Source organism: Shimia sp. FJ5, assembly GCF_032918335.1.
In the GTDB taxonomy this organism is placed as follows: Bacteria; Pseudomonadota; Alphaproteobacteria; order Rhodobacterales; family Rhodobacteraceae; genus Shimia; species Shimia aestuarii_A.
Window position 1 is genome coordinate 1 of the sequence record NZ_JAWJUV010000006.1, and the last position, 57,309, is coordinate 57,309.

Here is a 57,309-nt window from a genome sequence, read left to right on the forward strand (position 1 = left end):
ACGAACTGGGCGTGAAACCCGTCACGCTGTACCGGTACGTCGACCCTAAAGGCAACCTGCGCGAATATGGAAAACGCGTGCTCGACGCTTAAGGTGTCATTCTGCACTCAGCCGGAGCAGACCCCTACGCCTATGTCTACAGTCGCGAAGGCCAATCCGAGCGGCTGGCGCGCCACCTACCCAGTCGCCGGAAGAAACGATAGCCGCGCTATGCCAGACGGCCCAGAGGCCAGGTTTTCCCAACAGATAGGTCCATCCATCAACGCCTGGAGCATGTGAAGACCCGTGAGACCTTCGGTTAATGGGAAGGCGATCTGATGATCTTTGAACGCGCCCAGGGAAAGATGAACGTCGCTTCTCTGGGCGAGCGAAAAACCCGCTTTGCTGTGCTGTTCCGCAACAATGATCGCAGCTCAACGCATCTGATGAATAAGCTGATGGATGTGATGGAGCCCCTGCCCCAGTCGGCACGGCGTTCGAACACCTTCGACCGAGGCTTCGAGTTCCGGGAATGGCGCAGGCTTCAATCCGGCATCCGTACAGAAAGTTGGTTTTGCAACCCTCAAGCTCCCTGGCAGAAAGGATCGGTCGAGAACCTGAACAAGCGTGCCCGCCGATACCTGCCTCGAGATACCCAGCTCGCGGCGCTCTCAAATCGCTATATGAAGACGATTTGTGACCGCCTGAACGGAACTCCCAGAAAGTGCCTTGGGTGGCGCACACCGACCGAGGCCTTCAGAGAAGAGATCATGAAGCTGAGATAGAGGAAAACGTCGCAACGACCCTTGAGCCATCACTTGCGACTGATTGGCTTTGAGTGGTTTCCAGATTCATCTTTTTCGTCCTTGCTTCTGTAGATTGTTAATTATTTGGATAGTAAGCTCACATGCGCTTGGCGACTTCTTCCAACATGACTTCGCTCGCCCCGCCGCCGATGGCCTGCACACGGGCATCGCGTGACATGCGTTCCACCGGTGTTTCGCGCATATAACCCATGCCGCCGTGAAACTGGACGCAGTCATAAAGCACGCTGTTCACCAGTTCGCCGCAATAGGCTTTGACCATCGAGACCTCTTTCACGCAGTCACCGCCCGCGGCATCCAGACCGGCGGCGTGATAGACCAGCTGACGTCCTGCCGCGATCCGCGTCTGACAGTCGGCCAGCCGTTGGCGCACGGCCTGCTTGTCCCACAGAACGCCGCCAAAGGCCCTGCGCTGCTTGACGTAATCCACGGTCATGTCCAGCGCGGTTTGCGCTTCGGCACAGGCCATCGCACCCAGGACGATGCGTTCGTTCTGGAAGTTCTTCATCACCGAATAGAAGCCGCGGTTGACCTCGCCCAGAACGTTTTCGGCCGGGATGCGGACATCTTCGAAGATCAGTTCGGCAGTGTCCGAGCACAGCCAGCCGGTCTTGTTCAACGCCCGTCCGACCGAAAAGCCCGGCGTGCCTTTTTCGACCGCAAACATGGTGATCCCGCGCGACCCCTTGGCATCGGGATCGGTCTTGGCGCCGACAAAGTAGAGATCGCCATGCACGCCGTTGGTGATGAACATCTTGGTGCCGTTCAGCACCCAATCCGACCCGTCCCGCACCGCGCGGGTGCGCATGCCGGCCACGTCCGAGCCCGCGCCCGGCTCGGTCACGGCGACGGCGGTGATCATTTCGCCAGAGGTGATCGACGGCATCCACCGCGCCTTCTGTTCGGGCTTGCCGGCGTTTTCCAGATGCGGCGAGGCCATGTCGGTGTGGACCAGAACCGTGGCCGAGAATCCGCCAAAGGTGGATCGCCCGACCTCTTCGGCCAAAACCACGCTGGACATCACGTCCAGCCCCGCGCCGCCATACTGTTCGTCATAGCGCATCCCCAGAACGCCGAGATCACCCATCCGGCGCAGCACGTCGCGGGGCACCATGCCCTCCTCCTCCCAGGGCTCGGCCTTGGCGGTCACCTCGGTTTCGATGAACCGGCGCAGCTGGTCGCGGATCAAGTTGAGGTCTTCGTTGAACGGGCCGGAGGCCGCGGTGATGTTGTCTTGTCTGGTCATGTGTTTTCCTCTGGATCGAGTTTGATAAGTGGGGCGTGCCCGGCAACCGTGTCGCCCGGTGCACAATAGATTTCCGTCACTACGCCCGCGACCGGCGCGGGCAGGCTTTGCAACAGCTTCATGGCCTCAAGCACCACAAGCGTGTCACCGGCTTTAACGCGGTCGCCGCGTGCGACACGCACCTCGGCAACGGCGCCGGGCATGGGTGCGGACAACAGGTCAGCGACGCCAGACCCGCCGGTGGCACGTTGCAGATGCTGGTCTTCCAGCGTGCGCAGGTCTGTCGCGGTCATTCCGGCAGGGGTTTGCAGGTGCACCCGCCAGTGACCCGGCGCGCGCGCGACATAGGCGGTGCGCGAAAACGGAACCCCGTCGATGCGTCCGCTCAGACGGCATCCTGTTAAGGCGGCACTCTCGACCGTGATGGTCTGGCCGTCCGGCTGTACGGCTGTCAACACCGACCCGGAGCCGTTTACGCGGATCGGGTCGTCTTTTGTCGTCTCCCAATAGGATGCTGCACCGGGCCACCCCGCAGGGGCCGTGAGCCGCCATGACCCCAGGCTTTCCCAGGGCGACGCGCCCGCCGGGGCGAGATGCAGATGCAGCGCCATCGCGGCAAGGGCCATGTCCCGGGGATCAGCGGACGGTTCAGTCCAGCCGCCTGGAAACATCTCGGGCAGGCCTGAGGTATGGTGCCGGAACGCCTCAAAATCCGGGTGTGTCAGCAACGCGCGCTGATAGGCCAGGTTCAGACCGACGCCACCGACTGCAAAGGCATCCATTGCGACAACCGCCCGGCGGATCGCACCGGCCCGATCCGGCGCGTGGACGATCAGCTTGGCAATCATCGAATCGTAATGGTGGCTGACGACCGAGCCTGCCTCGACCCCGGTATCGAGCCGCACGCCGGCGGGCGGAGCCCAAAGGCTGATCTCGCCCGTTTCGGGGCGGAAATTCTCGGCCGGGTTTTCGGCGGCGATGCGGATTTCAATGGCGTGCCCGTCAAACTGCACATCGCCTTGCGTCAGCGCCAGCGGCTCGCCCCGCGCGATGCGCAACTGCCATTCGACCAGATCGATGCCGGTGATCGCCTCGGTCACGGGGTGTTCCACCTGCAACCGGGTATTCATTTCCAGAAAGTAGTATTCACCGCGCCCGGGGTCATAGAGGTATTCCACCGTCCCGGCGGAGCGATAGCCGATCGCCTGCGCCAACCGCACCGCTGCCGCCCGCATGCGGTCGCGCACAGCCTCGGGAAGATCGGCGGCGGGGGCTTCTTCGATCAGCTTTTGGTGGTTGCGTTGCAGCGAACAATCGCGGTCGCCCAGATGCAGCACGGTGCCGTGAGTGTCGCCCAGAACCTGCACTTCGACGTGGCGGGCACGGGGTGCATAGCGTTCGAGGAACACCGCCGGATCGTCGAAGGCGCTCTGCGCTTCGGCCCGGGCAGATGCAATCGCTTCGGGTGCGTCGCCCGGATCGGAGACCAGCCGCATCCCGCGTCCGCCGCCGCCGGCGCTGGCCTTGACCAGAAAGGGGGTGCCTAGCGCCTCGGCCTCTTGCAGCAGGCGCGCGTCGGACTGATCCTCGCCTCGATAGCCGGGCAGGACGGGCACGCCTGCGGCTTCGGCGGCAGCCTTGGCCTCGATCTTGGAGCCCATCCGCGCGATAGCGTCGGGTTCCGGCCCGATGAACACAAGGCCCGCCGCCTCGACCGCCGCCGCGAAACCGGCATTCTCAGACAGAAAACCATAGCCCGGGTGCACCGCACACGCGCCCGTCGCCCGCGCGGCCTCAAGGATGGCCTCGACGTTCAAATAACTGTCCGACGGGGCGGCCCCACCGATGCAGACGGCATGATCGGCCTCGGCCACGAAGGGCGCGTCGCGGTCCGCGTCCGAAAACACCGCTACGTTTTCCAGCCCCAGTTTGCGGCACCCGCGCTGGATGCGCCGGGCAATCTCGCCCCGGTTGGCGATCAGAACGCGGGTGAAGCTCATTTCACCCGCCATGACGGAACGCCCTTGTTGATGAAACTGTTGATGCCTTCGATACCTTCCTCAGTCTCCCACGCATCGGCCAGCCGGTCGGCGGTGTAGATCATGTTGGTCTCCAGATCGTGGGACGCGACATAGGCGATCAGCGCCTTGGTATCGGCCACGGCACCCGGCGCGGCCTGAAGGTGATCATGCACCACCCGGTTCACCGTGGCGTCCAGGTCGCCCGGCGCGACAACCTCGGTCAACAGACCGATCCGCTCGGCGCGGGCCGTGTCGAACAACGCCCCCGACAGCATGGTTTCACGCGAATGCACCTTGCCGATGCGGGCCACCACATAAGGCGATATATTCGCGGGCAGAAGGCCCAGTTTTACCTCGGTCAGACCGAAGCGCGCGCCTTCGGCGCCGATGGTGTAGTCGCAGACGGAGATCATGCCGACACCGCCACCGTAAGCCGGGCCGTTGATCCTCCCGATCAAGGGTTTGGGCAGCGTGTCAAGACGGCGCAACAGCCGCGCCAGCGTGGCGCTTTGTGCGACCCTTTCACTACGGGTTTTCTCGACATTAGAGGCGAACCAGTTGAAATCGCCGCCCGCGCAGAAGCTCTTGCCCGCGCCGGTCAGGACCACAATACGCACATCGTCATCTGCAGCCAGCTTTTCGGCGGCATCGTATAGCTCTGCGATCAATTCGCCATTCAGCGCATTGTGTTTGTCGGGGCGGTTGAGCGTCAGCGTGGCGACGCCACGCGCATCGGTTTCGATAAGGATCGTGTTGTAGGTATTGGTCAACTTGAAGCCTCACATTCTGAATACAGGCGTATGGCGCCCGGCTTCGGGCACCGATGTCACGATGGCCAGACACAGGCCAAGGATATCGCGGGTTTGCGCGGGTTCGATCAGCCCGTCATCCCAAAGCCGCGAGGTGGCATAATAGGGATCGGACTGTTCACCGTACTGGGCCCGAACCTGCTCCTCGATCAGCTTCATGTCGGCCTCCATCTTGCCCGGGTCGCCCCCTTTCTGGCGGCGCAGTTCCAGCATCACATTTGTGGCGATGTCGGCAGACATGGTGGCCAGTTCCGCCGTGGGCCAGGCAAAGAGAAAATTCGGGGCGAAACCACGTCCGCACATGCCGTAGTTGCCTGCCCCGTATGAGCCGCCCAAGAGGACCGACAGGCGCGGCACCTTGGCAACCGACATGGCATAGACCAGCTTGGCGCTGTCTTTGGCAATGCCGCCGCGCTCGGCTTCGGTGCCGACCATGAAGCCCGAGATGTTGTGGAGGAACAAAAGCGGGATGTTGCGTTGATCGCACATCGACACGAATTGCGCGCCCTTGAGCGAACTGTCGGACACAAGCGCCCCATTATTTGCGAGAATGCCCACTCGATAGCCGTGAATCCGCGCGGTGCCGCAGACCAGCGTCTCACCCCATCCGGGCTTGAATTCGCGGAATTCGCCGGCGTCGATCATGCGCAGCAGAACCTCGCGCATGTCATAGGGCTGTTTGCGATCGGCGCTGATGACGCCAAGCAGTTCCTCTGGGTTGCGCGCCGGCGGCGCGCAGGTTGCATCGGGACCCATCGGGCGCGACAGGCCCAGTTCGGATACGATGTCGCGCATCAGAGCAAGCGCATGATACTCGTCCTCGGCCAGATGGTCAGACACACCGGAGAAGCGCGAATGCATCTCGGCCCCCCCCAATGTTTCTCCATCAACCTCTTCGTTGATCGCCACCTTGACGATCGAGGGGCCGCCCAGATGGATGCGTGCGTTGCCGCGTACCATGATGACTTCGTCCGACAGGGCCGGGATATAGGCCCCACCGGCCGTGCAGCCTCCAAAGACCGCCGAGATCTGCGGCAGGCCGCTCGCGGACATGTTGGTTTGACGATAAAAGGAATTGCCGAAATGGCGGGCATCGGGGAAAACCCGGTCCTGCTCTGGCAGATAGGCACCGCCGCAATCCACCAGATAGAGGCAGGGCAGCCGGTTCTCGGCTGCGATTTCCTGGGCGCGGATGTGTTTCTGCACGGTTTCGTGATAGAAAGACCCACCCTTCACTGTCGCATCGTTGGCGATCACAACGCAGGGCAGCCCGTGGACGATCCCGATACCGGTCACGATCCCCGCACCGGGCACCTCGCCCCCGTATTGACCGTAGGCGGCAAGCGACGACAGCTCAAGAAACGCAGTGCCCGGATCCACCAGCAGGTCGATCCGTTCGCGGACCAACAGCTTGCTGCGCTTGCGATGCCGCGCGACCATATCGGGGCGGCCGCCAGCCGTTGCTTCGGCGATCCGCGCGCGCAGCGTTTCGACGCGCTCGCTTTGTGCGGCGTGGTTGCGGGTGTAGGTCTCTGATGCGGTCAGCACCGCTGTTTCAAGACGTGCCATGAAGTCAGGTATCCTGTCTTTGGAGTATCCCGTTGAGGAACACATCGGCATAGGTGCGTGACAACGCATCGGCGCTACCGCGGTCCGGGTCGAACCAATCGAGCGTGGCGTTCAATGTACCGATCAGCATCAGGCGCAGGCGACGGATATCGACGTCTTGCTTCAGCGTGCCGTCTTTCTTAAGCTGGGACAGAAGACTGTCCCACTCTGCCTCATAGGCCCTTCGCGTAGGCAAGTTGGCATCCCGGACGGATTGCGGCACCTGCCCGAAAATACGCACATTCGCCGATGTATAATCGCTCACATCAAGAAGCGCGCGCAGATGCGCCCGGATCGCGGCGCGCAGTACCGTTTCGCCGTCGGTATCGGCCCGCAGGTCGGTGATGGCGTCTCTCATGCTCGCGTGAACGACTCGAATCCCTGCATCAAGAACGGCCGCGACGATCTCGTCCTTGGAACCGAAATGATAGTATATGCTACCCGCCTTGATCCCGGCGGCCTCGGCAATTTTTCGGAGCGAAACGGACCCGTAGCCTTGTTCGCGGAAAAGCCGCGCGGCAATGTCCAGCACCCCGTCCCGTCCAACCGCGCTGCGCGATGTCTCGTTGACTTTGATTGCCGCGTTTTGTGCCATAGACTTTCGTATCCCCCAACACCTAACTAACGACTGTTAGGTTAATAACTCAAGTGAGTCAATCGTCGTGATCGTGCCAGACTAGAGTTTGCGGAAAATTCCGCATTGGCGACCGCCAAGAGGCCGCCCAGACATTAATGTGCTTGCCCGGACCACGTCATCGGGTCCGGGCAACTGCCTTAGATCACGAAACCGCCACCGCAGATGACGTGCTGGCCTGAAATGAAGTTCGATTCCGGCGCACAGAACAGATAGACGGCACCGGCAGCTTCTTCCGGAGTGCCGACCCGGCCCAGCGGGATCATGCGCTCCATCTGGGACAGGAGATCGGGATTCACGCCGACCTTGATCTCTTTTTCTTCGACCTTGATCGTGCTGTCGCCATCCGCGCTGCCTTCGGTCAAGCGGGTGCGAATCGGGCCGAAGGCGACGGCGTTGACGTTGACCTTATAGCGGCCCCATTCCTTGGCCATCGTCCGGGTGACCCCTAGGATACCGGCCTTAGCGGCGGAATAGTTGATCTGGCCAGCATTGCCGCCGGTCCCTGCGATGGACGAGATGTTGACTACCTTGCGGAACACCTCTTGCCCGGCGGCGGCCTCTTCCTTGGCCTTGGCGCTGATCACCGGCTGGGCAGCGCGCAGGATCTTGAAAGGTGCCGTCAGGTGGACGTCGATGATCGCCTGCCACTGTTCGTCGGACATCTTCTGAACGACGCTATCCCAAGTGTAGCCTGCGTTGTTCACGATGATGTCTAACCCGCCAAAACTGTCCACGCCGGTCTTGATGAACCGTTCGGCAAAACCGTCTTCGGTAACGCTGCCGGCACAGACCACGGCCTCAGCTCCCATTGCGCGCACCGCCTCGGCGGTTTCATTGGCCGGACCGGCGTCCAGATCGTTGATCACCAGCCGGGCCCCTTCCGAGGCCAGTTTGAGAGCGATTTCGCGGCCAATGCCCCGGCCCGAGCCCGAGACCAGCGCCACGCGCCCGTCGAGTTTTCCAGTCATATTGATTCCTCCCGAAAGGCGCTATCAGGCTTTTTCATAAAGCGTGGTGACGCAGGCCCCGCCGAGGCCCAGATTGTGCTGAAGCGCCAGACGTGCGCCATCAACCTGGCGCGCATCTGCCTGGCCGCGAAGCTGCTGAACGAGCTCGGTACATTGCGCTAGGCCGGTCGCCCCAAGCGGATGGCCTTTGGACAAAAGACCGCCCGACGGGTTGGTCACGTATTTTCCGCCGTAGGTGTTGTCGCCATCATCAACGAATTTCGCCGCTTCGCCGCGACCGCAAAGGCCAAGCGCCTCATAGGTGATAAGCTCGTTGTGGGCGAAACAGTCGTGCAGTTCGACCACATCCACGTCCTCGGGCCCGATGCCCGCGTCCTCGTAAACCTGATCGGCGGCGCGCTTGGCCATCGAAAAGCCGACCACTTCGCGCATGTCATGGGCTTCGAAAGTTTCCGGGCCGTCCGTCGTCATGGCCTGCGCCGCGATCCGAACCGAACTGTCCAGTCCGTGCTTGTCGGCGAATTCCTTGGAACAAATGATCGCGGCGGCCGCGCCACAGGTTGGCGGACAGGCCATGAGCTTGGTCATGACGCCGGGCCAGACGACCTGGGCGGCCATGACGTCTTCCGCCGTCACCTCCTGCCGGAACAGGGCAACCGGATTCTTCGCAGCATGTCGGCTGGCCTTGGCGCGGATTTTTGCGAAGGTTTCCAGGGGGGTGCCGAACTCGTCCATATGCGCCTTGCCCGCACCGCCGAAGTACCGCAGCGCCAGCGGGATCTCGGCACTGCCAACCAGTTCGTCGGTTTCATTGTCGAATGCCGCAAACGGGCTGACCCGGTCATGGAACATCGCACCGATTGCGCCAGGCTGCATCTGTTCGAACCCAAGTGCCAGAGCACATTCGACCGCGCCGCTTTCAACTGCCTGCCTGGCCAGGAACAGGGCGGACGATCCGGTCGAGCAGTTGTTGTTCACATTCAGAACCGGGATGCCTGTCATTCCGACATGGTACAAGGCGCGCTGACCGCAGGTGCTGTCGCCATAGACATAGCCCACATAGGCCTGTTGGACTTTATCATAATCCAACCCCGCGTCTGCCAGAGCGGACCGGGTCGCAGCGGTCGCCATCACATCGTAGCTTTCGGATTTTCCCGGCTTCTGGAACGGGACCATCCCAACGCCTGCAACATAGGCTTTGTCTGTCATTTCTCTCTCTCCCAAGTTCGGTCAGGCCACCCTAATCGGTCCGCCAGCCTATTTTCTACCATTTGTTAGATTTTAAATTCCAACCTTGGGAAGTGTCAATATCGCCAAGCTGTGACGTAGGGAGCTTGCGCTATTTTCTAACTTGTGTTTGTTTTCGGGCCACACGCCCTGATTGGCGGCACAATTGAGGGATTCTGGTCCCGGCGCAACCGCTGACAAGCGTTTAGCACTCAGCTTACGAAAGGTGGTCGGAATGGCATACTGTTATGAGTTCAAGGGTTTTATACCCGTCGTGTCCGAGGATACATATGTCCACCCCCAGGCCGTTCTGATCGGAAATGTCATCTTGGGTCATGGATGCTACATCGGCCCCGGAGCAAGCTTGCGGGGCGATTTCGGCAGGATCGTGATCGGGGATGGAGCCAATGTTCAGGACAATTGCATCATCCATTCCTTTCCCGGCCGCGACGCCGTGGTGGAAAGCGACGGCCACATCGGCCATGGCGCGATCCTGCACGGTTGCACAGTGGGCCGGAACGCTCTGGTCGGAATGAATTCCGTCATTATGGATGGTGTAGAGCTTGGGGCGGAATCGATTGTCGGCGCGCAGGCGTTTGTGCGTGGCGAAACCGTGATTCCGCCGCGTTCGATGGTGGTGGGATCGCCGGCAAAGGTGATCCGCGAGGTCAGCGAGAAAGAAATCGCGTGGAAAACGCGCGGCACCGCGGAATACCAGCAACTTGCGCGCGACTGTCTGGCCGGATTGACGCCGGTCGAGCCGCTGAAGGCGGTCGAGGCAAACCGGCCCGGCATGGCGGCCTCTGACGTCGTCTCCATTCAGGAGGCGCGGCGGACATCGTCCTGACCTGTCCGGGAACCGGACCGGTCAGGACTACTTCAGATTCCGAAAGCGCCAGATGGAAGCGCTTTGACGCGGAACGGCACTCCCAGACCCGGTGTGCCGTCCCTCAAGCCTTTACAGACGGAAGATCCCGTAGTGCGGATCGTCGATCGGTGCATTGAGCGAGGCAGAAATCGACATGCCAAGCGCGTTGCGTGTGTCCGCCGGATCGAGGATGCCGTCGTCCCACAATTCCGATGTCGAGGTATAAGCCTCGACATCGCGCTTGTATTTTTCCAGCACCGGTTCGCGGATCGCGGCGATTTCTTCTTCGGTCAGCTCTTTGCCTTCGCGCTGAAGCTGCCGAATCTTGACGTCCGCCATGGTATTTGCGGCCTGATCCGCCCCCATCACGCCGATCTCGGCCTGGGGCCACATGAACAGCGTGCGCGCGTCCCAGGCCCGTCCGCACATCCCGTAGTTGCCGGCCCCGTAAGACGCATTGGCGATCACGGTAAACTTCGGCACGACCGAGCCGCCCTGCGCCATCAGCATCTTGGCGCCATCCTTGGCGATGCCTCGTTCTTCGTATTCGCGGCCCACCATATAGCCGGTGATGTTCTGGAAAAAGACCAGAGGCGTGCGGTTCTGGTTGCACAACTGCATGAAATGCGCTGCCTTGAGCGAACTGTCGTTGAACAGCACCCCGTTGTTGGCAAGGATGCCGACCTTGTAACCCCAGATATGGGCAAAGCCGCAAACCATCGTGGTGCCATAGTCGGGCTGGTATTCGTGAAAGCGCGAGCCATCGACGATCCGCGCCAGAACCTCGCGCATATCAAACTGGGTTTTCCGGTCCTTGGGGATGATCCCATAAAGCTCCTTGGGGTCGTAGTATGGCTCTTCAAAAGCGGCGGTTTCGATGATCGTTTTCGGGGTGCGCTTCCATTGGCTGACAATCTCGCGCGCCAGTGAAAAGGCGTGCTGTTCAGTGGCGGCTCGGTAGTCGCCGGTTCCCGAAACCGAGGTATGCATAACCGCCCCACCAAGTTCCTGAACACCGACCTCTTCGCCGGTGGCCGCCTTGACCAGCGGGGGACCGCCAAGGAAAATCGCGCCTGTGCCTTCGATGATGATGTTGTAGTCGCTCAGCGTCGGCACATAGGCACCGCCAGCCGTGCAGTGTCCGCCGACCACGGCAATCTGCGGGATATTGGCTTGGCTCAGCTTGACCTGGTTGCGGAACACCCGCCCGCCCAGATACCGGTCGGGAAACACCCCGTGCTGCAGCGGCAGGAAACCGCCCGCGCTGTCGCAGATATGGATGACCGGCAGGCGGTTTTCCAGCGCGACATCCAGAAGACGCACGACCTTTTTGACCGTATGTGGATACCAAGCCCCGCCCTTGACGCTAGCGTCGTTGGCGTGGATGGCGACCTCGCGACCCTGCACAATACCGATGCCCGTCACCACAGCGGCGCCAGGCACGGTGCCATCGTATTCGCGACAGGCGGCAAGTGTGGAAAACTCCAAAAACGGAGTGCCGGGGTCCAGCAGCAGTTTCAACCGCTCGCGCACGCCCAGTTTGTTCTGGCGGGCAAGGCGGTCGATATCGCGTTGCGGACGTTCGAAACGCGCCGCGTGCTGGCGGGCGTGGAATTCCTTCAGCCGTTCAGACATGGCGGCGAAATTTGCCTTGTAGTCGGCGGCATTGGTGTCGATCTGACTTTCAATCCTGCGCATTGTCACTCCTCCTCCGGGGCCAATTGGGCCAGGATGTCTTTCAGACCAAAACTGTCGCCTTCGGCGAATGGCATTTCGGCAACGACCCCGCCGCGCGGCGCCGTCAGTGTGGTTTCCAACTTCATGCTTTCGATCACCAGAAGCGGCTGGCCTTCTTCAACCGCATCGCCGGGTTTAACCGCAACCGACACCACGACACCCGGCATGGGCGCCACCAATCGGTCGTCGCTCGCGCCACCGTCGCTTCCGGCCAGGCGTTCGGCGGGATCAACCCGCCCGACTTCGTAGGTTCGCCCGTCCATGTGCACAAAAGTTGCTTCCGGCCCCACGGCCAGTCGCAATTCGCGCACAACACCCTTGGCCCGCAGCTTGTAACCGCCCGGCAGACCCGTCGGGTCCAATTGGCAGGCAACAGCGCCAGTGGGGGTATTGAGCACGAACCGGCTGCCATCATGACCCAGCCAGCAATCAGTCTCTTCTCCGTCGATCTGAAAAATCCGTTGCATCAGTTTCTCCACCCGCCCATCTTGCGGTACATTTCCGGTATCTGCATTACGTCACTCACCAGGCGCTCGTCCGATAGGGCCGCCGCCGCTATCAGCAAGTCAGAGACATCTTCGCCCGGCGCGGTCAGCGTTTCGGATTGTTCAGCCAGGAAGCCAGTTGAAACGTCACCAGAGGCGAAATCCGGATGTGCAAGGATTGCATCCAGGTAACCAGTGTTGGTCGTTACCCCGAGAATCACATAGCTTTGCACCGCGCTCCGGGCACGGGCGATGGCCTGCGCGCGATCCGGGCCATGTACGATCAGCTTGGACAACATCGGGTCGAAGTCGGTTGTCACCTTGCCGCCATCCAGAATGCCGCTGTCCACGCGGATCCCCTCGCCCTGGGGTTCGTCCAGCAGCAGGATATCGCCGATCGCGGGCCGGAAATCGGCCGTCGCGTCCTCGGCGCAGATGCGCAGTTCGATCGAGTGTCCGGTTTGGGGAATATCCGCCTGCACGGCGCTCAGCCCGTCGCCCGCCGCGACACGCAGCTGCTCGGCAACCAGATCGAAGCCGGTCACCAGTTCGGTCACCGGATGTTCGACCTGAAGGCGGGTGTTCATTTCCAGGAAATAAAAGGCCCCGTCCTGCGCATAGATGAATTCAACGGTCCCTGCCCCGCGGTATTTGACGGCACGGGCAATTCCGGCAGCGGTCTCGCAGATCTCATCCCGTTGCTCGGGGGTCAGCGCCGGTGACGGCGTTTCCTCGATAATCTTCTGGAACCGGCGCTGGATCGAACATTCACGTTCCCAGAAATGGACCACGTTGCCCTGTCCGTCGCCCATCACCTGCACCTCGATATGGCGCGGGCGTTCGATATAGCGTTCGACGAAAAGCCGCCCGTCGCCGAAATATCGTTCGCCTTCGCGGCGCGCGGTTTCGATTTCGGTTTCCAGCGTGCTGTCCTCGCGCACAACGCGCATGCCCTTGCCGCCACCGCCGGCCGAGGGTTTGATCAGCAGCGGATAGCCCACGGCGCGGGCGCGTTCGACAAAGCTCGCCGGATCATCATCCTCGATGGCCGAGGGGGCGACGGGAAACCCGCGTTCCTCGACGAAGGCGCGGGCGCGGACCTTGTCCCCCATCAGGTCGATGACCTCGGACGTCGGGCCGACAAAGGTCACTCCGGCTTTTTCCAGCGCCGCGACAAAACCGGCATTCTCTGACAGAAAGCCATAGCCGGGATGAACCGCGTCCGCGCCGATCCCTTTGGCGGCTTCGACGATCTGAGGAATATCGAGATAGGCGGCCACGGGCGTCGGGCCGTCGATCATCACGACCTCATCTGCGATCAGATGCGCTGGCCCCTCTTGCTCGGCGACATGACGCAACACGGCCGTCGCAAGCCCGCGGGCCTTGGCGGTGCGCAGCACGCGCGCCGCGATCTCGCCCCGATTGGCGACCAGGAGTTTCGAAATGGTCATGGTGTCGTCCTCTTAGTTCCGGGCCGCGGCATTCAGTCCGTCACGTGCGGCCAGATCGGCTGGCACGGGAATTTCGATATCAAGCAGCATCTGCGCGAACCCTTTGCCCTGCGGGTCTATGCGGACCGAAGCGATGCCCCCCCCGCCCAGCGAGTCATGCAGCAGGAAATTCAGCGAATGGCTTCCGGGCAGGTCGAACCGTTCGACCTTGCCTTCGCAGACATGGGCGAAATAGTCCTTCACCACCTCTTCGCTGAGAGCCGAGCGGATATATGGCAGGTAGTCCGGCTTGCGCGCGAGGATGCCGATATTGGCGATATCCCCCTTGTCGCCCGAGCGGCCCCAGGCCAGATCGACGAGGCGGGCCTTGACAGCGTCCGGGCCGGGCTCGCGGCTATCTGCGGGCGGTGCGGCAGGTGGATCAAGGTGGACTGGCGTAGTGGCCACGCTCACGGGCACATCCTTGCCGTCGACCTCGACCGCGACGGGGGTCTCGGCCTTGCTCTGAAGGAAGGAGAACAGGCGGACCACCGGTTGCACCTTGGGCCGTCCGGCGAAGAACCCGGTCAGACCCTGCGCGGTCGAAATCGCCATCGGTGCTATTTCGCCGGCAAAGATGTTCAGCGCGGCGCGATCGTCATGGACCGCGCCGATCTTGAGCACCACCTCGCGGGTTCGAGCGCGCGCATTTGCGCCATAGGCAGCCTCGGCCCCCAGCACCTCGACGCTGACCTGCCGAAAATCGCCCATGTTGCGGTCGCGGAAAATCCGGCGACAGCGGGTCAGGATCGCCTCGGCCACACGTTCGGCCTTGGCGGGTGCATCAATCGCGGCCAGTGTCAGGGTAGAGACCGCGCGCCAGCCATCGGCATGGGTCGCCGACACCTTGTAGCTGTCGGTGCGCCCAAGCCCCCTGCCGCCCTTGACCAGCACCTGATCGGGTCCGACCTGCTCCAGGGTGACCCCGGACCAGTCGCAGATCACGTCGGGCAACAGGTAGGCGCGCGGATCCCCGATTTCATAGAGCATCTGCTCTCCGACTGACCCGGGCACGACCAGCCCGCCGGTGTCAGGCGTCTTGGTCATGATGAAACTGCCGTCTTCGGACACCTCGACGATGGGCATGCCCATATTGTCCCAACCCGGCACGTCCTGCCAGTCGGTGAAGTTGCCGCCGGTTCCCTGGGGGCCGCATTCGATCAGGTGGCCGGCCAGCGATCCCTGGCTGAGCTTGTCCCAGTCATCGTCGCCCCAGCCGTATTCATGCATCAGGGGACCAAGCGCGACCGCGCTGTCGGCGCAGCGTCCGGTGATCACGATGTCGGCCCCGGCATCCAGCGCGGCAGCGATGGGGCGGGCACCCAGATAGGCATTCATGCTCCAGATATCATCTGGAAATGCGACACCCGAGAACATTTCCGTCTGACCGTTTTTGCGAATTTCATCGGCCCTGGGCAACAGGTCATCGCCTAGCACGACTCCGATGGACAGATCGATCCCGGCCTGGGCGGCGGCTTTGGCAAGCGCATCGCTGCAGCCACGCGGGTTCACGCCCCCTGCATTGGCAACGACCTTGATCCCTTTTGCCTTGATATCCGGCAACCAGGGTGCCAGCGCCTTGACGAAGTCCGGCGCATAGCCCGTCTCGGGCGCTTTGGCGCGGGCCCGCGCCATCAGCGACATTGTCACCTCTGCCAGATAGTCAAACACCAGATAGTCGATCTCGCCCTTTGAGACCAGTTGACCGATCGCTTCCGGCGTATCGCCCCAGAAGCCCGACGCGCATCCGATGCGCAGCTTGCGTTCCGACATATTCCTCTCCTCCCCGTTTGATCAGCGGCCCGTCCATTCAGGTTTGCGCTTCGAGATGAAGGCATCAAAGCCTTCGCGCGCGTCTTCGGTCTGCGCTACTCGCGGTAACAGTGTTTCTGCAAACCGCATCTGCTGCGGATAGGTCATGTCCTCCATCGCGTGGCAGGCGTATTTTCCCAGCCGGATCGCGCTCGGCGACTGCGCAGCAATCTGGGCAACCAGTTCTGCAACCTTGTCGTCCAACCCCGCGGCATCGGTCACATAGTTGACCAGATTGAACTGCAGGGCTTCCTCGGCCGTCAGAGGAACGCCGGTGATGAACATCTCCATCAGCCTCCGCCGGGGCAGCACGCGCATCATGGGTGGCACGATCGTCATGGGAAACAGACCCACCTTCACTTCCGGCGTTCCGATGCGGGCATGATCCGCCATCACAGCCAGATCGCAGGCACAGATGATGCCCGCTCCCGCCCCCATCGCGACGCCATTGATGCGCGCGATCGTTGGCTTTCGGCACGCCTGTATCGTCTCGAACAACCTTCCGGCAAAATGATCCGGGTCCGCCGGATCCTGAACAAACGGGCCGCCATCCGCCCCCGCCTTGATGTCGCCCCCGGCACAGAAGGCGCGCTCGCCCTCGCCGGTCAGAACGATCACGCGGCAATCGCTGTCCCTCTCGGCAGCACATATGGCGGCCATGATCCCGTCTGCGACCTCACGGTTGAGGGCATTTCGATTTTCAGGACGTCGAATCGTGATACTCACTTCTTTGCCGAGCACCTGCGATTGAACAACGCTCTCAGTCATTTCCGAAGCTCCCCCCTGTATTCTAGGACGCCGCGCTTTCTTACGTAAGGTCGTCAAAAGCTTGGCTTGATCTATTTTCTAACATATGTTTGATTTTGGTCAACAACGCAAACAACATTTTTCGGGAGGACGATATGACCGCTCAAAGTGAGGCCATCTCGGCTGATCTGGAAGCCATCAGGGCGAACTATTCTTTGACTGATGAGCAACGCCAGATCGTCGATCACGTGGATCGGGTATCGCGCGAGGTGCTGCACCCGCTGCAGGCGCGCATGGATGACGAGGAATGGTGGCCCGATGATCTGTTCAAGCAGATGGGCGAGCTGGGCCTGCTGGGGATTACCGCGCCGGAGGAGCTGGGCGGATCGGGGCAGAACGAGTTTACCCAGGCGCTGGTGTCCGAGGTGATTTCGAAGTGGAATCCGGCTGTGGGCCTCTCGCACGGGGCGCATGACAACCTGTGCCTGAATAACCTGCTGCGCAATGGCTCCGAAGAGCAGGTGAAGAAATACGTGCCGGGCCTTTGCTCGGGCGAGCTCGTCGGTGCTTTGGGCCTGACCGAACCGGGTGCGGGATCCGATGCGCTCGGATCCATGGCCACCACTGCCCGCCGCGACGGTGATGATTATGTCATCAACGGCTCGAAGATTTACATCACCAACGGCCCCATTGCCGATGTGATCCTGCTTTATGCCAAAACCGACAAGTCGAAGGGCGCCAAGGGCATTTCTGCTTTCATCATCGAGACGGACAATCCCGGTTTCAAGGTGGCACAAAAGCTTGACAAAATGGGCTTTCGCGGCTCGCCAACCGGAGAACTGGTGTTTGAGGATTGCCGCGTACCCGCATCCGCCATGGTTGGACCGGAAAACACCGGCGTTTCGGTGGTAATGAGCGGGCTGGATCTGGAACGCGCCATGGTCGCATCGGTCTGTGTCGGCATGGCCGAACGCGCGCTGGAACTGGGGCTGGAATACGCCAAGATCCGCGAACAATTCGGCAAGCCGATCGCAAGTTTCCAGATGATGCAGTCGAAACTGGCCGAGATCTACACCGAGGTCGAAACCGCGCGCGCCTTCGGTTATCGCGCGCTGGCCGCCTGTACCGGCCTGCCGAAAGGCGCCGGGGGCCGCGGCGAAATCCACAAACTGACGGCGGCGGCCTGTCTTTACGCCGGCGAGGCATTCAACAAGGCGGTGACCGAAGCCTGCCATATTCATGGTGGCTCTGGCTACATGCAGGACACCGAGATCAACCGGCTGTTCCGCGCCAACAAGCTGCTGGAAATCGGCGCGGGTACAAGCGAAGTCCGCAAGATCATCATTGCCGAAGAACTTTTGCGCGCCTGAGGGGGACGAGACAATGAACAAGCAACTGCGCAACGACACCGCTCTGCCAACACATTTCATGACGGACGAACAGCAGGCCCTGGCCGATCAGTCCGGCAAGTTCTTCATGTCCGAGTTCCACCATCTGAATGCGGAAATGGACGATACTGATGACCTGCCGTCTTCGGTTTTCCCCAAGCTGGGCGAGATGGGATATCTCGGCCTGAACGTGCCGCCGGAATTCGGCGGGGCCGGGCTCGACTTTACCTCGGCCTGTATCATCACCGAGGAAATGTCTAGGGCCTCGGCGGCCATCGGACTGACCCATGTGGCCCATGACAATTTGTGCGTCAACAACATCTATCGCAACGCCAATGACGAGTTGCGCCGAAAATACCTGCCGGGCCTGTGCAACGGCACGCTGGTGGGTGCTCTGGGCCTGACCGAACCCGGTGCGGGGTCCGATGCGCTTGGCTCGATGCGGACCACGGCCAAAAAGGATGGCGACGACTACATCCTGAACGGCGCCAAGATCTACATCACCAATGGGCCGATTGCCGATCTGGTGCTGGTCTATGCCAAGACATCGCCCGAAAAAGGGGCCAAGGGCATTTCCGCCTTTATCGTGGAAACCGACACGCCCGGTTTCAAGGTGGCGCAGAAGCTCAACAAGATGGGATTCCGCGGCTCGCCGACGGGCGAACTGGTATTCGAAGATTGCCGTGTTCCGGCCAGAAACATGGTCGGCAAGCTGGATGGCGGGGTTGCCGTTACCATGTCCGGACTTGATCTGGAACGTGGCATCGTCTGTTTCAACGCTCTGGGCATTGCGCAGCGGGCGCTGGATATTTCCATCGATTACGCCAAGACACGCCAGCAATTCGGCAAACCGATCGCCAGTTTTCAGATGGTTCAGGCGATGCTGGCCGACATGTATACGCAGATCGAGGCCGCGCGCAGCCTGTCCTTGCGCACCGCAGCCATGTGTGAGGGCCTCGAAGAGGGCGCAGGCGGGCGCGGCGAAATCCACAAGCTCACCGCTGCGGCGATCTACAAGGCCGCTGAGGCGACATCCTTCGTGCTGGACAAAGCTGTCCAGATTCACGGCGGCTCAGGCTACATGCGTGATACCGAAGTGAACCGGCTGTACCGAACCGGTCGCGTGCTTGAGGTCGGCGCGGGCACCCAGGAGGTTCGCAAACTCATCATCTCCGGCGAATTGCTGAAGAACTAAGGGGGCGGAACATGAGCGAAGCGAAATCAAGGCGTTACGCGTCGGATCTCATGGCGGGCCAGGTTGCCCTGGTCACGGGGTCTGGATCTGGAATGGGCCGGGCGACGGCGATCGAAATGGCCGCTTGCGGGGCCAGGCTTGCGCTGTTCGCGCGCCGGGAAGAGCCGCTGGAGGAGACCGCCGAAATGATCCGCGCGGCGGGGGGCGAGGCCTTTGTCGTGCCCGGAGACACCCGCGACGAAGACAGTATCGAAACTGCGATGGGGCGGATCAAGGACCACTATGGGCAGTTGGATGTCTTGGTGAACAATGCCGGCGGCCAGTATATCGCGGCCGCCCGCGATATCACCAACAAGGGCTTCGAAGCCGTGATCCGCAACAACCTGATAGGGTCTTGGCAAATGACACGCGCCGCTGCCGATCACTTCATGTACGACAATGGTGGATCGGTTGTGTTTGTCACCGCCATCTCGGCGCGCACCGCGCTTACCGGCTTTACACACACCGTCGCCGCCCGCGCCGGTGTGACGGGCATGATGAAAACGCTGGCCGCCGAATGGGGCGAGTACGGCATCCGGCTGAACTGTGTCGCGCCGGGCACGATCAAGACCGATGCGCTTGGCCGCTATCCGATTCCGCCGGAACAGTGGAAAAAGCTGAACCGCTCGGTGCTAAACCGGATGGGGGCGGCCGAGGACATCGCAGGCACGATCATTTTCCTGGCCTCGAAACTTGGCGGTTTCATCACCGGAGAAGACATTTATGTAGACGGCGGTGAGACCTTGCATATGGGTCATGACGCGCGGGACATGATCAACCCCGCGATGTTCGAAAAACGCGAACGGGGAGATGGCAAGAATGAATAAACAGCCCGTCCTTCTGGAGATTTCCGACAGGATCGCCACGGTTACGCTGAACGATCCCGAGCGGCGCAACCCGGTCACCGGAAACGACATGATCGCTGCCCTTCTGAAGACCTTCGCCAAGGTGCAGGCCGATCCTCAGGTCAGCGTGATGATCCTGACCGGCGCCGACCCGGCCTTTTGTGCCGGCGGCGACATCAAGGAAATGAACGATCCCGACAGCGTGTTCCGCAAGGAGCCGCTGGCGGCGGCGCAGAGCTATGTTGATGGGGTGCAGCGGCTGCCGCTTGCGCTCTACAACATGGATATTCCGACCATCGCCGCAGTCAACGGCCCGGCGGTGGGCGCGGGGTGCGACCTGACCATGATGTGCGACATGCGCATCGCGTCGGAAAAAGCAAGGTTCGGCGAGGTGTTTCTGAATCTCGGAATCATTCCGGGCGATGCGGGCAGCTGGTTCCTGTTGCGTCGTCTGGGCCACCAGAAGGCCGCCGATCTGACCTTCTCAGGGCGCATGGTCGAGGCCAAGGAAGCGCTGGAGCTTGGTATGGTGCTTGAACTCGTGCCTCATGAAAAATTGATGGAACGTGCCCGCGAACGGGCCGCTGTCATCGCCGCGAAACCGCCGCGCGCGGTGCGGGTCGCCAAGCGTCTGATGCGCAATGCCGAACGGATGGACCTGCCGGATTTCCTGAATTCCGCGGCGGCCTATCAGGCGCTCATGCATCAGACCGAAGACCACCACGAGGCGGTTGCTGCGTTCGTCGAAAAACGAGAACCCAATTTCACGGGGCGTTAAAGGAAAGATCGCATGTCAGACATCACCCAAAAGAAGATGGAGCAAATCGCGCAGATGTGGAATGCGCGCGGCAAGGGTCTGATAACGCATATGGCGCTTGAGATCGAAGAGGTCTCGACCGAAGGTGTTCGGGTTCGGATGCCGTTCAATCCGGACTTTTGCGTCGATGCGGAACAATCGCTGCTCCACGGTGGTATCCTGACGGCACTTCTGGACAGTGTCTTTGGACTGGCGAACTTTGTTGCCATCGAAGGCGTCAGTACCATGGCCACTCTTGACCTCAGAGTTGATTACCTGCGCCCGGCCCGTTCGCGCGCGGATGTCATCGTTCAAGCGCATTGTTTTCGCAAGACCCGCCACATCGCCTTCAATTCCGGCAGCGTCTGGTTCGCGGGCCATGAGGATGCTGAAATAGCCAGGGGAACCGCCTCGTTTGCATTGACGCGCGGCGAAACCAGCCTGTTTGACGCAATGACAAAAGGAAAAACCTCGTGATGGACGTGCAAACTGTCAATGCCAATGTATCCCGGGTGCCGTTCTTCCGATTTCTCAACTTTGAGGTCAGAAGTCTAGACAGTCTCCATGCTGAGGCGGAAATGACCTTTGATGACCGCCATATCGGTAACCCGATCATGGAGTACTACCATGGCGGAATGATCGCGAGTTTTATGGAGGCCACTGCCGCCATCGCGGTACAGCCAGATTTCGCCGACGTTCCGGCCAAACCGATCAACCTGACCGTCGATTACCTCAGACCCGGTGTGAAGGGACCGCTTTTTGCGCGCGCTAACGTCACGCGCAAAGGCAAGCGGATGGCAAGCGTCAGCGTGCTCAGCTGGCAGACGGATCGGGAAAAGGCGGTTGCCGAAGGGCTGTATCACTTCCTTCTGGTCTGACCGGGGCAACCGCTTTCAGGGCTACCTTGTCCTGTGGACGGGGCCGCTTCCCGGTTACAAATGCCTTCCAGTAACAGATTGATGAGCATGCTGGAGAATTCAGGCAGTGATAGATATCCTTCCACTCCTGCCTTGTTCGGGTCGAACCATTCCACCGTCCAGTTTAAGGCACCCAACATCACCTGGCGCAAGGGGACGATCTTGATATCCGACCGTATGGCACCGTCGTCCTGAGCTTCACGGAGTATCCGATCCCAGAGTGTTCCATACTCATGGCGAATACCCCTGTGCCTCTCCCTGAAATGATTGGGGAGCATTCCATAGCTTCTGATATTCGCCGAGGTGAATTCGCTTGCCTTAAAGAGGAAATCCAGGTGCGCCCAGATTGCAGTCGCTATCTTGGCGTGATGATCGTACGGGGCATCGAATTTCCGAACGGCGGCTTCGACACCTGATAGCAAGTCCCTCAGTCCGGCGTTTAGAACTTCGTCAACGATCGCTTCTTTGGAGTTGAAATGGTAATAGACGCTGCCCGCTTTCATGTCCGCTTCTTCCGCGATCTTTCTCAGCGTGGTCGCCTTGTAGCCATTGTCCCTCAGAACGCGCGCTGCGGCCTTTAGAATTTCTGCACGGGTCTTAGCCGCCTTGCTGTCGGGATCCGGGGTTTTGGCGGGAGTGGCGGGGCACAGCTTCAAGCCTTCGGTACCCGCCTTGCGATGTGGACACATTCCGTCAAGTATCAGCTTACTCATTCGTTCCGCGAGGATGCGCACCGGATACTTGTCGACATCGTACCATTCTACGGTCCAGTTCATGGCACTCAGGATGAACTGGCGGATCACAGCAGTGGATATGTCGCTTCGAAGGTGGCCGGCGCGTTTGGCGTCATTCAGGAATTTGCCCCAGGCCCCTGCATATGATGCACGCAATTCGCGATGCGGGGCGCGTGTTTCGTCCGACAACATCGGATAGTTCCGAATATTGGCTGATGTGAAGTCGCTGTCGGTCAAGAGATAGTTCAGATGTGTTTCAATCAGCAGTCCGAAAGTCTTGCGAAAATCCTCCGAACTTGTCGGTGCCGACCGAACGATTTCACTGACCGCCTCATATAGTTGACGGACGCCAAGATCGAGAACTTCGCTCAGAATCTGGTCCTTGGATTGAAAATGATAATAAATGCTGCCGGCCTCAATGCCAGCTTCCTGCGCGATGTCGCGCATAGTCGTTGCGTGATAGCCTTCATACCGAAAAAGTCGCGCGGCCGCAGCGAGTATGGCTTCGCGGGTCCTCTCCGACTTGCTTAGATCGTCACTCACTATCTTGGTATCTTCAATCTGTCGTGCCATCCATTGTCGATACTTGTCGGAGATGAGGCTGTCCATTGCAATAAATCTAACAACTGTTAGAATGCATCGGAGAGAGTGTCGAATCAAACTCTTTTCAAGGTGCAACGGAAGAGGAGGGCCTCCACATGCGAGGGTTGAGTGGAAAACGGGTCGTTGTGACCGGCGGTGGGAGCGGCATTGGCCGAGCGGTTTGCGAACGGTTCGGCGCGGAGGGTGCCGAAGTCGCTGTTTTCGATCTGAACAAAGCCGGAGCGAATGAAACCGCCAAACTAATCACTGAATCCGGCGGAAAAGCGGCGGCATTTCAGGCGGATATTACCGATCGTGCCCAAGTCGACAGCGCCGTTGCCGAGTTCGAATCCGGCGGACCGATTGATGTGCTGGTGAACAACGCGGGCTGGGACGTGATCAAACCGTTCCTCGACACCGATCCCGACCTTTGGAAGAAGGTCATCGACATCAATCTTTACGGTCCGCTGAATATGCATCACGCGGTGCTTCCGGGCATGGTCAAGAACGGCGGCGGCCGTGTGGTCAACATCGCGTCCGACGCCGGACGCGTCGGATCATCCGGCGAAGCCGTGTATTCGGCCTGCAAGGGTGGCATCATCTCGTTCACCAAAACCGTTGCGCGCGAACTGGCGCGTAAAGGTATTCAATTGAATGCGGTCGCCCCGGGACCGACCGACACACCTCTGTTCGCTCAGGTTGCCGAGGGCGAGGCCGGTCAAAAGATCGCCGAAGGTCTCAAGCGGGCGATTCCGATGAAGCGCCTGGCGCAGCCGACGGATTACCCTGGCATCATCTGCTTCCTGTCGTCGGACGACGCAGGGTTCATTACCGGCCAGGTGATTTCGGTTTCGGGCGGCTTGTCCATGCACGGTTGAAGCCATGACAGCAGCGCCGGACACCAGGCGTTGCTGCCAAACCGTGCCAAAAGAGTTACCTCCCCGACTGGCCGCGCCTTATGTGCGGCCCTTCTTCATTCTAGAAAGGTTGCGAATGTTTCAGCCAGGCTCTGACATCCAGCGGACAAGCACGCTGACCGCATTTCTGAGGGGCTGCGGCATTGACAGTTACGAGGAACTCGTCCGCCGTTCGAATGAAGACCCAGACTGGTTCTGGGGCCAGATCATTGACCATGCCGGGATACGGTTCGCGCGGCCCTACAGCCGGTTGCGAGATATCTCCGAAGGGCCCGAATCGATCCGGTGGGCCGTCGGGAGTACTTTGAATCTGACGGAAACCTGTCTTGACGCCCGAATTGCCGATGGCTTGGGCGACAAGGTCGCAATCGACTGGGTCGGCGAAGACGGAAGCCGCCGTCGCTGGACCTATTCCGACCTTACCGCCGAAGCCTCCCGCGTCGCCTCGGCCCTTGCCGCGCGCGGTGTAAGGCCCGGTCAGGCGGTGGGCATCTATATGCCGATGATCCCCGAAATCGAGGCCGCGCTTCTGGGTATTGCCCGGCTGGGCGCGGTTGCGGTGCCGCTGTTTTCCGGTTTTGCGCCTCATGCCATCGTATCGCGCCTGAACGACGCGGATGCCGTGGCGGTGTTGACGGCGGATGCCACACCCCGGCGAGGCAAGCCGGTCTGGATGGAAGCGACCCTTGCCCAGGCTTTGACCGACCTGCCATCGGTTCATACCGTAATCAGCCTGCGACGGTTCGGCGGTGCGATGGCCGATCCGGCCCGCGATCTGGACTGGACCGAAACAGTGGGCCGCGCCAGTCCGGAGTTTGCCGCCGTTCCCGTCAGTCCCGATGACACCTTTCTCATCGCCTATACATCGGGCACCACCGGGCGGCCCAAGGGTGTCGTGCATACCCACTTGGGCGTGCAGGCCAAGGCCACGGCCGATTTCTTGCTTTGCCTCGACATGAAACGGGATGACCGGCACCTCTGGATGACCGACATGGGGTGGGTCATGGGACCGCTCACCCTTTTATCGGTGCTCTTGTCTGGTTCGACCCTGGTGCTCGCCGAGGGCGCACCATCAATGCCCGGCGATCCCTTCAGGCTGCTGCGTCTTGCGTCCGATATGGAGGTCACGCATCTCGGCGTGGCCCCGACTCTGGTACGGCAGTTCATGACGCGGGATACTGAACCTTTGTCGGGCTACGACTTGTCGCCCCTGCGCATTGTCGCCTCGACCGGTGAACCCTGGACCGACGAAGCCTGGCTCTGGCAGCTCGATCTCATCTGTCGCCGCCGCGCCGTACCGCTGAACATCTCGGGCGGGACCGAGCTTTTTGGCGCGATCCTGACCTCGACCGTGCTGCACGAGCTCAAGCCCGGCGGATTTTCGGCCCAGGCCCTGGGTGTCGGGGCCAAGGTTCTGCGCCAGGACGGCAGCGAAGCCGCACCGGGCGAACTGGTCGTGACCCAGCCGCCTCTGGGTCTGACCCCGGCCATCTGGGGGGACCGCGATCGCTACCTTGAAACCTACTGGTCCACCTTCCCCGGCCTCTGGCGGCACGGCGACTGGGTGCGCTGCGATCCGGACGGGACATGGTATATCCTGGGCCGGTCGGACGACACGCTGAACATCGCCGGCAAACGCATCGGCCCGCCCGAGATCGAGGCGGCCCTGACCGAAACCGGAGAGGTGGTGGACGCCGCTGCCATCGCGGCACCTGATGACATCAAGGGCGTGGCCGTCGTCTGCGTCTGCGTGGCGGCCCCAAATGTGTCGCCGGACGCGGAGCTCGTGAACCGGCTCAAGGATCGTGTCGGAGAGATCGTCTCGAAGCCCTTCCGCCCGCGCGAGATCCACTTTGTCGAAGCGCTGCCCAAGACCCGCAGCATGAAAACCATGCGCCGTGTCGTGCGTGCCGCCTTTCTCGGTGAAGATCCGGGCGATCTGTCGTCGATCAGCAACCCGGAAACCATTCAGCCCATCGCAGACCTGCAAAAGGAAAAGTCATGATCACTGTTTTCGGAGCCACGGGCACGACTGGCGCGCCCCTCGTCGATACGCTTCTGGCAAAAGGCGCGTCCGTGCGCGCTGTCACCAGCGCCCCCTCCAAGTTAGATGCGCTAAGGGCCAAAGGATGCGAGGCGGTCGCAGCGGATTTCACGGACCCTGCCGCGCTGGCGCGGGCCTGTGACGAGGCAGAAAAGATATACCTGGTCACGCCTGCCCATCTGAACATGCGCCAGTGGAAGGCGAACGTGATCGAGGCGGCCAAGGCCGCGGGCGTGCGCCATATCGTTGTGGCCACGGGGCTTGGCGCGTCGCCCAAGGCGGGGCTGACCTTTGGAAAGTGGCATTCCGAAACCCAGGAGCTGCTGAAGCAAAGCGGCCTTGACTGGACCTTTGTCCAGCCGACCTATTTCATGCAGAACCTGCTGTGGCAGACCGGTAACATTGCAAAGGACGCCGTGTACTATGACGATCTGGGCGGCCCCGTGGCCTGGATCGACGCCCGCGACATCGCGGATGTCGCCGCCGAGGCGCTGACCGCTCCGGGTTACGAAGGCAAGGCTCTTGGTCTGACCGGGCCCGAAGCTCTTACCGGAGAAGATATCGCCGCCCTCCTGTCCAGGGTGACCGGGCGCACTGTCACCTGCGCACCCCTGTCGGCCGAAAATGCCAAGGCGGGTATGGTGGCTGGCGGAATGCAGGACGAGGTCGCCAGAGCCATGGTCGAATTGGCTTCCATCGCGCCCAAGGGCTACCTTGCCGGCATCGAGACCACGGTCAGCGATGTGATGGGACGCCCGGCGCGCCGATTTGCCGATTTCGTCGCCGAGAACCGGGATGCTTTCGTCAAGTAACCTGATGGCGCCGCCGCTTTATCTCGAACTGGCGCCGCCTGAGGAAGCGGCCAAACAGATCGAACATTTGTTCGTGTTCCGCGATACCGGTGTGCTGAGCGGTGGTGGACGCGGGCGGTTCGCAACCGACCTCTTTACCCTTTCGGTAACGCGCGACGACAGCGGCGGCGGGCGCGTATCGCTGGCAGAACCGCGCCCCTATTTTTCGCCCCGCCCAAGGCCATTCCAGGGTGTCGTGGCCGGGCTGCGACTGTCGTCACGACCGCCGCGATTTCCCGACTCCAAAGGGCTGGACATGCTGGCCTCAGAACTGGCCCGGGTTCAGACCGGGGACGATGACCTGCCTGCGCTCATCGCGGTGCTTGACGGCCTTGCGAGAGACCTGCGCTTTGCCGCACCACCCGGAGCTTACAGCGACCGGACCAAACGTCGAAAGGTGCGGGCGGAAACCGGCGTGTCGCGGCGGCGGCTTGCGACCTTGCGACGCTTTCGCCGGGCTCTCGGGCAGCTTGCGTCAAAGACCCTGCCGCTGAGCGATCTGGCGCTGGACGCCGGATATTACGATCAATCTCACTTGTCCGCCGCTTGCCGGATCTTCGCCGGCAAACCGCCCGGCGCGTTGCGCGCTCTGTCTATTCCGCGTCGTTTTGACCTTTCGCTACAAGATACGCGCCTCAAAGACCGCCTAAGATTGGTCATTGACGAATGAAATCGAAGAGGAAGACCCGCCATGACACAATTCAAACAGAAAAACCCCGACTATGACGCACGCGTGCGCAACAGTTTCGATCGCCAGAAGGTGATGAACACGTTGGGGATCAGCATTGCCGAGTTGTTACCCGGCCGCATCGTTCTGGAAATGGCACATCAGGTTGCACTGACCCAGCAGCATGGGTTTTTGCATGCCGGAATCGTGTCGACAGCGCTGGACAGCGCCTGCGGATACGCGGCCTTTTCGCTGATGCCAGCGGACGCGGCAGTGTTGACGGCCGAATTCAAGATCAACCTACTCAACCCGGCGGACGGCGAACGGTTTCGCTTCGTCGCTGACGTGGTGAAACCAGGCAGGACGCTGACCATATGCGAGGCGCGTGCCTATGCCGTGAAGGGCCAGGATGAAAAGCTCGTCGCAACGATGACCGGAACGCTCATGGCGCTGATCGGGCGGGCGGGGGTCGCGGACTGAGCGCAACCCGGCCGCAGCACATCCGATCCGGGCGGCCGGGCCGATTATTCAGACAGCTGGATCAGCTGTTCCAGCGGCTCGCGACCTCGGCCAACCGTTTCCCGTAGGCGCGCGCGGTATCCAGATCGCCGCCAGCAGGTTCAGGCCTGCCAAGCAGTAATGTTATAGCCTTTAGCAGTGCGGTCGCCGATTGTCCGTCGTCAGGGTTTTTCGGAGAGCTGAGACTGTATCGTAACGGAGGATCTCGTTCGGTTTCTGTTCAAGTTTATGCGGCAGCGGCCTGATGCTGCAACCGTAATTGGAACGGATGGACGCCCACGGTGCCGATGGGCTGCCGTCACGCCGGAGTTTCCAGTCAGGGCTGAGCTGGCGCACCATTCTGGCCAAGCGCGAGAACTTTCGTGCTGCCTTCGCCGGGTTCGACTTTCGGGGAGTTGCGAACTTTGACGACAACGACATTGAGCGCCTACTTGCCGATGAAGGAATTGTTCGCTATCGAGGCAAATTCGAAGCCGTGATCAACAACGCTCGCCGTACTTTCGAGGTCGTCCAAGAGGAAGGCTCCTTCGCCGCATTCATCTGGCTATATGAACCTGCCAAGGACGACGCACTGCCACAAATGCGGTCCAAATCACCAGCGTCCGAGACCCTGTCCAAAGACCTACGAAAGCTTGGCTTCAAATTCGTGGGACCGACCACCGTATATGCATTCATGCAGGCCATGGGATTTATCAACGATCACGCAGAAGTCTGTTGGATGCGAAAGGACGTCGAAACAACCCGAAACACCCTTCGCACACCGACATAGGCAACTGTCGGCCAACTAACGTGAAAAAATTCAGGGCCACTTAGCGTGGAAAGTCACAGACAGGTTTCGCGTCAGTCGACCTAGACTTCAGAGCTTTGAGAGTAGCGAGGCCAATTGAGCGGCGTCTTTGGGTTTCAGCTTTGCGCCGATCCTTTCCGACAGAACTCGTTCATAGATCGGCCACATCGCCCTCCTGACAGATTTACCCTTTTCAGAGATAGAAATGTTTTGACCTCGCCCATCTTCCAAGCAGTCCTGTCGGTTCACCAGCCCTGCTTTCACCATACGGTTCAGCAGCCGCGAGGTACCGTATTGGGGTAACAAAATCCGGTCTTTGAGTTCGAATGGCCGGAGTCCGTCCGGGCCTGCCTTCTCGAGTTCGAGAAGCGCGTCATACCATGCAATTGGCGGGTATCCTGCCGATTTCAGAGACGTTTCGACAGCCTCAAGCAAAACGCGGCTTTTAGTCATGAGGGCTGTCCAGGCGGCCTCAGTAGCATGGTCAATCTCGTTCATATCCAGCACCTATCATGTACATGTAAGTGCATCAACCTTGACATCGCATGTGACGCGCTATATATAGATGCAACTGCATCGACATATGGGATCATATCATGTCACAATCGCACCTCACAGAATTTGGGATATTCCTGCTCCGTATAGCACTCGGGATCATGTTCCTGGCGCACAGCCTGTTTCTCAAGCTCTTCATTTTCACACTTCCCGGAACGGCGCAGTTCTTCATTTCGATCGGGCTGCCCGGCTGGTTTGCTTATATGGTCTTTGCAGTCGAGGCGATTGCCGGTGCCCTTTTGGTCCTCGGCGTACAGGCTCGGTGGGTCGCGTCGGCGACCGTGCCCATCCTAGCCGGTGCGACCTGGGCTCACTCCGGAAACGGCTGGATGTTCGGATACGAGAACGGCGGGTGGGAATACCCGGCCTATCTGACGCTGCTTGCCATCGTGCAAGGGCTTCTGGGCGACGGCCGTTTCGCCCTCAGCCCTTCCTTCGCGCCCGGTAACGTGCAGATGGCGGGAGAGACAACATGAGCCTCCACCTCATTAGCCATGCGCTCTGCCCATATGTGCAGCGCGCGGCGATCTCGCTCACTGAGAAAGGTGTCACGTTCGAGAGAACTGACATCGATCTTTCGAACAAGCCCGACTGGTTTCTTGCCATATCTCCGCTGGGCAAGACGCCTGTCCTAGTTGTGGACGGGACGCCGATTTTCGAATCTGCGGTTATCCTCGAATATCTTGAGGATACACAACCCCACGCGCTTCATTCGCACGACGCTCTCGATCGCGCCCGCCACCGTGCCTGGATTGAATTTGGATCTGCTGTCTTGAACGGCATTGCGGGGTTCTACTCGGCGCCGAACGAGAAAGCGTTGGAAGAAAAAGTGCCGGCGCTCTGCGCAAAGTTCCTTCGGCTGGACGCGGAGCTTGGGGAGGGACCATGGTTCGATGGCCACCGGTTCAGCCTCGTCGATGTCGTATTCGGCCGGTCTTCCGCTATTTCGACGTTTTTGACACCATCGGAGAGTTTGGCGTCTTCACAGGGCTTGCCCGTGTAAGGGCCTGGCGACATGAACTGGAGCGTCGGGTTTCTGTGAAGAATGCCGTCAGTGAAGATTACCCGACCCTTCTGCGTGACTTCATCAGACGGCGCAATTCTTACCTGTCCCAGATCATGCAGACAGGAGGGCCGAAGAAGACAGTTACACAGGTGCGATCGGCTGACCGCTGATCACTTGATATCGTTTTGTCGGGCCGCAGTACAGAACCGGACGTTTGAGGTCGCTTGGCGAATGTCCGCTTTGTCCCGCACATCGGATAGTCGCCGACTTTCCCTTGAAGGCCCGCAGCAGCCCCAACCGGCAATTGCCGGCAGTCCATGCCCGTCCGTGCGATGCGCAGGGTTACTGCTGCCCCCACAGCGAAACCGGGAACAAACCACCGATCGCATTGATGAATGGCTCAGGGATCTACGAATCCTCCTGAGCTCAAACACCCGGAAAACCCTAGCCGTGTAGTCCGACAGAGGGCTGCGCTTCAATCGCGGGTCAATCTATCCCAGATGGTGGATCACTTTCAGGGGGTTACTCCAAAGGGCGGGGATAAGAAGCTCGTGGCAACGAGGATAAGAACGCTTTTATCGCTATTGGGGCGAACTGGCGTGGCTGGCTGACGATCGGGTCAGAGCGAAAATTAATCTGCGAGCCGGGCTTCGAGGATATGCCGCTGGATCTTGCCGCTGGTCGATCTGGGAAAATCCTCGAACGCGATGAAGCGAATTTCGCGTGGTCGCTTATAGCCAGCGAGGCTTTCGCGGCACAAGTTCAGCAGCGCCTCGGCATCCGGCCCGTCATCGTCACAGGCGACAAAGGCCACCGGGCTTTCCCCCCATTTCGCGTCGAAGGCCCTTACCACGGCGGCATCGATCACATCGGGATGAGAAAGAAGCACACGTTCGATTTCCGCCGGATAGACGTTTTCACCTCCGGTCTTGATCAGGTATTTCGCCCGATCCACAAAGTCGACGGTGCCGTCCGTATTGCGCCGGAACAGATCGCCCATGTGGAAAAAGCCGTTGCGAAAGTCACGGGCATTGGTGTCGTCGGCGTTCCAGTACCCGGAAAACAGCGTCGGACCCCGAAGCGCCATTTCGCCCGGCGTTCCATCGGGGACTTCGCGGTCGTCGGGATCGACCAGCCGCACCTCGCAAAAGGCGCTGATGCGCTTGGACAGCCGGTCCGGGGTCACACCCGGCGCGATCAGATCGGCGGTTCCCGGCGGCAGGCCGGTTTCGGTCGCCCCGAAGGAATTCAGATAGGGCGTGTCCAGAAGACCGGTCAGTTCCGCGATCTGATGCGGCGGCACCAGATCAGCCATTGCGCCGCAAACCTTGATCCCCTTCAGCGGCAAAGGGTTGGCGTGCCGTTCGTTAATAAAAGCCTCCAGTGCCCCGGGCATCATCACGAACCAGCCGATCCTGTGGCGTGACAGCGCCTCGTTGATGACGGCGGGCTGCAGCCCGTCCACCATCACCACGGTCCCACCCCGCAGGATCGTTGCCAGCGCATGATCGGTGGAGGCCATGTGGAACATCGGCGCCCAGGCGATGAACCCGTCGCCGGGATCCAGCGCCAGCTGGGCCGCAAAAACCATGGATCGGGCGATATGCGCGCGGTGGCTGATATGCGCCCCCTTGGGCAGGCCCGTGGTCCCCGAGGTATAGAGGATCGTCAGACCGGCCTCGGGGTCGTCAACCATGGTTCCGGTGCGCGGGTCCGGCTCGACCCCGGCAATGGCCGTTTCCAGGTCTGGCCCGACGGTTAGACAGGGTGTCGACGCGACGGCGCGGTAAGCTTCTGAAAGTTCCGGTTCGACAACCGCGAGAACCGGCTCGACCAGATCGATGCAGTGCCGCAGTTCATCGGGGGCAAGCCGCCAGTTCAGACAGGCGACGATCGCGCCGATTCCCGCTGCTGCAAGTTCGACCTCCAGGTATTCTGAGCGGTTATGCGACAGGATCGCGATCCTGTCTCCGGGCGCCACGCCTCGTGCCAGAAAGACAGCCGCCAGACGATCGACCCGCTCCAGCAGTTCTGCATAGGTCAGTTTCCTGCTGCCGTCCTCGATGGCGAGGGCGCGGGCGCAGTCATGTGCGCGGGTTCGAAAGATCGAATACAGATCAGCGCGCCCCGCGCGGATGACGTCGGTCAGCATAGTTTCCCCCTTGCCCGAGCCTCGGTTCAGAGATCCTGCGCCAGGCGCACGCCCTCATCAATGGCGCGCAGCGCATCCAGTTCGGCGGCCTCCTTTGCCCCGCCGATCATCGTAACCGGGACGCTGCGCGCGGCAAGCTCTTGGGCCAGAGCCCGTTCCGGTTCCTGACCGGTGCACAGCACAATAGTATCGGCTGCGATGACCTTTGGCATTCCGTCCGCGACGATATGCAGCCCCGCATCGTCGATATGTTCATAGGTCACGCCGCCCATTGCCTCGACCCCATGTTTGCGCAGCGCGTTGCGCAGGATCCACCCTGTCGAAACACCAAGCCTCGCGCCCGGTTTAGCGGTCTTGCGCTGCAGCATGACGACCTTGCGGCGCGACGGCTTCGGTGCCAGAGGGTCGCCCGCCAGGGCACCCGATGAGACAAATTCGGGGTCCACTCCCCAGGTTTCGCAAAAGACGTCGGAATTCGCGGTCTCGGCGGGTTTGGTCACTAGGAACTCGGCCACATCATGACCGATGCCCCCCGCCCCCATCACCACGACACGGTCGCCCGCCTCGCGGTCACCGGACAGAATTTCGGCGTAGGTCGCGACGCTGGGATGGTCGATACCCGGCAGGTCGGGAATGCGCGGCGTGACCCCGGTGGCGATGACCACATGGTCAAATCCCTCAAGATCGCTCGCCTCTGCCCGCTGTCCCAGACGCTGCGTGACCCCGTGTTTCTGCATCTGACCGGCATAATACCGAAGGGTTTCGTCGAATTCGTCCTTGCCCGGTGCGACGCGGGCCAGATTCAGTTGACCGCCCAGCTTGTCCTGCGCCTCGAACAGCGTGACAGCATGGCCCAGCCGCGCCGCCTCGGCGGCTGTGGCCATGCCCGCGGCACCACCGCCAACGACGGCCACTTTCTTTGGCGTGTCGGCTGGCGTATTCCGGAATTCCGTTTCACGCCCGGCCCTTGGATTGACCAGACATCCGACCGGCCGGTCCGAAAAGATGAAATCCAGACAGGCCTGGTTGCAGGCGATGCAGGTGTTGATCTCGTCCGCGCGGCCCTCTCGCGCCTTTTTCACGAAATGCGGATCGGCCAGAAACGGGCGCGCCATCGAGATCATGTCCGCATCGCCAGAGGCAAGTATGTCCTCGGAGAGCTGGGGTGTGTTGATCCGGTTCGAGGCGACCACCGGGATCGACACCGCCGCTTTCACGTTGGCTGCCGCCTTGCGCCAGGCACCGCGCGGCACCGGATAGGCGATCGTCGGCACGCGGGCCTCGTGCCAGCCGATGCCGGTGTTCAGAATATCCGCACCTGCGGCCTCGATCTTGCGCGCCAGTGCGGCAATTTCATCGGCGGGCGCGCCGCCCTCGACCAGATCGGCCGCCGAAATCCGGTAGATGACCAGAAAGTCGGGGCCGCAACGTTCGCGCACCGCTCGCACGATCTCGACCGGGAATCGGTGGCGGTTCGCGGCGCTGCCGCCCCAGTCGTCTTGGCGCTTGTTGGTGTGGGTGACGGTGAATTCGTTGATCAGGTATCCCTCGGACCCCATGATCTCGACGCCATCAAAGCCTGCGGCCAGCGCATTGGCGGCCGCCACGGCAAAATCCTCGATGGTACGGAGAATGTCGGCTTCGGTCATTTCACGCGGGATGAAACGATTGATCGGGGCGCGGATCGGCGACGGGGCCACACACCCTTCGATCTTGGCATAGCGCCCGGCGTGGAGGAGTTGCGCGCAGATCAGGCTGCCTTCGGCCTGCACCGCCTCGCAGATCGGGCGCAGGTCAAGCGCTTCTTCCGGGTCATCGATTCTCGGACCTTCTGGATCGAATATGCCCTCGGCATTGGGCGAAAACCCGCCGGTGACCAGAATCGCCGCCTCCCCCCGCGCACGCTCAGCGTAAAACGCGATCTGTTTGGCTATGCCGTCAGGCTCGGTTTCCAACCGCGTGTGCATCGACCCCATGATGACACGATTTCGCAATGTATGCTGGCCTGCGCGGATGGGCGAGAGCATGGTTTCAAAGCTTCCATCTGGTCTATTTTTCACTTTGGTTCTCCTCCTCAAAACTGCACTTGATCTACATTCTAACATTTGTTAGATTTTTTTGGAAAGAAGATTTTCGCTCATGGGGAGGAGCACCGATGCAATTCCAGCCTACAGACGATCAGAAGGCGTTTCGCGATACCGCAAAGCGCTTCGCAACTGAAAGGCTTGCGCCCACATATCAAGAACGCGCCAGCGGCCATACATTCGACCGTGCGCTGATCAAGGAGATGGGCGCACTGGGGCTGATCGGAGCCGATCTGCCCGAGGAATTCGGGGGACTCGGCGAAAGCTCTGTCACGTCAGGGCTGATCGTCGAAGAGATCGCCTATGCCGATTTCAATGCAAGTTACGTCCAGCTTCTGGGCTCTCTCATGGGCGGAATGGTTGCCAAACATGCCTCCAAGAACATCGCGTCGGAATGGGTGCCCAAGGTTGTTTCGGGTGATGCCGTCATTGGTCTGGGCCTGACAGAGCCGCGTGGCGGTTCGGATGCGGCGAACCTGATTCTGAGGGCCGAGAAATCCAGCAAAGGCTGGCGGCTGAACGGTGAAAAGACATCCATGAGTTTTGCCAGTCAGGCGGATGCGGCGGTCGTCTTTGCCCGTACCGGCGATCCTAACGGCGGCTCACGCGGGGTCAGCGCCTTTTTCGTCGATCTGAACCAGGAAGGCATCAAGCGCACCCATTTTGACGACATCGGCACCAAGCCTGTCGGGCGCGGCTCGGTTTTCTTTGACGATGTTTTCGTGCCGGCTGAAAACATGATGGCGGAACAGGACCGTGCCTTTGGCACGATCATGGCGGGCTTCGACTATTCCCGCGCACTGATCGGGCTGGAGTGCCTGGGGGCCGCGCAAGCGTCGGTGGATGAAACCTGGGCCTACGTTCAGGAACGCGAGGCATTCGGGGCCCCGATCGTGCAGTATCAGGGTGTCAGTTTTCCCTTGGCCGAGGCCGAGACCCAACTGACCATGATGCGCCAGCTTTGCTATTACACGCTGGACCTGCGCGACCGTGGCCTGCCCCACACCTCTCAGGCCGCCATGTGCAAATGGTACCTGCCCAAAACCGCCTGCGAGATCCTGCACCAGTGCCTGATCCTGCACGGACATTACGGCTACACCACCGACCTGCCCCACCACCAGCGCTACAACGATGTGCTCGGCTTGCAGATCGGTGACGGCACCGCGCAGATCCAGAAGCTGGTGATCGCCCGCGAGAAGGTCGGTCGCATGGCGCTGCAGTATGACAAGAAGGCGAAGGGAGCCTCGAAATGAGCGACCCCATCCTCGTCACTTCCGAGGGCAACACCGGCATCATCGAACTGGCCCGCCCCGAGAAATTCAATTGCCTATCACTTAAGGTGCATGAGCGTATTTCTGTCGCGCGTGCGGAATTCGAGGCGAACCCCGCTATTCGGGCGATCCTCATCCGGGCGCAGGGCAAGCACTTTTGCACCGGTGCCGATCTGGTGGAAGTGAAAGGTAAATTGAACGATCCCGCCGCGCTGGACCATTTCATCGCCTTTGGCATGAACAACCTGCGTGCACTCGAAACCTCCTCCCTCCCTGTCGTGGTGGCAGTGCAGGGGTTGTGTCTGGCCGGCGGGATCGAACTGATGCTGGCATGCGATGTGTGTTTCGCGGCCGAAAGCGCCCAGTTTGGCGATCAGCACGCGCAATTCGGGCTGATTCCCGGTTGGGGTGGCTCGCAGCGGTTGACACGGTTGATGGGGCAGCGCAGGGCGCTCGACCTGATGTTCTCGGCCCGCTGGCTCAAGTCGGACGAGGCCAAAGAGGCCGGATTGGTCAACTACATCGTGCCGGATGCGGACCTGCACAAGTCTGCGCTGGAATACTGCGAGAAAATCGCCACCCGTTCACGTCCCGGCATCGCCGAGATGAAGCGGTTGGCGCGCGAAGGCGCGGACCTTGGTATCGACCAGCAGATGCGGCTTGAGCGCGATGCCGCCGTGCGCGCACTGCCCAGCGATGACGTGGCGGAGGGCCTCGATGCATTCGAGAACCGGCGCGCCCCCGAATTCAAGGCTTGAGGACGAAACATGGATTTCATTTTGAACGACGAACAACGCCAGATTTACGACTATGGCGGCCAGCTGGCGCAGAAGTTCGACAACGATTACTGGCTGAGACACGCACGCAAGCACGAGTTTCCGCACGAAATGTTCCGCCAGATCGCCGATGACGGCTTCCTCGGCATCATGGTGCCCGAGGAATATGGCGGCGCGGGCCTTGGTATGACCGAAATGGCCCTGTTCATGGAGGGCACCGCCAATCACGGCATTCCGCTTTTGATGATGGTGGTCGGGCCGACCATGTCGCTGGCCCATATCGCCAGCCACGGGAGCGAGTTCCACAAGAAAGAACTGCTGCCGGCCGCCTGCCGCGGTGATATTCAGTTCTGTTTCGCGATCACCGAACCGGGGGCCGGGTCGAACACGATGAAGGCCACTACGCTGGCCAAGCGTCGAGGCAACCGGTTCAGCCTGTCGGGCGAAAAGACCTTCATCACCGGGGCCGAAGTGGCCGACTACTGCCTCGTGGTGGCGCGGACCAAACCGCATACCGAGGTCAGCCGCAAGACCGACGGCTTTACCCTGTTCGCCGTGGATCTGAAGAAAAAAGGCGTCGACAAGCAGCGGGTGAAGATCTCGATCCCCCTGCCCGAGGAGCAGTGGACACTGTTCTTCGACGATGTGGATCTCGGCCCCGAGGATGTGGTCGGCGAGGTGGACGAAGGGTTCTCGATCCTGTTCGACAGCCTCAACCCCGAGCGTATCATCCTGGCCGCCTTGTGCTGCGGCATCGGCCGGTTCGCCCTGAACAAGGGCGTGGCCTATGCCTCCGAGCGCAATGTGTTCGGCCAACCCATCGGTGCGCACCAGGGCGTGCAGCATCCTATGGCCAAGGCGCATACGGCAGTCGAAATGGCCAGTCTGATGACCCGGCGCGCGGCATGGGAGTTCGACAACAAGCTGCCTGCCGGTGCGTCGTCGAACATGGCGAAATATGCCGCCGCCGAAGCCGGGATCGAAGCGGTAGACGCGGCGCTTCAGGCGCATGGTGGATCGGGCTTTACCGAAGATACGGGACTTTACGAAATGTACCCGCTGGTCCGCCTGCTGCGCACAGCGCCGGTGAACCGCGAACTGTGCCTGAGCTTTATCGGCGAAAAGGTCATGGGCCTGCCACGATCCTATTGATCGCCACGGCTTGGAACGGAGAACGACATGCAATTTGGAATGCGCTTCCGGCGGGAAGATGCCGCCGACAAGGTAAATGATCGCTTCTGGCACGCGATCGAGGGCACGCCGCTCGACGAGGTGCGCCGTATTCAGGAAGAGCGACTGCGCGATCAGATGGCCTATCTCAAGGCAAACTCGACTTTCTATCAGGAGAAGTTCGCGAAAGCCGGTGTGGAATTCGACGATATCCGCACCATCGAAGACCTGCAGAAACTGCCCTATACCTACAAGACCGAGATCCGCGAAAGCCTGGCCGCCGATCCGCCCTTCGGCAAACACCGCGCCGCGCCCATGTACGAGATCATCCAAATGCAGGCATCGTCGGGCACCACCGGCAGCCCCTCATATGTGGCCCTGACCGAATCCGACGCCGAAATGTGGCACGAGATGACGGCACGCTGTTTCTTTGCCAATGGCGTGCGGCCGGGCGACATGGTGCTGCACGCGTTTTCGCTCGCCAAGGGCTTTGTCGGCGGCATCCCCGTGATGCAGGGATTGCAGTACATGGGCACGATCGATGTGCCGGTGGGCGCCGATGGCGGTGCGGAACGGCTGCTGCGCGCCTGCGCCGACACCCGCCCGCGTTGCGTGGTCGGCGCCCCGAACTTTGTGCTGCACCTGGCCGAAAAGGCGCCCGAGGTACTTGGCTGCAAGGCCAGCGAACTGGGTATCGAGCGCGTGATCGTCGGCGGCGAACCCGGCGGCGGCATTCCCGCAATTCGGGCAAAGATCGAAAAGGCCTGGGGTGCGAAATGCACCGAGATGCTGGGCGGCACCGATCTGGGCGTGACATACTGGGCCGAGTGCGACGCCCAGTCGGGTATGCACATGGTCAACATGGATTATGTCCTGACCGAGCTGCTCGACCCGGAGAGCGGCAGGATCATTCCCTGGAAAAAAGGCGCAGAAGGCGAGATGGTCTATACCGCGCTCGGCCGCCAGGCGAGCCCGCTCGTGCGGTTCCGGTCAGGCGATTATATCGAAGTGATCGATACCGAATGCTCCTGCGGCCGCACCGGACCGAAGATCCGCTGCACCGGCCGCACCGACGACATGCTGATCGTGCGCGGGGCCAATGTCTTCCCGTCGGCGATCAACAGCATCATTACCGAAATGGTGCCGGACACCAACGGCGTCATGCGCATCGTGGCCGATTTCGAGGGCCATACCACGCAGGGCGCGCTGACGGTGATTGTCGAACGGGGCCCCGATCGCGATCCGGCCGATGACGTCACCCTCAAAAAGAAAATTGAGCAGCGGCTTCGCGATTCCTTGGTCTTCAAGGCCGACGTTCACCTGGTTGCGGCCGAGACTTTCGAAAAACCTGGCGCCGCCAAGGTCGCCTTCGTTCTCAGGAAATATCCAGACCTGCCATGACTAGAATGAAATCCCTTCTCGACAGCGGGTCGGACGACTTCCGCGCCAACGACGTGTCTTACCGCGAAAAGGTCGATGAACTACATGCCCTCCGGCTCTCACAGCGCGTCGGCGGCCCCGAAATGGCGCGCAAACGTCATGTGGACAAAGGCAAAATCCTGCCGCGCGAACGGATCGAACGGCTGATCGACCCGGGCACACCATTTCTGGAACTCGGCGAGTTGGCCGGACTGAATATGCACAAGGGAGTTCCACCCGGCGCCGGCATCATTACCGGTATTGGCGTGATCGAAGGCCGTCAGTGCATGATCATCGCCAATGATGCCACCGTAAAGGGCGGCACCTATTTCGGGATCACCTGCCGCAAACACGTCCGGGCACAGAAAATTGCCTGGAAAAACCGCCTGCCCGTCATCACCCTCGTGGACTCCGGCGGTGCCTTCCTGCCCGACCAGGCCAACCTTTTCCCCGACGAAGGCCAGTTCGGCTCCATCTTTCACCAACAGATCGGCATGTCTGGCGATGGTGTGCCGCAAATCGCCGTGGTCATGGGGCCCTGCACCGCGGGTGGTGCCTATATCCCCGCGCTCTGTGACGAAGTGGTGATCGTGCGCGGTCAGGGCTTTATGTATCTGGGCGGACCAGAATTGACCTTTGCCGCAACCGGCGAAAAGGTCGAAGCCGAAGAACTGGGTGGCGGCAAGATGCATTCGTCCGTTTCCGGTGTGACCGACCATTTGGCCGAAGATGACGCCCACGCTCTGGCCATCACGCGCGAAATTGTCAGCCATCTTGGCGAAAAACCCCAACCCCGCAAGACGCCCGAAACGCCCCGTGCGCCCGCCTACCCGGTCGAAGAGATTTATGGGCTCATCAGCCGCGACCCCAAGGTGCCGACCGACAACCGCGAAATCGTGGCTCGGTTGGTCGATGAGAGCGATTTTCACGAATTCAAGCCGCTTTATGGCGACACGATCATGACCGGCTGGGGGCGCATCCACGGCCACGAGGTCGGGATCATCGCCAATACAGGCGTGCTTTTCGTCGAAGCCGCGCTGAAGGCGACGCATTTCATCAATCTCTGCGTCCAGCGTGATATTCCGCTGCTGTTCCTGGCCGATGTGAACGGCTTCATGGTGGGCCGCGAGGTCGAGCAGATGGGCATTGCCAAGGCTGGCGCCAAGATGATCACGGCCATGTCTTCGGCCCGGGTGCCGAAATTCACAATCATCACCGGTGGCTCTTACGGGGCCGGATACCTGGCGATGCTGGGCCGCCCGTTCCAGCCGGACGCAATGTTCGCCTGGCCGACGGGACGGTCGGCAATCATGGGGCCGGAACAGGCCGCCAGCGTGCTGGCTCAGGTCCGCGCACAGATCAACGAACGCGAAGGCAAAAGCTGGACCCCCGAGGAGGAGGAAGCCTTCAAGGCACCGATCCGCAAGGAATACGAAGATTTTCAGGGAGCCTATAATTTTGCTTCCAACCTTTGGATCGACAGCGTGATCGAGCCCTGTGAGACCCGTGACGTCATGGCGCTGATGCTGGATGTGACATCGCGCAGACCCAAGGTCGATACCAACTTCGGCGTGTTCAGGATGTGAGGAGCGAACCGTGAAAATCAAAACGCTTCTGATCGCCAACCGCGGCGAAATTGCCTGCCGGATCGCGCGCACCGCGCGGGCCAGCGGTATCACCCCTGTCGGCGTGCATTCGCAGGCCGATGCCAATGCCCTGCATGTCCGCGAGATCGGCAAATCTGTCTGTATCGGTGCCGGGCCTGCATCCGAGAGCTATCTGAAAATCGACGCGGTGATTGCCGCTGCGCAATCGGTGGGCGCGGATGCGATCCATCCCGGTTACGGCTTTCTGGCCGAAAACCCCGATTTTGCCCGCGCGGTCGAAGCCGCCGGCATGATCTTCATGGGGCCGACGCCGGAAACGCTTGAACGTTTCGGCGACAAGGCCAGCGCCAAAGAGGCCGCCGTGGCGGCCAGCGTCCCGGTGATTTCGGGCGCCGAAGGTGCGCGGTCCGATCCCGAGCAGATTGCCGAGGAGGTGCGCCAAATGGGCCTGCCGGTGCTGCTCAAGGCTGTCGGCGGCGGTGGTGGGCGAGGGCAACGGCTCGTCACCGACGAAACCACGCTGGTCGAGGACATCGAAGGCGCGCTGCGCGAAGCAAAATCCACCTTCGGCTCCGAAGGGCTGCTGTTGGAGCGTTTCCTGCCCGAGGCGCGCCATGTTGAAGTGCAGATCGCAGGTGACGGCAAGGGCCATGTGGTGCATCTGTTCGAACGCGATTGCACGCTTCAGCGCCGCCACCAGAAGGTCATCGAGGAAGCCCCGGCCTGGGGTCTGCCCCGGACGCTTATGGACGACATCGCGCGCGACGCGGTGCGCCTTGGTGAAACGCTGGACTATCGCGGTCTGGGCACGGTCGAATTTCTGGTCGCGGGGGACGAGTATTTCTTCCTTGAGGTGAACCCGCGCATTCAGGTGGAACATCCCGTCACCGAAGCGATCACCGGGCTGGACCTTGTCGCGCTTCACCTGCGGATTGCCGAAGGCGCGGGCCTTGGACTGGTGCAGGACGATCTGACGATCAACGGCCACGCGGTCGAGGCGCGGCTTTACGCCGAAGATCCGGCGATGCAATTCGCCCCGTCGACGGGCACGCTCTCCACGCTCAGCCTGCCATCGGGCCTGCGCATCGACAGCGGCGTCGAGGAAGGCGATGCCGTCACGCCCTATTACGATCCGATGATCGCCAAGCTGATCGTGCACGCGCCCGACCGGGAAACCGCATTGGCACGTCTGGCCACGGCGCTTGATCATGTCGCGGTCGAAGGTGTCGAGACCAATCGCGCCTTTCTAACGGCGCTGGCGCGAAACCATGAATTCGAACGGATGCAGGTGCATACCCGCTGGATCGACGGCAGGCTGGATGAGCTGACACAAGCACCCGGACTGACCCGCCCCGATCTGTGGAAAGCGACCGCTGCCATTCTCTTCGTGACCCAGTCGCGCAGCGACACAAACGCCAATCCCTGGACCAACCGTGATGCCTTTACCGGCTGGCGGCTTGGCTTGGGCGGTGATGCGATTGAAGCGGGGCAGCGCGTGACGCTTACCGATTCTGACGAGGTATCCGAAGAACTGCGCATCGGCCCTGTCAAACCGGGCGCCAAGTACACCGTCCATTCGGAAAACGGCGAGGCGCTGACACTGTCGGCATGTGAACTGACCCCGGGCCGTTGGCGTGTCGGCGAAGGCGACACCGTCCATCTGATCGACGCGCGCCTGCACGCGGGCGTGATCGAACTGGACACGCCCGAAGGTCGCCTGGTCTTCCGCCCCGCCGCGCCCCTTGCTTTTGCCGGCGGCGATGCCGCGGCGGATCGCGCCGTGACCTCTCCGCTGACCGGAATGATTGTCGAAATCAAGGTCTCCGATGGTCAGAGCGTGGCCGAAGGCGAAGTGGTCGCGGTCATGGAATCCATGAAACTCGAAATCTCGATCCGGGCGGCCGCGGCCGGGATCGCCAGCAATATATCCGTCTCGAATGGAGACATGGTCGATCGTGGCCAAGTCATCGCCGAGATTCTGCCATCCGAGGAGTGATGAAATGAGCGACTTTCCCAAATTCGTCGAGTTTCGCGAAGAAGGCCCGCGTGAGGGTTTTCAGATCGAAAAGAAGATTTATCCGATCGAAGAGCGGATCGAACTGATCGACATGCTCAGCGAAACCGGTCTGAAGCGCATTCAGGTTGGCAGTTTCGTCAGCCCGAAATACGTGCCGCAAATGGCCGACACCGGCGAGTTGTTCCAGCGTATCAAGCGCGAACCGGGCGTGAATTACACATCGCTGTGGCTGAACGACAAAGGGTTTCGCAAGGCCCTGACCGCGCATGAGGTCGATATCGACCCGCGTCTGCTGTTCTATCCCTCCGAGGCATTCGCCCAATCGAACAACAATTGTTCCTCGGCGGAGATGCGGGAAAAACAACGTGACTGGGTCCGTCTTTACAAGGAAGAAGGATATACGGTCGACGCGGCCTATGTGATGACTGCCTTCGGCTGCAACCTCGAAGGCCCCATCCCCCAAGAACGCATCTTGGACGATTTCCGCTTCATTCTTCAGCTGTGCGAGGAAGAGGACATCCCCGTGCCGATCCTTGTGATCGCCGACACAATGGGCTGGGGAAACCCCGAGGCGGTCAAACGCATGATCGGCGCCCTGCGCGAATTGGCGCCCGAGGCGCGCATCGGTATGCACATCCATGACACACGTGGGCTGGGGATCGCCAACGTTTATGCCGCCCTGTCGATGGGCGTGGACATGTTCGAAAGCTCGGTCGCCGGTCTTGGCGGCTGTCCTTTCGCGGGCCACGGCCACGCCCGCGCCGCCGGCAACGTCTGCACCGAGGATGCAGTGTTCCTGTGTCACGAACTGGGCATCGAAACCGGCATTGATCTGGACAAGCTGATCGCGGCGGCGCTCAAGGCCGAAGAAATCATCGGCGTGCCGCTGATGGGCCGGGTCATGCATACCGGCGGGTTGGACAAATACCGCAAGTCACGCTGAGGGAGCAAGAAGATGACAAAAGCACTTGACGGAAAGGTGGTTCTGGTCACCGGGGCCGGCGGTGGGATCGGGCGTGATATCGCCTTGATGGCAGCCGCAGAAGGCGCCGCCGTGGTGGTCAATGATCTGGGCGCATCCCTGAAAGGCACCGGTCAGACAGAAACTGCGGCGCAGAAAGTCGTCGAAGAGATCAAGGCGGCGGGCGGCGATGCGATCGCCGATGGCGGCAACGTCACCGATCCGGACGCCGCGCGCGCGATGATCGAGGCGGGTGTCAAGGAATTCGGCCGCATCGACGCGGTGGTGAACAACGCCGGCATCCTGCGCGACGGGTTCTTCCACAAAATGACCTACGAGGATTTCGACGCGGTTGTGAAGGTCCATCTCTATGGCGCCTTCAACACCAGCCGTGCAGCGGCCGATTATTTCCGCGGACAAGAGGGCGGTTCTCTGGTGCACATGACCTCGACCTCGGGGCTGATCGGCAATCTGGCGCAGGCGAATTACGCGGCGGCAAAGCTGGGCATTGCGGCCTTCTCGAAATCGGTCGCGCTCGACCTGAAACGCTGGAGCGTGCGGTCAAACTGCATCGCGCCCTTCGCCTGGAGCCGGATGATCTCGTCGATCAAGACAGACACCCCGGAACAGGTGGCACGGGTCGAAAAGATCAAGGAGATGACACCGGCCAAGGTTGCACCGATGGCCTGTTTCCTGATGAGCGACCGCGCGGCTGACGTGTCAGGACAAATCTTTGCGGTTCGCAAGAACGAGATCTTCCTGTTCAACCAGCCCCGCCCGGTGCGGTCGGTTCATTCCGATGATGGCTGGACCGCCGATGAAATCGCCGAGCGCGCCATTCCCGCGCTCAAATCACAGTTCACGCCGCTCGAAGTTTCGGCGGATGTCTTTTCGTGGGATCCGGTTTGATGGGAAAACGCAAAGAAAAAATCAGCTCCGACATTGCCTGGAGCACCTCTGACAAGATCAGCGTGCGTGGGCTCGATCTGCCCAACGAGATCCTGGGCCACATGAACCTCGGCGATCTGGCGTTTCTGCAGTTGACGGGTCGCAAGGCCACGCCCGAGGAAAGCCGCGTCTTTAACGCCATCGTCATTACCTTGGTCGAACATGGTATCACGCCCTCGGCCCTGGCGGCGCGGATGACCTATATGGGGGCGCCGGAATCGCTTCAGGCGGCTGTGGCGGCTGGCTTGTGCGGGCTGGGCACCGTCTTTGTCGGTTCTATGGAGGGTGCCTCGAAGATGCTTTACGAGGCACTGCCACAGGACAAGTTGGGCACCGGTGTCGATCTGGATGCGCTGGCCGTCGAGACGGTGGAAAAATTCCGCGCCCGCAAGATGATCGTGCCGGGGCTGGGCCATCCGGTGCACAAGCCGGTCGATCCGCGCACACCTCGCCTGTTCCAGATCGCTGCCGAGAACGGCAAGTCCGGTGAATACATCGAGTTGATCCAGAAAATTCAGGCCGTTGCCGAAGAAGAATCGGGTAAGATGCTGCCGATCAACGCCACCGGGGCGATCGGAGCGATCTGCTGTGAATTTGGCTTCCCCTGGAAGATCGTGCGGGGCTTTGGCGTCATGGCACGCGCCATCGGTCTGGTCGGTCATATCCTCGAAGAGAGCGAAAACCCGATTTCCTATGAGCTTTGGCAGCGTGCCGAGCAGGAAATTCTTGAAACGTCGGGTCCGGGAGCGAAGTAACCGATGCAGACGTCAGCCCCAGACACTCACACCGATCTGCGCGACGCCTTGCGCGCACTTTGCGCGCAGTTTCCGCCAGAGTATCATCGCAAGTTCGGCGAAGACGAAACCTACCCCGAGGAATTCGTCGATGCGCTGACCCGCGAGGGCTGGCTTGCCGCGATGATCCCAGAGGAATACGGTGGCTCGGGTCTGGGGTTGACCGAAGCCTCGATCATCATGGAGGAGGTGAACCGCTGCGGCGGAAACGCGGGCCATTGCCACGGGCAGATGTATAACATGGGCACGCTGCTGCGGCATGGTTCGGATGAGCAAAAGCAGACATACCTGCCCGGTATTGCCAGCGGCGCGTTGCGCCTGCAATCCATGGCCGTGACCGAACCGACAACCGGGACCGACACCACCAAACTGAAGACCATCGCAGTCAAGAAGGGTGACCGGTATGAGATCAATGGCCAGAAGGTCTGGATCAGCCGTATCCAGCATTCTGACCTGATGATCTTGCTGGCCCGCACTACGCCGCTGAGCGAGGTCAAGAAAAAGTCGCAGGGCCTGTCGATCTTTATGGTCGATCTGAAAGAGGCAATCGGCAACGGGATGGAGGTCCGCCCCATCGCCAACATGCCCGGCCACGAAACCAATGAAGTGTTTTTCGACAACCTGGAAATCCCCGCCGAGAACCTGATCGGCACCGAGGGGCGCGGGTTTTACCATATTCTTGACGGGCTGAACGCCGAACGGACCCTGATTGCGGCGGAATGCATCGGTGATGGATACTGGTTCGTTGACAAGGCCCGCGCCTATGCCGGCGACCGCGTGGTCTTTGACCGTCCCATCGGCCAGAACCAAGGTGTGCAATTCCCTATCGCCAGGTCCTATGTGAACATCGAGGCCGCCAATCTGATGCGCTTTGAAGCCTGCAGGCGGTTCGATGCCGGACTGGATTGTGGTGCACAGGCGAACATGGCCAAGTTGCTGGCTTCGGAAGCCAGCTGGGAAGCGGCCAATGCCTGCATCCAGACCCACGGCGGCTTCGGTTTCGCACGGGAATACGATGTCGAGCGCAAGTTCCGCGAGGCGCGCCTCTATCAGGTCGCCCCGATCTCGACCAACCTGATCCTGTCATATGTCGGAGAACATATCCTCGGCATGCCAAGATCGTTCTGAAGGCTAGGATTATGGGTGAGATCGACCTTGACGCGCTGGCGCCCTGGCTGGGACGCACCGAGACTAAGGAAGATGTTCTGACGCACGGGCTGATCGACAAATTCCGCGCCACGCTCGGTCCGCATCTTTGGGACGGAGCGGGCGATGTCCCGCTGGGAATTCATTGGTGCCTTGCCCTTGATACCGTGCCAGCGACCGCCCTGTCAGAAGACGGCCATGCCGCGAGGGGTGGATTTCTGCCCCCTGTTCCGCTGCCCGCCCGCATGTGGGCTGGCGGCGATGTTGCGCATATCGCGCCGCTGAAAATCGGCGAAACCATCACCCGACGCTCTTCGATCAGGGATATTGTGGCCAAGCAGGGCCGTAGTGGACCATTGGTCTTTGTGACCGTCGAACATGAGTATCTGAGTGGCAACCGGCTTTGTATCCGGGAGCAGCAAACGATCGTTTATCGTGAGATTTCCGCCCCCCGCACGGGCGAGAGCGCACCTGACGCGGGTGACCCCACCACGCTCAGATCGACCCTGACACCGGATCCTGTTCTGCTGTTTAGCTATTCGGCGCTGACGTTCAATGCCCATCGCATTCACTATGACCACATCTACGCCACCGAAACCGAAGCCTATTCCGGGCTTGTTGTCCATGGCCCCTTGCAAGCCACGCTACTTCTGAATCTGGCGGCGGATGCGTTGAAAACATCGCCTCACCGGTTTTCTTTTCGCGGACTCGCGCCACTCACCCTGCCCTGCGAATTGCAACTGCACAATGAAGAGACCGGCACCTCCGGGACAGTCTGGTGTCAGGATCAAAACGGTCTTCGAAGCTTTTCCGCAGAGTACGCGGCTGTCTGATCGTTTTTCTTCGGTAGCGAATTCAATTGTTGACCAAATTTTCTAACATCTGTTAGGAATGACGGAGAAACTTGGTAAATAAACCAGGCAAACCTCTGAATTTAGAGGTGGGAGGAGGAACAATGCGAGGAAAACTCGTAACCAACGAAAAACCGTGCGGTCAGGCTATGCGCGCCTCCATGAGGTGTGGGGCAAAAGCACGGGCCGCAACATGACCACGAATAACGGGCACGTATCCTCACCGCTTGCGGTGCGTGGTGCAACTTTGAAATTTGGCGGTGTGACCGCGCTCGACGATGTGAGCATTTCTGTGGCCGACGATGAATTGCTTGCAATTATCGGACCGAACGGAGCCGGAAAAACATCACTTCTGAACGTGACTGCGGGCTTCTACCGTCCGCAGAAGGGCCGTGTCGAATTGTCCGGGCAGGACGTGACCGGCCTGCGTGTTGACCAGATCGCCCGGCGCGGTCTGGCGCGGACGTTTCAGGGCACCCATCTTTTTGCCGGGCAGACGGTGGTGGAAAACATTATGATCGGCCGCCACATGCTGATGAAATCGAATGTAGTCCAGGCCTTTTTCCAGTTCGGTCCCGTGATGCGCGAGGAATCGGAACATCGTGAAGCCGCAGAGGAGATCATCGATTTTCTCGAGATCGAGGCAATCCGCAACCGGCCCGTGGGCACGTTGGGGTATGGGTTGCGCAAGCGTGTCGATCTGGGCCGTGCATTGGCGCAGGAACCGTCGATCCTGCTGATGGATGAACCGATGGCCGGCATGAACTCGGAGGAAAAAGAAGACCTGGCGCGCTTCATTCTCGATGTGCGCGAGGCGCGCAAGATTCCGGTAGTTCTGGTGGAGCACGACATGGGCGTCGTGATGGACCTTGCCGACCGGATCGTGGTGCTGGATTTCGGGCGGGTCATCGCCGAAGGCACCCCGGAAGAAATCCAGAAGGACCCGGCTGTCATAAAGGCATATCTGGGGTAGCGGCATGGTCAAACAACGGACAGCAATGGTCTTTTCGGACCCAGCAGTGACACATAGCGAAACCCTGCCGCAGGTTTTGCTCGCGCGAGCGACATCCACACCGACCAACCTCGCCGAACGGCACAAGCGCCTGGGCATCTGGCGTGAATTCACCTGGGCCGATGTTCTTGACAGGGTTCGCGCCCTGGCTCTCGGGTTGGAGAACCTGGGCTTGTCGGCTGGCGAATCCGTCATGATGATTGGCGAAAACGAACCCGAACATTTCTGGGCTGAATACGCCGTCCAGTCGTTAGGCGGCAAAGTCCTGTCTGTCTATCCGGATCAAAACGCTGAAGAGATTCTGTATCTGGCCGAAGACTCGCAAACGCGGATTCTTCTGGCGCAGGATCAGGAGCAGGTCGATAAATGCATCGAGATTGCGGGCAAGTACTCGGGCGCCCTGGCGGTCGTTTACTGGGACGATTCCGGTCTGTGGGGCTATGATCATCCCCTGTTGCATTCGTTTGAAAGTGTGAGCGCGGCAGGGCGTCAGATCCACGCCAAGGAACCCGCCAGATTTGAAGAACACGTAAAACGTGGACGGGCGGACGATACCGCCTTGCTGTCCTATACCTCGGGTACCACGGGAAAACCCAAGGGCGTTGTCATCAGCCATCGCTACCTGTTCGACAATTGCTCGCGGGTGATGGGGGCAATCGAAATCGCGCCGGGCACCGAATACCTGACCTACATTTCGCCGGCCTGGGTCACGGAACAGATTTTCGGCCTGTCGATCGGTTTGATCGCGCCCATGGTCGTCAATTTCCCCGAAGGCCCTGAAGACGTACTGACCAACATTCGCGAACTGGCGGTCGACGCACTGGTGTTCAGCCCGCGCCAGTGGGAAAATCTCGCCTCCATCGTTCAGGCCCGGATGCTGGGGGCGGGCAAAATCCGCAATGCGATGTACAACTGGGGCATGAAGGTCGGCCACGACGTTTATGTGGAACGGCTGGAGGGGCGTAGCCCCAGCCTTGCCGCACGCCTGCAGCTTCCCTTTGCCGAAGCTCTGGTGCTGCATCACCTGCGCGACAATCTTGGCCTTGGTAAGGCCAAAAACGCAATGAGCGGCGGCGCCCTGATGGCACCTGACGTCTTTCGTATGTTCCACGCGATGGGGGTTAAGCTGCGCAACGTGTATGGCGCGACCGAAATCGGCCTTCTGACCGCGCATGTCGGCGAAAGCTATCAGCTGGAAACCAGCGGCAGCTGGATGCAAAGCAACACGAACTACGGCGAACCGCTGGAATACAGGGTCTCGGACGAAGGGGAGCTTCAGGTGCGTGGCGGATCGGGCTTCGGTGGCTATCACGGCAAGCCCGAAAAGACCGCAGAGGAATTGACCGAAGACGGTTGGTACAAGACCGGTGACGCGGTGTCGATGACCGACGACGGCGAGCTTTTGTTCTTTGACCGTGTCAAGGATATGCGCCGCCTGGCAAATGGGCACAGCTATCCGCCGCAATTCATCGAAACGCGGTTGCGGTATAGCCCCTTCATCAAGGATCTCATGACCTTGGGCGACGAAACCCGGAGCTTCGTCAGCGCGCTTATCAATATCGATATGGAAGTTCTCGGGCGTTGGGCGGAAGAGAACAAGATCAGCTTTTCGACCTACACCGATCTCTCGCAGAAACCCGAAGTTCTGGACCTTATCAAAGGCGAAGTGGCGCGCATCAATGCGCTCCTGCCCGAAGGCTCGCGCGTGGCACGTTTTGCGAATTTTCCCAAGGAACTCGACCCGGATGAAGGCGAGTTGACCCGCAGCCGAAAGCTTCGCCGGGCCTTTCTGGAGGAACGGTATGCCAAGCTCGTCGAGGCGATCTATGCTGGCGATGACGAGACAGATCTCGAAATCGCTGTGACCTATCAGGACGGCCGTCAAGGCGTTCTCAAGACCACGGTTCGCGTGTCGGATGTTGAAAACGCATCGAAGGCTGCCAAGCGGCAGTCCAAATCTTAAAGGAGGTCGGCGACAATGGTCTATTTCATCAATGACATCATTACCGGGGCTTTGATCGGCCTTCTGTATTCGCTGGTGGCCATGGGCTTTGTTGTGATTTACCGCGCCAGCAAGGTGTTCAACTTCGCGCAGGGCGAGCTTGTGATCATCGGCGGGTTCATCGTCTGGTTCACAACGATGCAAGCGGGGCTTAGCCTTTGGTTGTCGATACCCCTTTCGCTGGTTCTGGCCGGGCTGGTCGGGTACGCAATCGAACGGATTTTCCTGACAAAGCTGATCGGTGAATCGGTTTTCTCGATGGTCATGGTCACCGTCGGCCTTTTGATCCTGCTGCGCGGTTTGGTGCTGCTTGTGTTCGGTCCCGCGGTAAGACCCTTCCCGATCATTTTTCCGCTGAAACCCTTGTTCCTCGGCGATATGTTGATCCCGATGAACCTCCTGATAGGTGGGATCATCACCATTGTCGCGGCCGTCGGCCTGTCGTGGTTCTTCAACCGGACCCGGTCCGGCCTCCGTATGACCGCTGTGGCGGAGGACCACGTCGTAGCTTCCTCGATGGGCATTTCGGTGAAAGGCTCGATTGCCGTTGCCTGGGTTCTCGGGGCAATCCTGTCCACAATTGGTGCGATGATCTTTCTCAGCGGCAAATCGCTGACCTTCCTAGCCTCGGATATCGGGTTCGCGGCCCTGCCGGTGGCGCTCTTTGCCGGGCTGGAATCCATCGGCGGGCTTATCTTGGCAGGAATAATCATCGGCATCGCGCAGAGCTTGACCACCAACTACCTTGATCCGTTGATCGGTGGCTCGCTCGGCAGTGTCGTTCCATATATCATAATGCTTGCCATTCTGCTGATCCGGCCGACCGGCCTGTTCGGCTGGCGCACAATCGAACGGGTGTAATCCATGGATCCTTCTGGCGTATTCCCGACAAGCTATCGCAGTGACAGACGTTTGATCCGAACGCGCTGGCAGTTTCTGGCCCTCGTCGTATTCATGGCTCTACTGCTGTTGGCGCCTTACCTGGTGAGCAGCCGTATCATCGCTATCCTGAATATGATGATGATCAGCGCCGTCATCGCCGTCGGGCTTCAGATCTGCACCGGCTATGCGGGCCAGATCAACCTGGGTCAGGCGGCGTTCATGGGGGTCGGCGCCTATACGGCCTCGATACTGGCCTCGAAGACCGGCCTTACGTTTCTGCTGACCATTCCTCTGGCCGGGCTCTCGGCTGCGCTGTTCGGCTTTCTCTTTGGCTTGACCGCGGCGCGGATCAAGGGGTTCTATCTGGCACTGACCACGATTGCAGCTCAGTTCCTGTTCCACTTTGCCGTATTGAACCTGCCGTCAACCTGGCTGGGTGGATCGAACGGTATCACCGTGCCCCCGGCCGAGCTTTTCGGGCTGCGATTTGTCAGCGAATCTTCGCAGTTCTATCTGAATTTCGCCGTGACCGCGATCATGGTGGCGGGCGCGTTCGGGATCGTTCGGTCACGCTTCGGCCGTGCCTTCGTGGCGGTCAGGGATGATGACGTGGCCGCGGGTATAATGGGGATCAATGTCGCGGCCACAAAGGCAAATGCCTTCCTGATCGGCGCTTTCTATGCGGGCGTCGGCGGGGCGCTTTGGGCCTATCTGATCCGCTTCGTGGGGGTAGACCAGTTCACCCTGTTTCACTCGATCTTCTTCGTCGCGATGATCATCGTCGGCGGGATGGGTTCAATCGTGGGGGCCCTGATCGGCGTCTTCATTATCCGCATCATCCAGGAAATTATCGCGACGGTCGGCCCCAATATCGCCGACTCGGTATCATTCCTTGGCGGTGACATCGTGTTCGCTGGCATGAATGTCGTTCTTGGCGGCGTGATCGCATTGTTTATGATCCTCGAACCCAAGGGGCTGATGCACCGCTGGAACATCTTGAAGTCGTCATACCGTATCTGGCCGTTTCCTTACTGAGAAATAGAGCGGCTCTAAACCTGGGAGGAAGAATATGACTTACCAATCGAATCGAGGTCTTCGCGGCTTACTGGCAGCGGCTGCCTTGGCGGCCGCGGCGACCATGCCTTTGAAGGCGCAGGCCGAAGAGACCTATAATCTCGCCCTGCTGTCGGACTTTTCCGGCCCTTATGCTGACATCATGCCCATCCTGGCAGGCGGACGCGAAGCTGTGTTCACCTGGTGGAATGAAACCCGCGGCAAGGAACTTGGCGTCACGCTGAACTACAAAAACTACGAAACCCGCTATGACGCGGCACAGGTGGCAAGTCTCTGGCCCGGGATCAAATCGGAACTGGACCCGATTGCGGTTGTCGGCCTCGGCGGGCCTGACGTCGCGGCCCTTTCCGAACGCCTGCCGGAAGACAAAATCCCGATGTTCATGGCCACAGCGGCCTACGGTTTTGCCTGGCAACCGGATGCCTGGATTTTCAACCCACGCCCGACCTATTCGCACGAAAGTGTCGGCTTTCTGAACTGGATGCGTGAACAGCGCGGAGGAGACGAACCGCTCAAGGTTGCGATCCTCGCCTCCGAAGCATCGCCTGCCTATGTCGACATGGCAAAGGGCCTTGAACTCTATGCCGAAGAGCACCCCGAGGAGATCGACCTCGTCGAGGTCATCTATACCGAAGTTCAACCCACCGATCTGACGGGGCAAATGCGCCGCGTTGTACGAGCCGGGGCCGAGGCGCTGGTAATCCAAACTAACACCTCTATCGTGATTGCCGCGAAACGTGGGCTGCAGGCCAACGGGGCGAACATCCCGATCATGATGAGTTCGCATAACGGGCTTCCAGCCTCGGGTGGCGCGCTTGGCGGGCTTGAGCAAATGGAGGGGGACTTTGAAGCCTACGGCATGGCGATTGCGGCCGATGAGGACACTCCCGCGCGACAATTCTACGAGACATTGGTTGCCGATTACGGACTCGAAGCACATTGGAACGTCGTGACCGCAATGGGCGTATCTCAGGGTCTCTATACCGTGACCGTGATCGATCACGCGATCGAGGCGAACGGCGCCGAGGGCCTGACCGGAGAGATGGTACGTGAGGCGCTTTTTGCCAAACCGATCACCACCGAAGAAACCCATGGGTTCCTGCCGACCTTGTCCTTTACGCCAGAAGCACCGTTCCCATTGGAAGGCCTCAAAGTGAATGTGGGCACCGTCAAAGATGGGAAAATCACCATCGCGGCAACGGGTGTCGACGTTCCGCAAGTTGAGAAATGGTGAATTAATCCGGGCGCCGCAGTCGCGGCGCCCGTTCTGATCCTTAGCCCCGGGCAATATGACCATGCTGGAACTCAACAACGTAGAGGTGACATATTCCGACGTCATCCTGGCGCTCAAAGGCGTGTCCATGACAGTCCGTGCGGGACAATGTGTTGCTCTGCTCGGTGGCAATGGCGCAGGAAAAAGCACGACGCTTAAAGCCATCTCGGGAACGCTCAAATCCGAGGATGGAACCGTTTCGGCGGGGTCCATCGTTCTGGACGGAACTCCCATTCAGAACATGGAAGCCTCGGAAGTCGTGAAGAACGGTCTCATCCATGTGATGGAAGGGCGGCGCGTTTTGCGGCATCTGACGTCAGAGCAAAACCTGATCGTCGGCGGGCACATGGTGCCCAACTCCGCCGAGCTGAAAAAGCGCCTGGACCATGTTTACACCTTGATGCCCCGGCTTGCGGACCTGCGCAACCGCACCTCTGGCTTCATGTCTGGTGGCGAACAACAACTGCTGCTGATCGGCCGGGCCATGATGGCCAGCCCCAAGATCATCGCGATCGACGAACCGTCGTTGGGATTGGCCCCGATGATGATCCGGGATGTTTATGAAGTGCTCAAGCAGCTCAAGTCAGAAGGCACGACCTTCTTCCTGGTCGAACAAAACAGCGCTGCGGCGCTATCGATCGCCGACTATGCCTATGTGATGGAGAACGGCCGGATCGTGATGGACGGCCCTGCCGACAAGCTTGCTGACAACGAGGACATCAAGGAATTCTATCTCGGCGTCACCGCATCGGGCGAGCGCAAAAGCTATCGAGATATCAAACACTATCGCCGCCGGAAGAGATGGCTGGGATAGAAAGGAACGAAGATGAGTAACCTGCTTTCCATCAAAGGTCGTACCGCATTTGTAACCGGAGCGGGGCAAGGCGTTGGTCGGCAAGCCGCGCTTTATCTGGCGGAACACGGAGCCGGTGCCATCGTTGTCAACGATTTTCACGCCGAACGGGCCGAAAGCGTTGCCGCGGAAGTGGAGGCAGCGGGTGCAAAGGCTCTGCCGCTCGCCTTCGACGTCTCGGATTTCGACGCGGTTGGCGCGGCGTTTGCCGAAACGCAGACCACATTTGGCGGCGTGGATATTCTGGTCAACAATGCGGGCAACGCCGGGCCGACATCGCGGCTCGACGATCTGGTCCCTTTTTGGGAATCCGATCCCGACGAATGGCGCCGCTGGATGGCCACCAATTTCGATGGGGTGCTGAACTGCACCCGTCACGCCATGCCGTTGATGGTTAACAGTGGCTATGGGCGCATTGTGACCGTCATTTCCGACGCCGGCCGTGTCGGTGAACCGCATCTGGCGGTTTATTCCGGGGCCAAGGCCGGTGCGGCCGGCTTCATGCGGGCAATTGCAAAGGCCGGCGGCCGGTTCGGGATCACCGCGAATTGCGTCGCCTTGGGGGGCACAAGAACTCCGGCTGTCGCCGACCTGATCCCGGATGCAGAGACCGAGAAGCGGGCATTGTCGCAGTACGTGATCCGCCGTCTGGGCGAGCCGGAAGACCCCGCCGGAATGATCCTGTTCCTCTGCTCGGATGCTGCCAGCTGGATCACCGGTCAAACCTATCCGGTGAATGGCGGGTATTCTTTTGCCTGCTAGAGCCGCCATCGGACGGCTGCCGCCTCTAGTTGGAGCTGTCCGAAAAAACGCTGTCATTATCTGCCCCGAGCTCGGGGGGCAGATCCGGTATCGCGGTTTCGAAACCATCGAATTTCAACGGCTGGACAATAAAAGTCTCGGCCTTGCCGCCGTCATGCGTAATCTTGCGCAGCAGCTGGCGCGCACGCACATGGGGGTCGTCCAACGTTTCGACCAGGGAATTGACCGGACCCCATGGCACCCCCGCCTTATCCAGAAGGTCGCCCCATTCGGCGCGCGTCTTGTTGACCAAAATCGCCGCGATTTCTTCGCGCAGCGCGGCCTTGCCGGCGACACGGTCGCGGCCTGTCAACGGCGCAAGATCCGCCCTGTTGATCACATCGCAGAACGGTTTCCAGAACCAGTCCTCATGCGCGATGGACAAGGTCAAGAGCTTGCCGTCTTTGCAGGTGAACACGCCATAGCCCGGCTCGGCGATAAATTCGCCCAGCGGTGTTCCATTGGCGGCGGGAACGAGGAATGCGGTCAACATCGAAACCACCGCATCCGACATGGACACGTCCACGTAACGCCCCTGCCCTGTGCGCTGGCTCGACACCACCGCCGACAGGATTGCGATCGCCGCGAACAACGCCGCGCCAACATCCGCAAGGGGGATCGGCGGCACAGGGCCGGGCTGCTTTGCATCGGCCTGATCGGCCAGCAAACCGCCAACCCCTTCATAGCTCAGGTCATGGCCAGCCCTGTCACGATAGGGGCCGTCCTGCCCGTAACCCGAAATCGATACATAAACCAGCCGCGAGTTGACACGACGCATGTCCTCGAAACCGGCACCCAAGGCCGCAAGCTTGCCAGGGCGGAACCCTTCGACGATGACATCCGATTCCTTGGCCAGTTCGCGAAACCGTGCCAGCCCCTCGGCCGATTTCAGATCCAACGCAACGCTGCGCTTGCCTCGGTTCAGTGCCCGGAACAAGGGCGGAAATTGCCGGGCCGGATCGCCGACACCCGGTCGTTCGATCATGATCACCTCGGCTCCCATGTCGGACAACAGCATTGTGGCATAGGGACCGGGAAACTGTTCGGCAAGGCTGAGAATTTTCAGGCCGGCCAGGGGTGTAGTGCTCATATCAATCTCCAGCTCTTTTGTTTTCCACGTGCGGGTCCGCCCGAGTGCAGCGCAAATCGCCGCAAAAGACAAGGCGAAAAACCAATAATATGTATAATTATCAGGAGCTTAGCATGAGTGAAGCAAAGCAGACGCTATTCGTTGAGCGGGTCGAAAAAACTGAATGGATTACCTTCCAGCGCACCGAACAGCTCAACGCAATGTCAACGCAGATGCTGCGCGAGATGGCGGCAGCACTGGAATCGGCGCTGGCCGACGATGGGGTGCGTACAATTGTCCTGACCGGCTCTGGCCGGGCATTCTGCGCCGGTGCCGATCTGAAAGAAGTTGCTGGCGCCAAACATGCACCAGGCGAGCCGGATCTTCTGGATCTTGTCGATCACACGTTTGGGCTGATGCGACATGGCCCGAAACCGGTGATCGCCGCAGTGAACGGGCTGGCGATGGCGGGCGGTTTGGAAATGGTGATGGCCTGCGATCTGGTCTTTGCCGCCGAAAGCGCGCAACTGGGCGACGCACATTCCAACTTTGGCGTCTTTCCCGGGGCCGGCGGTGCGGCGATCCTGCCGCGTAGGATTGGCCTGAACCGCGCGAAATACCTGCTGTTCTCGGGCGAGAACGTTTCGGCACGGGACATGATGGACTGGGGACTGGTGAACAAGGTCGTCGCGGACGAAGACCTGCGACAAGCGGTGCAGGTCTTTACCGACAGGCTGGCAGAAAAAAGCCCGGCGGTCTTACGCCGCATGAAGACGGTTGCCAATCGGTCGCTGGACGTGGACGAAACCGCCGCGCTTTCCGAAGAGATGCTGAACCTGCGCGCGCA

The 57,309-nt window shown here is 60.5% G+C and carries 52 protein-coding genes (1 of these 52 only partly in view); 35 read left to right on the forward strand and 17 right to left on the reverse strand.

The window, feature by feature from the left end:
- Window positions 1-314 precede the first annotated feature (314 nt).
- Window positions 315-764 (forward strand): IS30 family transposase, encoded by a 450-nt coding sequence (locus R1W01_RS16035; RefSeq protein WP_317275373.1) that lies wholly within the window; start codon window positions 315-317, stop codon window positions 762-764.
- A gap of 118 nt (window positions 765-882) precedes the next feature.
- Here R1W01_RS16035 and R1W01_RS16040 read toward each other — a convergent pair whose 3' ends face one another.
- The 7 genes from R1W01_RS16040 to R1W01_RS16070 all read right to left on the reverse strand — a co-directional run bounded on the left by R1W01_RS16040 (window position 883) and on the right by R1W01_RS16070 (window position 9,301).
- Entirely contained in the window at window positions 883-2,049 is a 1,167-nt protein-coding gene (locus tag R1W01_RS16040; RefSeq protein ID WP_243613887.1) for an acyl-CoA dehydrogenase family protein, read from the reverse strand.
- Window positions 2,046-4,049 (reverse strand): acetyl/propionyl/methylcrotonyl-CoA carboxylase subunit alpha, encoded by a 2,004-nt coding sequence (locus R1W01_RS16045; protein WP_243613888.1) that lies wholly within the window; start codon window positions 4,047-4,049, stop codon window positions 2,046-2,048. The genes R1W01_RS16040 and R1W01_RS16045 overlap by 4 nt, the downstream gene beginning before the upstream one ends.
- Entirely contained in the window at window positions 4,046-4,840 is a 795-nt protein-coding gene (locus R1W01_RS16050; protein ID WP_028288551.1) for a crotonase/enoyl-CoA hydratase family protein, read from the reverse strand. The genes R1W01_RS16045 and R1W01_RS16050 overlap by 4 nt, the downstream gene beginning before the upstream one ends.
- A 9-nt stretch (window positions 4,841-4,849) precedes the next feature.
- Window positions 4,850-6,448, reverse strand: coding sequence for an acyl-CoA carboxylase subunit beta (locus R1W01_RS16055; RefSeq protein WP_243613889.1), 1,599 nt, complete (start codon window positions 6,446-6,448; stop codon window positions 4,850-4,852).
- Window positions 6,449-6,452: 4 nt separating this feature from the next.
- The gene (locus tag R1W01_RS16060) at window positions 6,453-7,082 is read right to left on the reverse strand and encodes a TetR/AcrR family transcriptional regulator (protein ID WP_243613890.1); all 630 of its coding nucleotides are present in this window, start codon (window positions 7,080-7,082) and stop codon (window positions 6,453-6,455) included.
- A gap of 179 nt (window positions 7,083-7,261) precedes the next feature.
- The gene (locus R1W01_RS16065; protein WP_067927628.1) at window positions 7,262-8,092 is read right to left on the reverse strand and encodes an SDR family NAD(P)-dependent oxidoreductase; all 831 of its coding nucleotides are present in this window, start codon (window positions 8,090-8,092) and stop codon (window positions 7,262-7,264) included.
- A 24-nt stretch (window positions 8,093-8,116) separates the two neighbouring features.
- Window positions 8,117-9,301 (reverse strand): lipid-transfer protein, encoded by a 1,185-nt coding sequence (locus R1W01_RS16070; RefSeq protein WP_138424257.1) that lies wholly within the window; start codon window positions 9,299-9,301, stop codon window positions 8,117-8,119.
- Window positions 9,302-9,554: 253 nt separating this feature from the next.
- Between R1W01_RS16070 and R1W01_RS16075 the strand changes: the two genes are divergently transcribed.
- Complete coding sequence (locus R1W01_RS16075) at window positions 9,555-10,166, forward strand: transferase hexapeptide repeat family protein (RefSeq protein WP_317275315.1); 612 nt, start codon at window positions 9,555-9,557, stop codon at window positions 10,164-10,166.
- 111 nt (window positions 10,167-10,277) lie between these two features.
- On the opposite strand, the gene R1W01_RS16080 is transcribed toward R1W01_RS16075, so the two are convergent.
- The 5 genes from R1W01_RS16080 to R1W01_RS16100 are packed head-to-tail and all read right to left on the reverse strand — an operon-like array spanning window position 10,278 to window position 16,479.
- On the reverse strand, window positions 10,278-11,885 hold the full coding sequence (locus tag R1W01_RS16080; protein WP_027264426.1) for an acyl-CoA carboxylase subunit beta: 1,608 nt from the start codon (window positions 11,883-11,885) through the stop codon (window positions 10,278-10,280).
- 2 nt (window positions 11,886-11,887) lie between these two features.
- Window positions 11,888-12,403, reverse strand: a complete 516-nt coding sequence (locus R1W01_RS16085) for a biotin/lipoyl-containing protein (protein WP_317275316.1) — start codon at window positions 12,401-12,403, stop codon at window positions 11,888-11,890.
- Window positions 12,391-13,860, reverse strand: a complete 1,470-nt coding sequence (locus tag R1W01_RS16090) for an acetyl/propionyl/methylcrotonyl-CoA carboxylase subunit alpha (RefSeq protein WP_243613892.1) — start codon at window positions 13,858-13,860, stop codon at window positions 12,391-12,393. Before R1W01_RS16090 ends, R1W01_RS16085 begins: the two co-directional genes overlap by 13 nt.
- Before the next feature lie 12 nt (window positions 13,861-13,872).
- Window positions 13,873-15,672, reverse strand: a complete 1,800-nt coding sequence (locus R1W01_RS16095) for an acyclic terpene utilization AtuA family protein (protein ID WP_243613893.1) — start codon at window positions 15,670-15,672, stop codon at window positions 13,873-13,875.
- A gap of 21 nt (window positions 15,673-15,693) precedes the next feature.
- A complete protein-coding gene (locus R1W01_RS16100) occupies window positions 15,694-16,479 on the reverse strand; it encodes an enoyl-CoA hydratase-related protein (RefSeq protein ID WP_243613894.1) in 786 nt (261 codons plus the stop codon).
- A gap of 134 nt (window positions 16,480-16,613) precedes the next feature.
- On the opposite strand from R1W01_RS16100, the gene R1W01_RS16105 reads away from it, so the two are divergent.
- The 6 genes from R1W01_RS16105 to R1W01_RS16130 are packed head-to-tail and all read left to right on the forward strand — an operon-like array spanning window position 16,614 to window position 21,599.
- Complete coding sequence (locus R1W01_RS16105) at window positions 16,614-17,828, forward strand: acyl-CoA dehydrogenase family protein (RefSeq protein WP_051372710.1); 1,215 nt, start codon at window positions 16,614-16,616, stop codon at window positions 17,826-17,828.
- 13 nt (window positions 17,829-17,841) lie between these two features.
- Window positions 17,842-19,041 carry an acyl-CoA dehydrogenase family protein gene (locus R1W01_RS16110; RefSeq protein ID WP_243613896.1) on the forward strand — a complete coding sequence of 400 codons (1,200 nt, stop codon included), beginning with the start codon at window positions 17,842-17,844 and terminating at the stop codon, window positions 19,039-19,041.
- Between the two features lie 11 nt (window positions 19,042-19,052).
- Window positions 19,053-19,907, forward strand: coding sequence for an SDR family NAD(P)-dependent oxidoreductase (locus R1W01_RS16115; RefSeq protein ID WP_027264419.1), 855 nt, complete (start codon window positions 19,053-19,055; stop codon window positions 19,905-19,907).
- Window positions 19,900-20,703 (forward strand): enoyl-CoA hydratase-related protein, encoded by an 804-nt coding sequence (locus R1W01_RS16120; RefSeq protein ID WP_243613897.1) that lies wholly within the window; start codon window positions 19,900-19,902, stop codon window positions 20,701-20,703. Before R1W01_RS16115 ends, R1W01_RS16120 begins: the two co-directional genes overlap by 8 nt.
- 12 nt (window positions 20,704-20,715) lie before the next feature.
- Window positions 20,716-21,198: a PaaI family thioesterase gene (locus tag R1W01_RS16125; protein ID WP_027264417.1), complete on the forward strand. Its 483-nt coding sequence runs from the start codon at window positions 20,716-20,718 to the stop codon at window positions 21,196-21,198.
- Window positions 21,198-21,599 carry a PaaI family thioesterase gene (locus tag R1W01_RS16130; protein ID WP_243613907.1) on the forward strand — a complete coding sequence of 134 codons (402 nt, stop codon included), beginning with the start codon at window positions 21,198-21,200 and terminating at the stop codon, window positions 21,597-21,599. The genes R1W01_RS16125 and R1W01_RS16130 overlap by 1 nt, the downstream gene beginning before the upstream one ends.
- Here R1W01_RS16130 and R1W01_RS16135 read toward each other — a convergent pair.
- A complete protein-coding gene (locus tag R1W01_RS16135) occupies window positions 21,581-22,981 on the reverse strand; it encodes a TetR/AcrR family transcriptional regulator (protein ID WP_243613898.1) in 1,401 nt (466 codons plus the stop codon). The two genes, R1W01_RS16130 and R1W01_RS16135, sit on opposite strands and share 19 nt — an antisense overlap.
- 89 nt (window positions 22,982-23,070) lie before the next feature.
- On the opposite strand from R1W01_RS16135, the gene R1W01_RS16140 reads away from it, so the two are divergent.
- From R1W01_RS16140 to R1W01_RS16165, 6 genes are all read left to right on the forward strand, one after another.
- A complete protein-coding gene (locus R1W01_RS16140) occupies window positions 23,071-23,832 on the forward strand; it encodes a glucose 1-dehydrogenase (protein ID WP_243613899.1) in 762 nt (253 codons plus the stop codon).
- Between the two features lie 115 nt (window positions 23,833-23,947).
- Window positions 23,948-25,876 carry an AMP-binding protein gene (locus R1W01_RS16145; RefSeq protein ID WP_317275317.1) on the forward strand — a complete coding sequence of 643 codons (1,929 nt, stop codon included), beginning with the start codon at window positions 23,948-23,950 and terminating at the stop codon, window positions 25,874-25,876.
- Window positions 25,873-26,727, forward strand: a complete 855-nt coding sequence (locus tag R1W01_RS16150; protein ID WP_243613901.1) for an SDR family oxidoreductase — start codon at window positions 25,873-25,875, stop codon at window positions 26,725-26,727. Before R1W01_RS16145 ends, R1W01_RS16150 begins: the two co-directional genes overlap by 4 nt.
- A 4-nt stretch (window positions 26,728-26,731) precedes the next feature.
- Complete coding sequence (locus tag R1W01_RS16155) at window positions 26,732-27,436, forward strand: AraC family transcriptional regulator (RefSeq protein ID WP_243613902.1); 705 nt, start codon at window positions 26,732-26,734, stop codon at window positions 27,434-27,436.
- A 21-nt stretch (window positions 27,437-27,457) separates the two neighbouring features.
- A complete protein-coding gene (locus R1W01_RS16160) occupies window positions 27,458-27,913 on the forward strand; it encodes a PaaI family thioesterase (protein WP_243613903.1) in 456 nt (151 codons plus the stop codon).
- A 307-nt stretch (window positions 27,914-28,220) separates the two neighbouring features.
- Window positions 28,221-28,721 carry a DNA-3-methyladenine glycosylase I gene (locus tag R1W01_RS16165; RefSeq protein ID WP_243613908.1) on the forward strand — a complete coding sequence of 167 codons (501 nt, stop codon included), beginning with the start codon at window positions 28,221-28,223 and terminating at the stop codon, window positions 28,719-28,721.
- A gap of 87 nt (window positions 28,722-28,808) precedes the next feature.
- Here the strand turns inward: R1W01_RS16165 and R1W01_RS16170 are convergent, their stop codons facing one another.
- On the reverse strand, window positions 28,809-29,237 hold the full coding sequence (locus R1W01_RS16170; RefSeq protein WP_232237122.1) for a MarR family winged helix-turn-helix transcriptional regulator: 429 nt from the start codon (window positions 29,235-29,237) through the stop codon (window positions 28,809-28,811).
- 98 nt (window positions 29,238-29,335) lie between these two features.
- On the opposite strand from R1W01_RS16170, the gene R1W01_RS16175 reads away from it, so the two are divergent.
- Entirely contained in the window at window positions 29,336-29,770 is a 435-nt protein-coding gene (locus R1W01_RS16175) for a DoxX family protein (protein WP_036051600.1), read from the forward strand.
- A complete protein-coding gene (locus R1W01_RS16180) occupies window positions 29,767-30,297 on the forward strand; it encodes a glutathione S-transferase family protein (RefSeq protein WP_243613904.1) in 531 nt (176 codons plus the stop codon). The genes R1W01_RS16175 and R1W01_RS16180 overlap by 4 nt, the downstream gene beginning before the upstream one ends.
- A 634-nt stretch (window positions 30,298-30,931) precedes the next feature.
- Here the strand turns inward: R1W01_RS16180 and R1W01_RS16185 are convergent.
- A complete protein-coding gene (locus R1W01_RS16185) occupies window positions 30,932-32,452 on the reverse strand; it encodes a class I adenylate-forming enzyme family protein (protein ID WP_317275318.1) in 1,521 nt (506 codons plus the stop codon).
- A gap of 26 nt (window positions 32,453-32,478) precedes the next feature.
- Window positions 32,479-34,479, reverse strand: coding sequence for an NADPH-dependent 2,4-dienoyl-CoA reductase (locus R1W01_RS16190; RefSeq protein WP_243614226.1), 2,001 nt, complete (start codon window positions 34,477-34,479; stop codon window positions 32,479-32,481).
- On the opposite strand from R1W01_RS16190, the gene R1W01_RS16195 reads away from it, so the two are divergent.
- The 18 genes from R1W01_RS16195 to R1W01_RS16280 all read left to right on the forward strand — a co-directional run bounded on the left by R1W01_RS16195 (window position 34,446) and on the right by R1W01_RS16280 (window position 55,354).
- Complete coding sequence (locus tag R1W01_RS16195; protein ID WP_317275319.1) at window positions 34,446-35,789, forward strand: acyl-CoA dehydrogenase family protein; 1,344 nt, start codon at window positions 34,446-34,448, stop codon at window positions 35,787-35,789. The two genes, R1W01_RS16190 and R1W01_RS16195, sit on opposite strands and share 34 nt — an antisense overlap.
- Window positions 35,786-36,565 carry an enoyl-CoA hydratase/isomerase family protein gene (locus R1W01_RS16200; RefSeq protein ID WP_243614190.1) on the forward strand — a complete coding sequence of 260 codons (780 nt, stop codon included), beginning with the start codon at window positions 35,786-35,788 and terminating at the stop codon, window positions 36,563-36,565. The genes R1W01_RS16195 and R1W01_RS16200 overlap by 4 nt, the downstream gene beginning before the upstream one ends.
- Before the next feature lie 9 nt (window positions 36,566-36,574).
- The gene (locus tag R1W01_RS16205; protein ID WP_027264402.1) at window positions 36,575-37,735 is read left to right on the forward strand and encodes an acyl-CoA dehydrogenase family protein; all 1,161 of its coding nucleotides are present in this window, start codon (window positions 36,575-36,577) and stop codon (window positions 37,733-37,735) included.
- A 39-nt stretch (window positions 37,736-37,774) separates the two neighbouring features.
- A complete protein-coding gene (locus R1W01_RS16210) occupies window positions 37,775-39,154 on the forward strand; it encodes a phenylacetate--CoA ligase family protein (protein WP_317275320.1) in 1,380 nt (459 codons plus the stop codon).
- On the forward strand, window positions 39,151-40,758 hold the full coding sequence (locus R1W01_RS16215; RefSeq protein WP_243614192.1) for an acyl-CoA carboxylase subunit beta: 1,608 nt from the start codon (window positions 39,151-39,153) through the stop codon (window positions 40,756-40,758). Before R1W01_RS16210 ends, R1W01_RS16215 begins: the two co-directional genes overlap by 4 nt.
- 10 nt (window positions 40,759-40,768) lie before the next feature.
- On the forward strand, window positions 40,769-42,775 hold the full coding sequence (locus tag R1W01_RS16220) for an acetyl/propionyl/methylcrotonyl-CoA carboxylase subunit alpha (RefSeq protein ID WP_043753670.1): 2,007 nt from the start codon (window positions 40,769-40,771) through the stop codon (window positions 42,773-42,775).
- Between the two features lie 4 nt (window positions 42,776-42,779).
- A complete protein-coding gene (locus R1W01_RS16225; protein ID WP_243614193.1) occupies window positions 42,780-43,739 on the forward strand; it encodes a hydroxymethylglutaryl-CoA lyase in 960 nt (319 codons plus the stop codon).
- A gap of 12 nt (window positions 43,740-43,751) precedes the next feature.
- Window positions 43,752-44,666, forward strand: a complete 915-nt coding sequence (locus R1W01_RS16230) for an SDR family NAD(P)-dependent oxidoreductase (protein ID WP_317275321.1) — start codon at window positions 43,752-43,754, stop codon at window positions 44,664-44,666.
- Window positions 44,666-45,460, forward strand: coding sequence for a citryl-CoA lyase (locus tag R1W01_RS16235; protein ID WP_243614195.1), 795 nt, complete (start codon window positions 44,666-44,668; stop codon window positions 45,458-45,460). The genes R1W01_RS16230 and R1W01_RS16235 overlap by 1 nt, the downstream gene beginning before the upstream one ends.
- A 3-nt stretch (window positions 45,461-45,463) precedes the next feature.
- Window positions 45,464-46,627, forward strand: a complete 1,164-nt coding sequence (locus tag R1W01_RS16240; RefSeq protein WP_028288582.1) for an acyl-CoA dehydrogenase family protein — start codon at window positions 45,464-45,466, stop codon at window positions 46,625-46,627.
- 11 nt (window positions 46,628-46,638) lie between these two features.
- A complete protein-coding gene (locus tag R1W01_RS16245) occupies window positions 46,639-47,478 on the forward strand; it encodes a MaoC family dehydratase N-terminal domain-containing protein (RefSeq protein WP_243614196.1) in 840 nt (279 codons plus the stop codon).
- 211 nt (window positions 47,479-47,689) lie between these two features.
- Window positions 47,690-48,469: an ABC transporter ATP-binding protein gene (locus tag R1W01_RS16250; RefSeq protein WP_028288584.1), complete on the forward strand. Its 780-nt coding sequence runs from the start codon at window positions 47,690-47,692 to the stop codon at window positions 48,467-48,469.
- A 4-nt stretch (window positions 48,470-48,473) separates the two neighbouring features.
- On the forward strand, window positions 48,474-50,471 hold the full coding sequence (locus R1W01_RS16255) for an AMP-binding protein (protein ID WP_243614197.1): 1,998 nt from the start codon (window positions 48,474-48,476) through the stop codon (window positions 50,469-50,471).
- Between the two features lie 15 nt (window positions 50,472-50,486).
- The gene (locus R1W01_RS16260; RefSeq protein WP_028288586.1) at window positions 50,487-51,371 is read left to right on the forward strand and encodes a branched-chain amino acid ABC transporter permease; all 885 of its coding nucleotides are present in this window, start codon (window positions 50,487-50,489) and stop codon (window positions 51,369-51,371) included.
- A 3-nt stretch (window positions 51,372-51,374) separates the two neighbouring features.
- Window positions 51,375-52,427 carry a branched-chain amino acid ABC transporter permease gene (locus R1W01_RS16265; protein ID WP_027264390.1) on the forward strand — a complete coding sequence of 351 codons (1,053 nt, stop codon included), beginning with the start codon at window positions 51,375-51,377 and terminating at the stop codon, window positions 52,425-52,427.
- Window positions 52,428-52,461: 34 nt separating this feature from the next.
- Window positions 52,462-53,700 carry an ABC transporter substrate-binding protein gene (locus R1W01_RS16270; RefSeq protein WP_243614198.1) on the forward strand — a complete coding sequence of 413 codons (1,239 nt, stop codon included), beginning with the start codon at window positions 52,462-52,464 and terminating at the stop codon, window positions 53,698-53,700.
- 61 nt (window positions 53,701-53,761) lie between these two features.
- A complete protein-coding gene (locus tag R1W01_RS16275; RefSeq protein WP_028288589.1) occupies window positions 53,762-54,553 on the forward strand; it encodes an ABC transporter ATP-binding protein in 792 nt (263 codons plus the stop codon).
- A 12-nt stretch (window positions 54,554-54,565) separates the two neighbouring features.
- Complete coding sequence (locus R1W01_RS16280; protein WP_043753691.1) at window positions 54,566-55,354, forward strand: SDR family NAD(P)-dependent oxidoreductase; 789 nt, start codon at window positions 54,566-54,568, stop codon at window positions 55,352-55,354.
- A gap of 25 nt (window positions 55,355-55,379) precedes the next feature.
- On the opposite strand, the gene R1W01_RS16285 is transcribed toward R1W01_RS16280, so the two are convergent.
- Window positions 55,380-56,483 carry a CaiB/BaiF CoA transferase family protein gene (locus R1W01_RS16285; RefSeq protein ID WP_243614199.1) on the reverse strand — a complete coding sequence of 368 codons (1,104 nt, stop codon included), beginning with the start codon at window positions 56,481-56,483 and terminating at the stop codon, window positions 55,380-55,382.
- Between the two features lie 44 nt (window positions 56,484-56,527).
- Here R1W01_RS16285 and R1W01_RS16290 point away from each other — a divergent pair, with 44 nt between their 5' ends.
- A protein-coding gene (locus R1W01_RS16290) for an enoyl-CoA hydratase/isomerase family protein (RefSeq protein WP_317275322.1) crosses the window boundary here: on the forward strand, window positions 56,528-57,309 show its 5' portion. 76 nt of this gene lie beyond the right edge of the window; 782 of the gene's 858 nt are visible here — the first part of the coding sequence; its start codon is at window positions 56,528-56,530; the stop codon falls past the right edge of the window.

Bases quoted from the DNA above. Each gene is read 5' to 3' on its own strand.
- R1W01_RS16095 (WP_243613893.1), bottom strand. From the start codon at position 15,672: ATGTCGGAACGCAAGCTGCGCATCGGATGCGCGTCGGGCTTCTGGGGC.
- R1W01_RS16180 (WP_243613904.1), top strand. From the start codon at position 29,767: ATGAGCCTCCACCTCATTAGCCATGCGCTCTGCCCATATGTGCAGCGC.
- R1W01_RS16225 (WP_243614193.1), top strand. From the start codon at position 42,780: ATGAGCGACTTTCCCAAATTCGTCGAGTTTCGCGAAGAAGGCCCGCGT.
- R1W01_RS16195 (WP_317275319.1), top strand. From the start codon at position 34,446: ATGTATGCTGGCCTGCGCGGATGGGCGAGAGCATGGTTTCAAAGCTTC.
- R1W01_RS16170 (WP_232237122.1), bottom strand. From the start codon at position 29,237: ATGAACGAGATTGACCATGCTACTGAGGCCGCCTGGACAGCCCTCATG.
- R1W01_RS16250 (WP_028288584.1), top strand. From the start codon at position 47,690: ATGACCACGAATAACGGGCACGTATCCTCACCGCTTGCGGTGCGTGGT.
- R1W01_RS16150 (WP_243613901.1), top strand. From the start codon at position 25,873: ATGATCACTGTTTTCGGAGCCACGGGCACGACTGGCGCGCCCCTCGTC.
- R1W01_RS16060 (WP_243613890.1), bottom strand. From the start codon at position 7,082: ATGGCACAAAACGCGGCAATCAAAGTCAACGAGACATCGCGCAGCGCG.
- R1W01_RS16205 (WP_027264402.1), top strand. From the start codon at position 36,575: ATGGATTTCATTTTGAACGACGAACAACGCCAGATTTACGACTATGGC.
- R1W01_RS16155 (WP_243613902.1), top strand. From the start codon at position 26,732: ATGGCGCCGCCGCTTTATCTCGAACTGGCGCCGCCTGAGGAAGCGGCC.
- R1W01_RS16135 (WP_243613898.1), bottom strand. From the start codon at position 22,981: ATGGACAGCCTCATCTCCGACAAGTATCGACAATGGATGGCACGACAG.
- R1W01_RS16200 (WP_243614190.1), top strand. From the start codon at position 35,786: ATGAGCGACCCCATCCTCGTCACTTCCGAGGGCAACACCGGCATCATC.
- R1W01_RS16075 (WP_317275315.1), top strand. From the start codon at position 9,555: ATGGCATACTGTTATGAGTTCAAGGGTTTTATACCCGTCGTGTCCGAG.
- R1W01_RS16190 (WP_243614226.1), bottom strand. From the start codon at position 34,479: ATGCTCTCGCCCATCCGCGCAGGCCAGCATACATTGCGAAATCGTGTC.
- R1W01_RS16215 (WP_243614192.1), top strand. From the start codon at position 39,151: ATGACTAGAATGAAATCCCTTCTCGACAGCGGGTCGGACGACTTCCGC.
- R1W01_RS16125 (WP_027264417.1), top strand. From the start codon at position 20,716: ATGTCAGACATCACCCAAAAGAAGATGGAGCAAATCGCGCAGATGTGG.
- R1W01_RS16265 (WP_027264390.1), top strand. From the start codon at position 51,375: ATGGATCCTTCTGGCGTATTCCCGACAAGCTATCGCAGTGACAGACGT.
- R1W01_RS16165 (WP_243613908.1), top strand. From the start codon at position 28,221: ATGGACGCCCACGGTGCCGATGGGCTGCCGTCACGCCGGAGTTTCCAG.
- R1W01_RS16090 (WP_243613892.1), bottom strand. From the start codon at position 13,860: ATGACCATTTCGAAACTCCTGGTCGCCAATCGGGGCGAGATCGCGGCG.
- R1W01_RS16275 (WP_028288589.1), top strand. From the start codon at position 53,762: ATGCTGGAACTCAACAACGTAGAGGTGACATATTCCGACGTCATCCTG.
- R1W01_RS16105 (WP_051372710.1), top strand. From the start codon at position 16,614: ATGACCGCTCAAAGTGAGGCCATCTCGGCTGATCTGGAAGCCATCAGG.
- R1W01_RS16065 (WP_067927628.1), bottom strand. From the start codon at position 8,092: ATGACTGGAAAACTCGACGGGCGCGTGGCGCTGGTCTCGGGCTCGGGC.
- R1W01_RS16160 (WP_243613903.1), top strand. From the start codon at position 27,458: ATGACACAATTCAAACAGAAAAACCCCGACTATGACGCACGCGTGCGC.
- R1W01_RS16055 (WP_243613889.1), bottom strand. From the start codon at position 6,448: ATGGCACGTCTTGAAACAGCGGTGCTGACCGCATCAGAGACCTACACC.
- R1W01_RS16115 (WP_027264419.1), top strand. From the start codon at position 19,053: ATGAGCGAAGCGAAATCAAGGCGTTACGCGTCGGATCTCATGGCGGGC.
- R1W01_RS16270 (WP_243614198.1), top strand. From the start codon at position 52,462: ATGACTTACCAATCGAATCGAGGTCTTCGCGGCTTACTGGCAGCGGCT.
- R1W01_RS16040 (WP_243613887.1), bottom strand. From the start codon at position 2,049: ATGACCAGACAAGACAACATCACCGCGGCCTCCGGCCCGTTCAACGAA.
- R1W01_RS16100 (WP_243613894.1), bottom strand. From the start codon at position 16,479: ATGACTGAGAGCGTTGTTCAATCGCAGGTGCTCGGCAAAGAAGTGAGT.
- R1W01_RS16230 (WP_317275321.1), top strand. From the start codon at position 43,752: ATGACAAAAGCACTTGACGGAAAGGTGGTTCTGGTCACCGGGGCCGGC.
- R1W01_RS16260 (WP_028288586.1), top strand. From the start codon at position 50,487: ATGGTCTATTTCATCAATGACATCATTACCGGGGCTTTGATCGGCCTT.
- R1W01_RS16240 (WP_028288582.1), top strand. From the start codon at position 45,464: ATGCAGACGTCAGCCCCAGACACTCACACCGATCTGCGCGACGCCTTG.
- R1W01_RS16120 (WP_243613897.1), top strand. From the start codon at position 19,900: ATGAATAAACAGCCCGTCCTTCTGGAGATTTCCGACAGGATCGCCACG.
- R1W01_RS16070 (WP_138424257.1), bottom strand. From the start codon at position 9,301: ATGACAGACAAAGCCTATGTTGCAGGCGTTGGGATGGTCCCGTTCCAG.
- R1W01_RS16080 (WP_027264426.1), bottom strand. From the start codon at position 11,885: ATGCGCAGGATTGAAAGTCAGATCGACACCAATGCCGCCGACTACAAG.
- R1W01_RS16245 (WP_243614196.1), top strand. From the start codon at position 46,639: ATGGGTGAGATCGACCTTGACGCGCTGGCGCCCTGGCTGGGACGCACC.
- R1W01_RS16045 (WP_243613888.1), bottom strand. From the start codon at position 4,049: ATGAGCTTCACCCGCGTTCTGATCGCCAACCGGGGCGAGATTGCCCGG.
- R1W01_RS16235 (WP_243614195.1), top strand. From the start codon at position 44,666: ATGGGAAAACGCAAAGAAAAAATCAGCTCCGACATTGCCTGGAGCACC.
- R1W01_RS16255 (WP_243614197.1), top strand. From the start codon at position 48,474: ATGGTCAAACAACGGACAGCAATGGTCTTTTCGGACCCAGCAGTGACA.
- R1W01_RS16280 (WP_043753691.1), top strand. From the start codon at position 54,566: ATGAGTAACCTGCTTTCCATCAAAGGTCGTACCGCATTTGTAACCGGA.
- R1W01_RS16210 (WP_317275320.1), top strand. From the start codon at position 37,775: ATGCGCTTCCGGCGGGAAGATGCCGCCGACAAGGTAAATGATCGCTTC.
- R1W01_RS16185 (WP_317275318.1), bottom strand. From the start codon at position 32,452: ATGCTGACCGACGTCATCCGCGCGGGGCGCGCTGATCTGTATTCGATC.
- R1W01_RS16145 (WP_317275317.1), top strand. From the start codon at position 23,948: ATGTTTCAGCCAGGCTCTGACATCCAGCGGACAAGCACGCTGACCGCA.
- R1W01_RS16285 (WP_243614199.1), bottom strand. From the start codon at position 56,483: ATGAGCACTACACCCCTGGCCGGCCTGAAAATTCTCAGCCTTGCCGAA.
- R1W01_RS16110 (WP_243613896.1), top strand. From the start codon at position 17,842: ATGAACAAGCAACTGCGCAACGACACCGCTCTGCCAACACATTTCATG.
- R1W01_RS16175 (WP_036051600.1), top strand. From the start codon at position 29,336: ATGTCACAATCGCACCTCACAGAATTTGGGATATTCCTGCTCCGTATA.
- R1W01_RS16140 (WP_243613899.1), top strand. From the start codon at position 23,071: ATGCGAGGGTTGAGTGGAAAACGGGTCGTTGTGACCGGCGGTGGGAGC.
- R1W01_RS16130 (WP_243613907.1), top strand. From the start codon at position 21,198: ATGGACGTGCAAACTGTCAATGCCAATGTATCCCGGGTGCCGTTCTTC.